The sequence below is a fragment of the Cypionkella sp. PAMC25878 genome (assembly GCF_058135695.1).
Map to the genome: position 1 here is coordinate 2,825,443 of NZ_CM176871.1, position 54,659 is coordinate 2,880,101.

Consider the following 54,659-nt stretch of genomic DNA (forward strand, 5'->3'; position numbering starts at 1 on the left):
GCCGCGCCTTCACGGGCAATCAAAAGCGGGTCGTTGATTTCGGTGACGGCGCGGGGTGAGGTGGCGACGTGCAACGCAGCAATGTCGGGGGCGTATTGTGCTGCCTTGCTCATCGCTGGCCACCCACGTCACGCCCGACGTGTCGGGCCGCGCGTCCGGCACTGCCGCGTGTGGAAGCTGCCCAAGGCTCGGCGCCGTCCACGACTGCGGCAAGGCTGGCGGTCGTCACTAAGACGCGCCCAGCTACGCGCCGGAACTCCAGCTTGCCGCCCGTTTCCAACGCGTAAACAGAAGCCGTTGATAGGCCCAATATCTCGGCGGTGCGTTTGACGGAATGAAATTCAGACAGGCGCCACGAAACCTGGGCTTGTCGATCAACAGAATGGGAAAGTGCTGGCAATTTTCTGCTCCACTGTTGCCCGCGAATATCGGGGCGTTTCCGTTGATGCTTCAGGGAAAACAGGGAAATCAGGGAAGCCAAGTCAGCGCATCTCGGACACAATGGCATGTGCCTAAAGGGGTGTCAACCGCTATAGATATAAAGCATTATCCCTTTACCATCTGCAAAACCTGCCCATCCTGGCCGGTCACATGCTTGGCCCAGCGCTCCATCAGCACCCGGCGTTGATCGAGGTAATCCGTGCGGCGATAGGCCCGCTCCACCGATCCACCAACGGTATGGCCCAGACAGGTTTCTGCGATTTCGTGTGGGGTGTCGGTTGTCTCTGCAATCCAATTTCGCAGGCTAGAGCGGAAGCCATGCGGGCGGGCTTCCATGCCCCGTCGCTCCATCAGTCGCGACATAGTCGCATCGCTTATGACGCCCTTGCGGATGCTTGGGAACATAAAGCCATCCCGCGAAAGGGGGCGGGCTTGCTCTAGAACGGCAAGCGCTTCGCTAGACAGCGGCACACGGTAATCGGCGGTCGCATCCCTGCGGCCCTTCATAGCTTCACCGGGGGTAGTCCACACGTCACCTTCAATCTGCGCTTCGGTCAGAAATCGCAGCGGCCCAGAGCGAACGCCCGTGAGAATGAGCAGGCGCAACGCGAGGTGCGTTACCGTGCCATCGGACAAGCTGGCATAGAAGGCCGGAACCTCACGCCACGGCACAGAAGGCACGTTCTGGACTTTGTGCCGTTGCTTGCCCAGCAATGCCACGGCCTTATCGGTCGCTTGCAAATCCACGTCCAAGCCCAGCGCCGCGCCATGCTTAAGGCAAATGCCCAGACGGTTTAGAGCCTTTCGCGCGGTATCAGCTTTCGTGTGCCAGATCGGTTGCAGCACATCGCGAATATCGTTCTGGTCAATATCGGCCACAGGCACCTTGCCCAGCTTGGGCAGCACATAGAGCCGCAAGGGGCTAAACCAGCGGCCCGCGATGCCGTCACCCTTCAATTCTGCCTTGCGGGACTCGAAGGCATCATTTGCCACATCGTTCAATATATGCAGGTTGCGGGCGGCTTCGCGGCGTTCCCGTTCCCGCTCTTTGATCGGGTCTTGATTGTCGCGCACCTTGGCCCGCCACTTTTCAGCACCTTCGCGGGCCTCTTTTAGCGATACCTCGGCGATTGAGCCCAAGCCCATTTCCCGCCGCCGCCCGTGGATCGTGACGCGCAACACCCATTGCCCGCCGCCATCCTCTCGCTTCACCAGCCACAGCCCGCCACCATCCGAATATTTGCCGGGGGCGCAGGTGCGAACCTTTGGGGCGTTCAGCTTGTTCAGTACGCGGCTCATTTAATCCCCCTCGGTATCCCCCTCTAAATCTAGTATGGGATGATTGAGATTGATAGCGAATATGTAGAAGTGATAGCAATAATCCCATAATTTACAGGGTGATCTGATCTGTGAGATTTAGCTTGATAACGCTTGATACCTAGATATATGTGCTTTCAATGCCTGATGGGGGCACCATTTCTACCTTTGCCAGACCGGAGCCTTTGCGATGAAGCTTGCCGAGGAAATCCGACGGATATTGCGCACAGCGGGGTATTCTTTGGACGGCTGGCGGCATGGCTGGCGCGAGGAGAAAAGCCTGCGGCAATGGGTGGGGGTTAATCTGGCGGCTTGGGTCGCTTTGGCGATCTTGCACCCGCCGCTGTGGGCCTGCGCGCTGATCGTGGCACAAGGACTGCTGTTGTTGGCGCTGGAGCTGGTGAATTCAGCGATTGAGGTGGCGATTGACTATATCTCAACTGAAAAGCACCCGCTTGCGAAGGCTGCTAAGGATACCGGTTCGGCGGCAGTGGCGGTGATGGGGCTGGGCTATATCGCGACTTGGGTGTTTGCTTTGCTTGCCCTTTTCTGATGCCCGGTTAGTGTTCAGCCGAACCGCCAAGGGAGAACCAAGATGAGCGATGCGAAAACCATTCTGATCACCGGGGCGGGTTCGGGGATTGGCCGGGCGACGGCGCGGAGCTTTCTGTCGGCGGGCTGGAACGTCGCATTGATGGGACGCCGCGCTGAGGCTTTGGCCGAAACGGCAGATGGCCAGCCCGCATTGCTGTTGGCCGCTGACGTGAGTAACCCGGCAGAGGTCGATGCCGCCTTTGCCAAGCTGCCTCGGCTGGATGTTCTCTTCAACAACGCGGGCATTTCTGCCCCTGCGGCGACGATTGACGAAATCTCGGTCGAGCAATGGCTGGCAGTGTCAAATACCAACATTACCGGCATGTTCCTGTGCGCCCGAGCGGCGTTTCGGTTGATGCGGCACCAGTCGCCGCGTGGCGGGCGGATCATCAACAACGGCTCGATCTCGGCGCATGTGCCGCGCCCCGGATCGGTACCATATACCATGTCGAAACATGCGGTGACCGGACTGACCCGCACGCTGGGTCTGGACGGGCGGGCATTTGACATCTCGGCGGGGCAGATCGACATCGGCAACGCGCTGACCGATATGGCGGCGGGCTTCACCAAGGGCGTGATGCAGGCCAATGGTCAGGTCGCAGTCGAGCCGGTGATGGATGTGGCGCATGTGGCGGGTGCGGTGCTGCATATGGCCAGCTTGCCCCTGGCGGTAAATGTGCCGTTCATGACGATCATGGCGCGCGACATGCCCTATATCGGGCGTGGGTAAGCAACCTATAGGTTTTGCCTAAGGCTGCATTGTCGTACAAGGCAAAAGCCGCTAGGGCTTGATGTGGTTTTTCGAGCCAAGCCGCTTGGCGGGGTGGCAGTGAGGATATGGTGAAGGTTATGATTCCGTTCAACAAACCTGCGGTCGTCGGGCAAGAGTTCAGTTTCTTGCAAGAGGCCGTCGATAGGGGGCAGCTTTCGGGTGACGGCGCGTTCACCCAGCGTTGTTCCGAGCGGATTGTCGCAATGACAGGCGCGCGCGCGGCACTTTTGACCCATTCATGCACCGCAGCGCTTGAGATGGCTGCGATTCTTGCCAATCTCAGGCCGGGCGACGAGGTGATTATGCCGTCGTTCACCTTCGTCTCTACCGCCAATGCGGTGGCGCTGCGCGGGGCGGTTCCGGTGTTTGTCGATGTTGATCCGGTCAGTCTGAATATGGACCCTGACAAGACTGCCGAAGCTGTCACCGCCAAAACACGCGCAATTTTTGCCGTGCATTACGCGGGTTTTCCCGCCGATATGGATCGGCTGGCTGACATCGCGCGGGCGCATGATCTGCTGTTGGTCGAGGATGCGGCGCAGGCTTTGGGCTCTACCTATAAGGGGCGCTTGGCCGGGTCATTGGGTGATCTGGCGGCGTTCAGCTTTCATGAGACCAAGAATATCATCAGCGGTGAAGGCGGTGCGCTGACCTTGAACCGCGCCGATCTGATCGAGCGGGCCGAAATCATCCGCGAGAAAGGCACCAACCGCTCGCGCTTCCTGCGTGGACAGGTTGATAAATATACTTGGGTGGATATTGGCTCGTCCTTCCTGCCGGGGGAGTTGATCGCGGCTTTCCTTTATGGCCAGTTGGATCAGGCGCAGATCATCCAAAGCCGCCGCTTGGCGCTGTTTGACCGCTACGCCGAGGCTTTTGCGGATCTTGAGCAATCGGGGCGGGTTGGCTTGCCCCATGCACCCGCCGATACGACCGGAAACGGCCATATGTTTTATCTGATGATGCGCGACGTTGACGACCGCGATGGCTTCATCGCCCATATGCGGCAGGCCGAGATCGTCACGCCGTTCCATTATGTGCCGCTGCATTCTGCTCCGGCGGGCCTGCGATATGGGCGCAGCGCTGGCGCTTTAACGATCACTGACGCGGTTTCGGCGCGGTTGGTGCGCTTGCCGATGTATTTCGGATTGGCGGGGGATATTGAACGGGTGATCGACGTGGCGCGGGATTATCTGCTACCCACAATGACATCCGCCAAGGTAACGGAGCCCGCATGGCGTATCTGAACGACGCACAGTTGCAGGCGATGGGCTTTGCCGCATTGGGACAAAACGTGCTGATCAGCGACAAGGCCGCGATCTATGGTGCCGAGCAGATGCACATCGGTGATCACAGCCGGATCGACGATTTTTGTGTCGTCTCCGGTCGGGTTGAAATCGGGCGCAATGTGCATATCGCGCCGTTTTGTCTGCTGGCGGGGGGTGTCCCTGGCATCGTGTTGGCGGATTTTGCAGGTTTGGCCTACCGTGTCTGTGTGTTTGCCCAGTCGGATGATTATTCGGGGGCGACAATGACCAACCCGACCGTGCCTGCGCGCTACAAAGCCGAGCGACACGCGGCTGTGCGGATCGGGCGACATTGCATCGTCGGGGCAGGGGCGATCATTGCGCCGGGTGTGGTTTTGGCCGAAGGCACCGCAGTGGGGGCTGCGGCCTTAGTGCTGCGCTCAACGGAGCCGTGGACGATTTGGGTCGGCAGCCCCGCGCGAAATCTGAAGGCCCGCAGTCGTGATCTGTTGACGCTAGAGCAGGACTATCTTTGCTGTGTCGCCGATGCAAAGGCGGACATGCGCGGCGCCAAATGAGCAAGCGCTTGAATTACATCGTCTTTGCGCCGGGATACGATCCAGACAGTGGCGGGTCGATCTTTCTGCACCAGTTGGTCCATGCTTTGAACCAGTCCGGCGAGAAAGCGTTCCTGTGGCACTGGCAAACCCCACTCACAATACAGCGTCAGCGCCTATATACTATATTGAAGCGACCAAGTCTGTTGTGGAAGCCGCAACCGTTCGAACGCGATGCAATGCTGAATACGCCGATTGCGCGGCCCCAAGATCTGACAGAGCGCAGTATCGTAGTATATCCCGAGGTGACTTTGGGTAATCCGCTGCGCGCCAAGAATGTCGCCCGCTGGCTGCTTTACAGACCCGGCATCCGCAATCCTTACGACTTTGGTCCTGATGAGATGTTCTTTCGTGTGGGCGAAATGTCTGATCTCCCCGAAGTGACGGGCGGCGCACCAGAGTTGTTTGTCTGGCGGATCAATCCGATTTATCGCAACGAAAACCGCAGTGATCGCAAAGGCATCTGCTTCATTGTGCGCAAAGGTGAGGCAAAGCCTCGCATCGCTGAGACCGCCAACGCTATCCAGATTGATGGGATGTCGCACGCCGAGATTGCCGAAGTCTTCAACCGCTGCGAGACATTCTATTCTTACGACGAGGCCACGCTTTACTCGCAATTCGCAGCCATTTGTGGCTGCGACAGCGTGGTGGTGCCGGGCTTCTATCCTTCACGCGAAGATTGGGTGCAGTCGCATGAATTGGCGCGTTATGGCGTTGCTTATGGTCTTGATGATTTGGCCCATGCGCGCGCCACCCGGCATCTGACGTTGGGGGTGTTACAGGCGCAAGAAGCTAAGGGCATGCAAAGCGTGCAGAACTTTGTACGTCTGACCCAAAGCCGTTTTGGCTGACGCACGCTTACGCCTCTGCACCGCAAAACATCTCATAGACCAAGGCGATCATGGCGCGCACCTTGGGGTCTTTGATCGAGTAGTAAATCACCTTGCCATCGCGCCGCGCGGCCACCAACCCCTCGTTGCGCAAGCGGGCAAGGTGCTGGCTGACAGCGGCTTGCCGGGCACTCAGCAGATCTTCCAGCGCTGTGACCGATTTCTCGCCCGCTGACAGATGGCACAGGATCATCAGACGGCCTTCGTGCGACAGCGCTTTCAGAAAGTTTGCGGCCTCGGCGGCACGCGTGGCCATGTCGTCCGCCGCGAAGGCTGGCTCGATGTCCATGCGCTTGTTCACACTCACTCCCGATCTCCCCGCTGCTGTTGGTAACATATGGATTAACAGGAATATGTCCACCCAACGCGCGCCGTCACTGGACTGTCACGCGCGCTTGGCTACTCTGCGGCAAAATTCTGTAAGGAGCCTATGATGCAACGCGATCCCGCTTTCACCGCCCACGGCCGTTTTTGGCGTGGCAACCTGCACACCCATTCTACGCGCTCGGATGGTGTGCTGGCCCCCGAGGAAGTGTGTCGGCGCTATAAGGCCGAGGGCTACGATTTCATTGCGTTGACCGACCATTTCGTAGGCGTTTATGGCTATCCGATTGTTGACACCAAGCCTATGCGCGACGCGGGCTTTACGACGATTTTGGGCGCAGAACTTCATTCTGGCGCTATGGCGAATGGTGAGTTGTGGCACATTCTGGCGGTGGGTCTGCCCAGTGATTTCGCGCCCTCGAATAGCCCCAGCTTCATCCCGGTCAAGGGCCAGGAAACCGGGCCAGAGATTGCAGCACGGGCTGTAGCGGCCGGGGCATTCGTGGCGATTGCGCATCCGCAATGGTCCGGGCTGACCTTGGCCGATGCCCGCAGCATCACCGCCGCCCATGCGGTCGAGGTCTACAACACCGGTTGCGATACGGGCTGTGATCGCCCGGACGGCTTTGCCATCGCTGATCTTTTGCTGACCGAGGGGCGTCGTCTGAGCATGATCGCCACCGATGACGCGCATTTCTCGGAGCCGGATCATTTCGGCGGCTGGGTGATGGTGAAATCGGAAACCAACACGCCCGAGGCTTTGCTGGCGGCGTTGAAGGCGGGGCATTTCTATTCAAGCCAAGGCCCGGAACTGCGCGATGTGCGCATTGAGGGCGATCACGTTGTGGTCGAATGTTCGGCTGCGGTTTCGGTGGTGGCGATTGGGCATGGCACTGGCGCAAAGGCCGTGCATGGCCATTCGCTGACTCGCGCCGAGGTGCCACTGGCGCGGCTGAACAACTCGCCTTGGCTGCGTGTGGCGGTGATTGATGCCGCAGGCAAGCGGGCGTGGTCGAACCCGATTTGGGTGGAGGGTGCTTTGGCGAAAAACCCGCGCGTTGCACCATAAGACATGCAGTCGGTCTGGATTTAACACCACGCCGCCCCGGACTTGATCCGGGGCGGCGTGGGATTTGTGGCTCAGGTGAAATGCGATGAAACCCTTAACCGCGTGCAGGATCGCTGCTGCGCACGAAGCGTTTGGCCAGCATCCGCGTCAGCTTGCGATGGGCTTTTGACACCCGCTGGCGCAAATGCATCGCGGCAAACACCGGCTGGTCGATGGCCTCGACATCAGCCACATATTTGAACCGCCCAGTTGCCACCATTTCTGCCGCCTTTTCCGCCATCACAAACCCCGATCCGCCAGTGGCCAGCAGCAGTGAGGCGATGGTCGAGCTTTGGCCAACCGACAACGGCGCGCCAATCAGCTCGGGCAGGGCGGTGCGGTGGGCCTGCTCAAAAGCCGCAGAGAAATGCCCCGAAATATAGGTCTCCAGCTTGATCTCGGCCCGCGTCGCAGCATCCGAACTGATCAGGCGATAGGGTAGGTCGGCGAGGGTGACGAAATGCAGATCTGGATGCGGCTTCGGCGTGAACAGTACCGCAAAATCATGCACGCCGGCGACGATATCGGCACACATCTGCGCGGAATAATCCGGCTCGATATAAAACGCCATCTGCGGAAACATCCGACGGAAATCGGCGAGAAGATCGCCGATAAACGCATCGGCCAGATCATTCTGGATGCCCAAACGCATGATAACAGCGGACTCGCCTGTGGGGGCGACGGCGCGCTTGGCCTCATTCCAATCGCGGCGCAGCATCCGGGCATGGGTCTCAAACCGCAGGCCCTCGGTGGTAAGGTCAGTGCCTGCACGCGAGCGGGTGAACAACCGCGCACCCACGGCGGCCTCTAGCGTCTGCACGCGGGTCGAGACGGTGGATTGGGTGACACTCAACCGCTCAGCAGTCCGGTGAAAGCTGCGGGTTTCCACAAGGTCAAGGAACGTATCAAGAAGTTCGATTTGCATGGTCTGCTCCGCTGCATACGTCCGATATTTTACGCCTGATCGGTTCACTCGATCAATAGCGCGGGTTTGGGGGAATTGAAAGCCGAAAGCCGCCGCCTGATAAGGAGGGGGTAAAGACCCGGAGCAAGACATGTCTGATTTCCCCAAAACCGCGCGCGTTGTCATCATTGGCGGCGGTGCTGTCGGTGCCTCCAGCCTGTATCATCTGTGCAAGGCGGGTTGGACCGATTGCGTTTTGCTGGAGAAGAATGAGCTGACAGCCGGTTCCACCTGGCACGCGGCGGGCAATGTGCCGACGTTTTCGTCGTCATGGTCGATCATGAACATGCAGCGTTATTCGGCGGAGCTTTATCGTGGCTTGGGCGAGGCCGTCGATTACCCGATGAATTACAACGTCACAGGCTCGATCCGGTTGGCCCATACGGCTGAGCGCTTGCAGGAATTTCAACGGGTTGCCGGCATGGGCCGCTATCAGGGCATGGATCTGAAGATCCTGACGCCCGATCAAATCGCCGAGGTTTATCCGTTTATCGCCACGCATGATCTGGTGGGTGCGCTTTATGACCCCTACGATGGCGACATTGATCCGGCGCAGTTGACGCAAGCCTTGGCGAAGGGCGCGCGGCAGATGGGCGCGCGGATTGAACGGTTCTGCCCCGCGACGGGTGTGCGACGTGAGGGCGATGAATGGGTTGTGGAAACCCACAAGGGCGAGATTCGCTGTGAAATCGTCGTCAACGCTGCGGGCTACTACGCCCGCGAGGTCGGCAAATGGTTTGGCCGCGAGGTGCCGATGATGGTGATGAGCCATCAGTATATGCTGTTCGACACCATCCCCGAGGTCGAGGCCCGCACCAAAGCGGTGGGGCATAAGCTGCCTTTGCTGCGTGATGTCGATAGTTCCTACTACCTGCGGCAAGAGAAAAACGGCTTCAACCTTGGCCCCTATGAGAAGAATTGCAAAGCCCATTGGGTGACCAAGGATGACCCGTTCCCGGAAGATTTCAGCTTCCAACTGTTCCCCGACGATTTGGAGCGGTTGGAATGGTATATCACCGACGCTATGGCCCGCGTGCCGCTGTTGGAAACAGCTCCGCTGACCAAAGTGATCAACGGCCCGATCCCCTATACGCCCGATGGCAACCCGCTGATCGGCCCGATGCCCGGCGTGCCGAACGCGTTTGAGGCCTGCGTGTTCACCTTCGGCATTTGCCAGGCCGGGGGCGCGGGTAAGGTGCTTGCCGAATGGATCACCCAAGGCACCACCGAATGGGACATGTGGTCGTGTGATCCACGCCGTTTCACCGGGTTCGAGGATCAGGATTACTGTGTGAAGAAAGGCATGGAGGTTTACGGCCACGAATACGCCATCCACTTCCCGCATCACGTCTGGGGCGAGGGGCGCGGCAAGAAACTGTCACCGCTGCACGACCGCACGGCAGCATTAGGCGCGCAGTTTGGCCCGTTCAACGGCTGGGAACGGCCTTTGTGGTATGCCCGTCCGGGCGATGATACGTCCGAGGATGCACAGCGCACATGGAACCGCGAAGGCCCGTGGTTCGGTGCAGTGAAGGCCGAATGTGAGGCGGTGCGCGATGGCGTGGGCGTGCTGGACCTGCCCGGATTCTCTCGGTTTGAGGTTGAAGGGCCGGGGGCGGCGGAGTGGCTGGCGGGGCGTATTTCGGGTGCTTTGCCGAAGATCGGGCGAATGGGGCTGGCGTATTTCCCCGATGATCAGGGCCGGATCGTGACCGAAATGTCGGTGGTGCGGCGTGAGGAAGAGGCTTTCACCCTGATCACGGCCGCCGTGGCGCAAAGCCATGACGCCGACTGGCTGCGTCGCTATATGCCGGCGGGGTTGACTTTCCGCGACCGCACCAATGATTTCACCTGCCTGATTGTCACCGGGCCAAAGTCGCGCGATCTGCTGGCGGGGTTGACCGAGGCTGACCTCAGCGCCCCTTGGCTGTCTGTGCAGCCCGCAGCGGTGGCAGGGCAGGATTGCGCGCTGTTCCGCGTCAGCTTCGCGGGTGAGTTGGGCTGGGAGGTTCATGCCACCCCCGCCCGGATGCAGGCGATTTATGATGCGATCCTAGCGGCGGGCGCGACACCCTTTGGCATGTTCGCGCTGAACTCCTTGCGGGTGGAAAAGGGCTATCGCGCGTGGAAGGGCGATCTTTCCACCGATTACACACTGCTCGAAGGCGGCCTCGACCGCTTCATCAAGTTCGACAAACCACAGGATTTCCCCGGCAAGGCGGCGCTTCTGGCGCAAAAACAGCGCGGCGTGGGCAAGCGCTTCTGCACTTTAGTGATCGAGGCAGGCGATCAGGATCCGCCCTATATGTCCACAATCTGGGCGGGCGATACGGTGGTGGGCGAAGTGACCTCTGGCTATTACGGCCACCGCGTCGGCGCTTGCATCGGGCTTGGCATGTTGCGCGCTGATCTGAACCAGCCGGGGCAGGCCGTTGAGGTGGAGATTTTCGGGCAGCGCTATCCGGCGATGGTGCAGGCAGATGCGCCGCTGTGGGATGCGAAAAACGAACGTATCCGCGCGTAAGATCGGGCGAAGCGGGGGCTAAGCCCTCGCACCCCAAAGTATTTCTACCAGTATGAAAGCAAAGCGATGGCTCAGATTCCAAACAAAGCGCGGGCGGTGGTGATTGGCGGCGGGGTTTCCGGCTGCTCTGTCGCCTATCATCTGGCCAAAATGGGCTGGACCGATGTGGTTCTGCTAGAGCGCAAACAACTGACCTCTGGCACGACTTGGCATGCGGCGGGGTTGATCGGGCAGTTGCGGGGCTCGGCGAACATGACCCGGCTGGCCAAATATTCAGCGGATTTGTATGTGAAACTCGCAGCGGAAACCGGGGTTGAGACCGGGATGCGACAGGTGGGCAGCATCTCGGTGGCGCTGACCGAAGCGCGGCATGAGGAATTACTGCGCCAAGCCACCGTGGCGCGGATTTTCGATGTCGACGTGTCGGAGATTTCGCCGTCTGAGGTGAAAGCGATGTATCCGCATCTGAACGTCGCGGATGTGGTGGGGGCGGTGCATCTGCCGCTGGATGGTCAATGCGATCCCGCCAACATTGCGATGGCTTTGGCCAAAGGTGCACGGATGCGGGGCGCGAAGATATTCGAGCATACCAAGGTTGTCGGGGTCACTAAAGCGTCGGGCAAAGTCACCGGCGTCGATTACATTGGCGCGGATGGCGAGCCCGGCCATATTGCAACCGATGTGGTGGTGAACTGCGGCGGCATGTGGGGGCGCGATTTGGCGGAAGCCTCGGCTGTCACCTTGCCTTTGCACGCTTGCGAGCATTTCTATCTGATTACCGAGCCGGTTCAGGGGCTTGGACATCTGCCCGTGCTGCGTGTGCCGGATGAATGTGCTTACTATAAGTCTGATGCGGGCAAGATGATGATTGGCGCATTTGAGCCGAAAGCCAAACCTTGGGGCATGGGGGGCATCCGCGAAGATTTCATGTTCGACACTTTGCCCGAGGATTGGGACCATTTCCAACCCATCCTTGAAGATGCGATGAACCGGATGCCGCTGTTTCAGACGGCGGGGATTCATACATTTTTCAACGGGCCGGAATCGTTTACGCCCGATGACCGCTATTACTTGGGCGAAGCGCCGGAACTCGGCGGCTACTGGGTGGCGGCGGGCTATAACTCGGTTGGCATCGCCGGATCGGGTGGCGCGGGCATGGCTTTGGCGCATTGGATTGTCGAGGGCGAGGCGCCATTCGATCTGTGGGAGGTTGATATTCGCCGCGCCCAACCGTTCCAGAAAAACCGTAAGTATCTAAAAGAGCGGGTGACCGAGACTCTGGGTCTGCTTTACGCCGATCACTTCCCTTACCGTCAGGTTGAAACGGCGCGCGGGGTGCGGCGGACTCCGCTGCACGAGCATCTCAAAGCCCGTGGTGCGGTGTTTGGCGAAGTGGCGGGCTGGGAGCGCGCGAACTGGTTCGCCAATGAGGGGCAAGAGCGGGAATATCGCTATTCGTGGAAGCGGCAGAACTGGTTTGACAATCAAAAGGCCGAGCATCTGGCGGTGCGGACTGGCGTCGGTTTCTTCGACATGACCTCGTTCGGCAAAATCCGCATCGAGGGTCGCGATGCTTGCGCCTTCCTGAACAAGGTATGCGCCGCCGAGATGGATGTGGCGGTTGGTCGGATCGTCTACACGCAGATGCTGAACCGGAAGGGGGGCATTGAAAGCGATCTGACGGTGACGCGGCTGTCCGAGACGGCGTATTTGGCCGTGGTGCCGGGGGCGACCTTGCAGCGCGATTTGGCTTGGCTGCGGCGGCACCTGGGCGAGGCGTTTGCGGTGATCACCGATATGACGGCGGCTGAATCGGTGCTCTGCGTGATGGGTCCGAAGGCGCGGGAGTTGATGCAAAAGCTGAGCCCGAATGACTTCTCAAATGCGGCGCATCCGTTCGGCACCATGCGGCAGATCGAGGTTGGCATGGGCGTTGCGCGGGCGCATCGGGTGACCTATGTGGGCGAACTCGGCTGGGAATTGTACGTCTCGTCCGATCAAACCGCGCATGTGTTTGAGGCTTTGGAGGAAGCTGGCGCTGGTCTGGGCCTGAAGCTCTGCGGGTTGCACACGCTGGATTCTTGCCGGATCGAGAAAGCCTATCGTCACTTCGGCCATGATATTACCGATGAAGATCATGTGCTTGAGGCGGGTTTGGGCTTTGCGGTGTCGAAGAAAAAACCTGACTACATTGGTCGCGATGCGGTCCTGCGTAAACAAGAGACAGGGCTGGATCGCAAGCTGGTACAGTTCCGCCTAACCAACCCCGAACCGCTGTTGTTCCATAATGAGGCGGTGGTGCGCGACGGCGTGATTGTCGGCCCAGTGACCTCTGGCAACTACGGGCATTTTCTCGGTGGCGCGATTGGTATGGGCTATGTGCCCTGCAAAGGGCAGTCCGACGCGGCCATTCTGGGCTCGCACTATGAAATCGAAGTGGCGGGGGTGCGGCATGAGGCCGTGGCCAGCCTTGTGGCAATGTATGATCCAAAATCCGAACGGGTGCGCGCCTGATAAGCGCCGGGAGAGCCATCGGCCCTCCCGGACCCTCCCACGGATATGTGAGCACAGAGGATGACGAAGATGAGCGATCTGAGCGAAATTGGTGAAGTGTGTGAACCCTCACGGGCGCGGCGGTCTGGTGGGCGCACCGCACGGGTGGCGCTGCGCGCGGCGCCTTTGGCCGACGACGTGCGCCCGGTGCGGCCCGGCATGTCGGGAGGGCAGTATAAGCCGCTGAGCGATGCCGGTATCGCGCAGATTCACGAAAGCGCTTTGCAGGCGTTGGAGCAGATTGGGCTTAGCCAAGCCCCGCCCTCGGGGGTGAAACTGCTGACCGAGGCCGGGGCTATACAAGGCGATGATGGCCGCATCCGTTTCCCGCGCGCTTTGGTCGAAGATATGCTGGCGGTGGCCGCGCGCAATATCACTTTGCACGCGCGCGACCCCAAACATGATCTGCATTTGTCAGGCAACAAGGTGCATTTTGGCACAGCCGGGGCGGCAGTGCATATCGTGGATCCGATCAGCTTGAACTATCGCGAAAGCACCGCGCAAGACCTTTATGATGCGGCGCGACTGGTCGACAATCTCGACAATATCCACTTTTACCAACGCACGATGGTCTGCCGCGATGTCATCGACAATCAGGATATGGACCTCAATACGCTCTATGGCTGCCTTGCTGGCACCACGAAGCATGTTGGCACCAGCTTTTCTGACCCGTCGCATGTCGCCGCCTGTTTCGATATGATCTACACTGTGGCAGGTGGCGAGGAGAAATGGCTGGAGCGGCCCTTTGTCAGCAATTCTAACTGCTTCGTCGTCCCGCCGATGAAATTCGCCGAAGAATCCTGCATCACCATGGAGGATTGCATCCGGCGTGGCATGCCGATGCTGCTGCTGTCGGCGGGGCAGGCCGGGGCAACGGCTCCGGCACCGATTGCGCTGACCATTGTGCAGGCGATGGCGGAATGCCTTGCGGGTGTGGTCTATGCCAATGCGATTAAAAAAGGCGCGCCCTGTATCTTTGGCACTTGGCCGTTTGTGTCCGATCTGCGCACCGGGGCGATGTCGGGCGGCTCAGCGGAGCAGGCTTTGCTGACGGCGGGTTGTGCGCAGATGCACCATTTCTACGATCTGCCGGGCGGGGCTGCTTCGGGGATTTCCGACAGCAAACTGCCCGATATGCAGGCCGGATGGGAGCAGGGCATTACCAACTCTCTGGCGGGCCTCGCAGGCCTGAACATGTGTTATGAGGCAGTGGGCATGCACGCCAGCCTGTTGGGGTTCTGCCTAGAATCTCTCGTCTTGGGCGATGATCTTCTCGGACAAGCCATGCGCCTTGTGCGCGGTATTGATGTGACGCCGGACACCACCTCGATTGAGGCAATGAAACAGGTCTGCCTTGGTGGCCCCGGCCATTATCTCGGCTCGGATCAGACCCTGAAACTGATGCAAACCGAATATATCTACCCCGCATCGGCGAATAGGATGTCGCCGAAGGAGTGGAATGAGGCGGGCAAGCCGCTGCTGCTTGACGCCGCCATCGCGCGCAAGAATAGTATCCTCGCAAAGGCCGGAAACGTGATTGATCCCGAGATCGACGCGATCATCCGCGCCAAATATAAAATCTACTTCCAGTGAGGACGCCATGATTTCTGTCAACATGACCAAATTCTACATCAACGGCGCTTGGGTTCAGCCGAACTCGGCGGTCCGGATGGGCGTTGAGAACCCGGCAACCGAGGAAATCGTGGCCGAGGTCGCCTTGGGCAACCAAGCCGATATTGATGCGGCGATTGCAGCGGCGCGGGCGGCCTTTGACTCCTATACCATCTGGCCCGTGCAAAAACGCATCGACCTCGTGAAGCGGATTCTTGAGGTTTACAATTCCCGCTACGAAGATTTCGCGCAGGCGATAAGCACCGAGATGGGTGCGCCGATTGAATGGGCGCGCGGCGCACAGGCTTGGGCGGGGCAGGTGCATATCGAGGCCACCATCAAGGCTGCCGAAGAAATGGCGTGGGAATATTCGCGCGGCACCACCCGGATCGTGCATGAAGGCATCGGGGTCTGTGGGTTGATCACGCCATGGAACTGGCCGATGAATCAGATCGCCTGCAAAGTGGCACCTGCGCTGATCGCGGGCTGCACGATGGTGCTGAAGCCTTCGGAAATTGCCCCGCTTTCGGGTGTTTTGTTCGCCGAGGTCTGCCATGAGGCGGGCGTTCCGCCGGGCGTGTTCAACTTGGTGAACGGCACCGGCCCGGAAGTCGGCGCGCGGATGTCGTCGCATCCTGAGGTGGATATGGTCTCTTTCACCGGCTCGACCCGCGCGGGCACGGCGGTGGCGGCTGCGGCGGCCCCGACGGTGAAACGCGTGGCGCAGGAATTGGGCGGCAAGTCTCCCAACATCATCCTGCCGAACGCTGATCTGGCGGCGGCTGTGGCGGCTGGCGTCAATGCGATTATGTCGAACACCGGCCAATCTTGCGACGCCCCGACCCGGATGTTCGTGCAGCGCGACCAACAGGCTGCGGCTTTGGCGGTCGCGAAAGAAACCGCTGAGGCTTTGATCCCCGGCGACCCGACGCTTGAGACGACGACGATGGGGCCGCTGATCTCAAAAACCCAGTATGAGAAGGTCCAGCGCCTGATCCAAGCCGGGATCGACGAGGGCGCGACCTTGGTGACCGGGGGGTTGGGCCGTCCGGCTGGACTGAACCGGGGTTGGTTCGCCAAGCCGACCATCTTTGGCGATGTGCGGAATGAGATGACGATCTCAAAGGAAGAAATCTTTGGTCCCGTGCTGGCGATCCTGCCCTATGACACGGTGGACGATGCCGTGCGCATGGCCAATGATACGGTTTATGGCCTCGCCGCCTATATCGCGGGCCCGGTGGAGGATGCCAAACCCGTTGCACGTCGTCTGCGCGCAGGCACGGTCAATCTGAACTACCCCGATTGGGATACCTCCGCGCCGTTCGGCGGCTACAAACAATCAGGCAATGGGCGTGAATATGCCGATTGGGGTATCCACGACTTCTGCGAAATCAAGGGCATCGTCGGCTACGGCGACTGACTGGCTTATACTGGGGGCGGGTGCCGCCGCCCCCTCATCCCATAGGATTTATCATGCATTACGGATATATCGGCCTTGGAAACCTCGGGGCCGCATGTGCGGGCTGTTTGCTGAAGGCGGGCTTTCAGGTCACCGTTTACGATCTGAACCCAGCCTTGGCGGCACCGTTGATCGCTCAAGGCGCAGTTCTGGCCCCCAGTGCCGAGACACTGGCTGCATCGGTCGATCATGTGATCACCTGCCTGCCGTCGCCCGCCGTATCGGAGCGGGTGCTGCGCAACATCCTGCCGCATATGAAGCAAGGCGCGTCTTGGCTAGAGATGTCAACCTTGGGCCGCGACGAGGTGCTGAAACTCGCCGCTGTCGCTGCCGAGTCTGGCGTGCGCATGATGGAGTTGCCGGTGACGGGTGGCGTCCATCTGGCCTATCAGGGTAAGATCACCATGCTGGCGGGCGGCGATAAAGACCTGTTCGATCTGCACCATCGCGCGATGCAGGCGATGGGCGACAAGATTTTCCACATGGGGCCGCTGGGATCATCCTGCATCATCAAGGTGATCACCAATATGTTGGCCTTCATTCACCTGAAGGCCACTTCTGAGGCGCTGATGTTGGCCAAACGCGGCGGGCTTGATCTGGCGCAGTCTTGGCACGCGATTGCGGCCTCGTCCGGCAACAGCTTTGTGCATGAAACCGAAGGTGCTTTGATCCTGAACGGATCGTATGATATTGCCTTCAACATTGATCTGGCGCTGAAAGACCTTGGCTTTGCCTTGGGCTTTGGCAAGGAATTCGGCGTGCCGCTTGATCTGGCTTCGATGACCAACCAGACCTATATCGCCGCCAAAGCGGCCTATGGCGGTGAGGCACAATCGCCGATGATCGCCAAGCTCCTCGAAGATCTGCTGGGCACCGATCTGCGCGCCGCAGGGTTTCCGGCTCGGTTGGAATAGCCTTGTCCACGCGTGGACAGGGAGTGCATTTATAAGAAATCAAAGGGTTACAGAGTCGAGTTAAGGCTTTGTTAAGGTTTGCGTGCCGTTGCCATTTTGCCCGCACGCAGGCAGGATGCACCGAAATCATAGGGTGCTGCGATGACGGATAGTATGAAAATTCGAGCGGCTGATCTGTTGCATCACCGTTCTGCGGGGCTGAAAAAGGGCGATCCGATCAGCCTGCCCATCGTGCCTGCGGCGACGTTTCACCTGCCAGAGGTGGCCGGGGCGAGCCATATTTATGGCCGCAACGGCATAACGACTTGGGAGGCGGTTGAGGAGCAACTTGCGCTGCTGGAAAATGCGCCTTGCGTCAGTTTTCCATCGGGGATGGCGGCGATTTCGGCGGCTTTGATGGCGACGTTGAAAGTGGGTGCCAAGCTGATCATCCCAGCTGATGGCTATTATGTGACGCGGGTGCTGTCGGAGGGTTTTTTGGCCCCATTCGGTGTTGAGGTGGTGCAGATTGGCACGGCGGAGTATGCCGCTTACGATTTCAGTGGTGCTGCGGTGGTCTATCTTGAGACGCCTTCTAACCCCGGCCTCGATGTAGTTAATATTGCTGCGGTATCGACTCGGGCCCATGCTGCCGGGGCCCTGGTGATTGTCGATAACACCACGATGACTCCGCTGTTGCAGCGACCCTTGGATTTGGGCGCTGATCTGGTAGTGGCGGCGGATACCAAAGCGCCTGCGGGGCATTCCGATGTGTTGTTTGGCCATGTCGCGGGGCGAGACGCCGGCCTGATGGCGCGGGTGCGGGATTGGCGCAGGCTGTCGGGAGCGGTGCCGGGGCCATTTGAGGCTTGGCAGGTGCATCGCGGCATCGAGACGCTGGAAGTGCGGTTGGAGCGGATGTGCGCCAGTGCTGGAGTGATAGCGACCCGGTTGGCGGCGCATCGGGCGGTGGCAAATTTGCGCTATCCGGGGCTTGCGAGTGACGCTTCTTACGCAATTTCCAAAGCCCAGATGGCGGGGTTTGGCTTTCTGATCGGCTTTGAATTGTTGGATGAGGCGCGGGCGGAGCGGTTTTTGAGCGAGTGTCCGTATATCGTGCAATCGACCAGCTTTGGCGGCACCCATACATCGGGCGAGCGGCGGGCACGCTGGGGCGACAAGGTAGCGCCGGGGTTTATCCGGTTGTCGGTGGGGATTGAGCCCTTGGAGCCGTTGTGGGCGGCGATGGAAGTCGCACTGAACAGTTGAGCCAAGGCGATTTCCGAAGCGGAAATCGTGAACGGAATTTTTCTTAAAATTCCGGTGGATGCGTGGCGATGTTACAGCAGATTGATCAACCGTGCGGCCTCATCCCTCGGGTGGATCAGCGGGCTGCGGTCTTCGCCGGGGAAGAAGCGCGCGCGGGTGGCGGTGGGCATCGGGGCGGGTGTTTCAATGCGCACTTGCGGGCCGATCTTGACATTTTCGGCGGCCCAACTGCGGGCAAGGGCGATTTGCGCGGCTTTGGTGGCGCCGTAAGCGCCGAAGAATTTCTCGCCCGCGCGGGGATCGTCGAAAAACATCGCGGTTCCGTCTCCGGCACGGAGCAAAGGCTCGATCATCGGGATCAAGGTTCCGGTGGCGCGGACATTGGTGGCGATGCTTTTGTCCCAGTCTTTCACATCCAGCGAGCCTGCGGGGGCAAGGGGGGCTGCGTGGATCGCCGTGTGGACCCAGAGATTGAGCTGGCCCCAGCGTTGATGGATGGACAGGCAGAGATGCCGCATCGCATCATCATTGGTCACATCCATCGGGGCGAGGGTCAGCCCGCCCGCGCCGGGCAATTTCAGAGTTTTGACGCGATCATCGAGTTCTTCCAAACCGCCGACGGTGCGGGCGACGGCGACAACATGCCAGCCGCGCGCCGTCAGTTGCTCGGCGAGGGCCGCGCCAAGTCCGCGCGAGGCTCCGGTGATCAGGGCGAGGCGTTCGGTCATGGTTTTGTCCTTTGACGGCGGGTTTATGCAGCCCTCGGGGAGCCTCCGGCGGGGATATTTGAGCCAATGTGAAAGGGCAAGAGGCTGCGGCTATTCGGTGGCGTTGTGGCGCACGGCCCCTTCATGTATCGCGGCATTCGATAGCCTTTTGCGCCGATCCAATCCCAGAATTTGGGGAAATCGCGCTCTATCGTCTCGATACCCATCTGCATGACGCGGGTTTTGTTGCGCCGGAAATAGCTGGTGATGCTGTCGACCGAGATCCTCGGCAATCTCGGTCTTGGGTTTGCGCAGCACGAGGTTGCACAGCAGGGTCTAGCGGCAGGCTTTGACAAGGCCGTAGTTTTTGCGCGCCATGGAGGATTTCACCACGCATCGCGGTCGCGGCTGAGGTGGACGTAAAGCGGGGTGTCACCGAAAGCGGCTACGAGCTTGCCCGTCCACCAGGCAAGGTGGTTGTCGGGGTAAGCGAAGCGGTTAGGGCTCAAGATATGGGTGCGCGAGTGGTGTTCGGCGGTGAAATTGGTCATGTGCTCTGAGGCGACGGTGAAGGTTTTGGAGCCGCAGCGGTCGGTACCGAGCACGAAAACTTGGTTCATTTGGCACGCTTTACACAAGTTGCGGCAAGTCGGAATAGGCCATTGCGGCTTATTCCGCCGCTTTCATCTGGAAGCCTTCTTCGATTTTGTCCGACGGGGCGATGGGGTATTGGCCGGAAAAGCAGGCGTCGCAGTATTGCGGGGATTTGGCATCGCGGCCTTTGGCTTCGCCTGCGGCACGGTAGAGGCCGTCGAGGGTGATGAACTTGAGGCTGTTCACGCCGATCCAGTCGCGCATTTCATCCTCGGTCATGGTGGCGGCGAGGAGTTTGCTGCGTTCGGGGGTGTCGACGCCGTAGAAGCACGGCCAAGCGGTGGGGGGGGAGGCGATGCGGAAGTGGACTTCGGCGGCACCGGCCTCCAGGATCATGTCTTTGATTTTGCGGGATGTGGTGCCGCGCACGACGCTATCGTCGACGAGAATCACGCGTTTGCCTTTGATCAGGGCGCGGTTGACGTTGAGTTTCAGGCGGACGCCCATGTTGCGGATGGATTCCGACGGCTCGATGAAGGTGCGGCCCATGTATTGGTTGCGGATGATGCCCATCGCATAGGGGATGCCGGATTGTTGGGAATATCCGATGGCGGCGGGGGTGCCACTGTCGGGAACGGGGCAGACCAGATCGGCATCAACGGGGGCTTCTTTGGCGAGCTCTACGCCGATGGCGTGGCGGGTCTCATAGACCGAGCGGCCGCCGAGGATGGAGTCTGGTCGGGAGAAATAGACGTGCTCGAAGATGCAGAAGCGGGATTTCGAGGGGGCGAAGGGGCGGGTGGAGTTCACCTTGCCATCTTCGATCACCACCATTTCGCCGGGTTCGATCTCGCGCACGAAATCGGCACCGATGATGTCGAGGCCGCAGGTTTCGGAGGAAAGTGCCCAAGCGGAATCGCCGATGCGGCCCAAGACCAAGGGGCGGACGCCCAAGGGGTCGCGGACGCCGATCAGTTTGGTGCGGGTCATCGCGACCACGGAGAATGCGCCTTCGACGCGGCGCAGGGCGTCTTTGATGCGTTCGGAGATGTTCTTTTGGATCGAGCGGGCCATCAGGTGGATGATGCACTCGGAATCCGACGAGGATTGGAAGATGCTGCCACGCTCGATCAACTCGCGGCGCAGGGCGGCGGCGTTGGTCAGGTTGCCGTTGTGGGCAATGGCGGCACCGCCCATGGAGAACTCACCGAAGAACGGCTGCACGTCGCGGATCGCGGTCGCACCTTTTGATCCAGCGGTGGAATAGCGGACATGGCCGATGGCCAGCGACCCCGGCAGGGTTTCCATCACGTCGGGCTTGGTGAAGTTGTCTCGGACATAGCCAAAGCGGCGGGCTGAGTTGAAGCCGGTTTGCGGATCGTAGGATACGATGCCGCCGGCTTCTTGGCCGCGGTGTTGCAGGGCATGGAGGCCAAGTGCCACAAAGTTTGACGCATCGGACACGCCGATCACGCCAAAAATGCCGCATTCCTCCTTCAGCTTGTCATCGTCGAAAGGATGGGCATAGAAGGGTTGCATGGAGCCTCCGAATCCGGGTTCGTTCTGCGCCTTCCCTTTAGGCCCAACCGGGGGCGGTGTCACCCCCTGAAAACCCGGTCAGTTGCTGCAATGCGGCATAGCCGCTGTGCGTCAGTTGGAGGGCGCAGTTTCGGCGGCTGGGGCAATCTGCGGCAGCGTGCTGGTTTCTTTTGCGCAGGTGGCGGTCAGCTCGTTATAGCGCGCGACCACCCAGTTTGGCGCATCGGTGGGGACGGCTGCGTTAATATCGCCTTGGAACGAGGCGAAAATCTTGGCCGAGCGTGAATTGTCTACCATCGGCACGGTGTTGGCGGCAACGGCGCGGTCGTAGACCAGAAAGGCGATGCCAACCAGCAGCACGCCGCGCACGACGCCGAACAGGAAGCCTACGCCTTGATCCAGTCCACCGAGGACCGAGCGTTGCACTACCGAGGAGAACAGCGGGGTGAACAAAGCCGCGACGATCAGGCCAACGGCAAACACGGCGGCGAAGCCTGCGATCAGCGAGAGTTCGCAGTTTTCAAGGAAGGAGCCGACGGCAGGGATTTCCTTGACCAAAGGCTGCGCTTGGGCGGCGAACATATAGGCGAGCACCGCAGCACCCACCCAGCCAACAATCGCCATCGCCTCGCGCACAAAACCGCGCGAATAGGCGAGCACCGCCGACAGCACGATGATGCCAGCAACGCCCGCATCAACAAGGGTAAAACCTTCCATCTTCCGCTCCTTAAGGCTTAGCCCGCCCCAAACATTTCTCCGAGGCGTTAGCCGGCCCCGAACATTTCTCCGACGAAAGCGGTGAGATCCGGCATCTGCCGCACGTTCATGCCCTCGACTTGCCCGAGTTTAGAACCCTTGGGCGCGATTGCCTGTGAGAAACCAAGTTTTGCGGCTTCTTTCAACCTGTTTTCGGTCTGACTGACCGGGCGCAGGGCCCCGGAGAGGCTGATTTCTCCGAATAATACAGTTTCGGGGGGGATGCTGACATCTTCGCGGGCCGAAATCAGCGCCGCGGCGACGGCGAGATCGGCGGCAGGCTCGGTCACGCGCATGCCGCCCGCGACGTTGAGGAAGACATCAAGGCCCGCAAACGGGATGCCACAGCGGGCTTCTAACACGGCGAGGATGGTGGAGAGGCGGCCTGAGTCGAGGCCAACCACGGTGCGGCGGGGGGTGCCGAGGGGAGAGGGAGCGACGAGGGCTTGGATTTCTGTGAGGACGGGCCTTGTGCCTTCGATGCCTGCGAAAACGGCGGATCCCGGAGAAGGCTGACCGCGCTCGGACAGGAACAGGGCGGAGGGGTTCAGCACCTGTTGCAAGCCGTTGCCCGTCATCTCAAACACGCCGATTTCATCGGCCGGGCCGAAGCGGTTTTTCACGGCGCGCAGGATGCGGAATTGGTGGCCGCGCTCGCCTTCGAAGTAGAGCACGGTATCGACCATGTGTTCAACCACGCGCGGGCCTGCGATCTGGCCGTCTTTGGTGACATGGCCGACGAGGATGACGGCGACACCGCGACGTTTGGCGAAGGTGACGAGTTCGTGGCACGCAGCGCGGACTTGGCTGACCGAACCGGGGGCTGAGTCGACGGTATCGAGCCACATGGTTTGGATCGAGTCGATGATGGCGAGGCCGGGGCGCTCGGTGTCCAACGTTGTCAGAATATCGCGCAGGTTGGTTTCTGCACCGAGGGCGACGGGGGATTCGGTGAGGCCTAAGCGTTGCGCGCGCATTTGCACTTGGGCGGTGGCTTCCTCGCCCGAGATATACAGGCATTTGACGCCGTGGCGCGAGAAGGACGCGGCGGCTTGCAGCAGCAGGGTGGATTTGCCGATGCCGGGGTCGCCGCCGACGAGGATCGCCGAGGCGGGCACGAGGCCGCCACCCAGCACGCGGTCTAGCTCATCTATGCCCGACGAGGCGCGCGGCGAGGCTTCGCCGACAGTGGCAAGGTCGGTCAGGTGGATGGCGCGGCCTTTGCCGCCCAAGGCTTTTGGGCCTGCCGAGAGGGGGGCTTCCTCGACCAAAGTGTTCCAGCCGCCGCAGCCTTCGCATTTTCCGATCCATTTGCGATGCGCGGCGCCACAGGTGGTGCAGGTGAAGGTGGGGGAGTTTTTGCTCATTGGGTTTCAATGCCCGGAAATGCGGGATGCCTCAAGATGTTTCCGTTTTGTGCGAGATGAACAGCGAGGCGAGGATGCAGGCGGTGAACAGATAGAGGCCCCAAGCGGTCTCAATCGTGACATAGCCCGCACCCTTGGCGATGACGATGTAAAGCGCGATCAGGAACACCTCGGCCATGGCGAGTTTGCCCAAGGCGTGCAGGGCGGGGAGGGTTTGGGGCGAGAGCAGGCCGAAATGGATCAGCGCGAGGCCGAGGGTTTTGGCGAAGGGGGCGAAGATTGCAAGCGCCGTGACCAGCAGGGCAAGTGCGGGGTCGGTGCCCCACAAAGATTGCAGGCCGGTTATGACGGATATTTCATCCATGCCGAAGATCGGCAGTAGGGCGGCGCGCAACAGGGGGGCGAACCATGCGATCGGGAATAGGATCAGCAGGACAAGATTGGCGTATTTCACAGCAGCGCCAAGGTCAGCAGGATGGCGGCGAGGGGGAGCGAGAAGGCAAAACCGATCAAGCCGTAGCCCAAGGCGCCGACAATACCGCCAAGCAGGAAGGTGCCGAGCAGCTGTAGCAGGATGCTGAGTTTGGCGCGGTCGGCTGAGATCGGGCTATGGAAGGCGCGGCCGTAGACGGCGCGGCCCAGCTCAATCCCGACATCGGTGATCATACCGGTGGCATGGGTGGTGCGGATGCGGGCGTAGGAGATTTTGGTGATGGTGGCGTTTTGCAGGCCCATGATGAAGCACAACAGGCCAAGGCCAATCGGATGGGCGAGGCTATCGGGCAGTGGGCTTGCGCCCAACGCCGCGAGGGCTGCAAGCAGCGCGCCTTGCAGGCCAATGGGCAGGGAGTATTGCCGGGTGGGTTTATGGGCGCGGCCCCAGTTGATCACGATGGCGCTGGTGGCGGCACCGCAAACAAACAGGCTGATCGCGAACAGGCTTTGACCGACAAGTGCGAGGTTTTGCAGCACGAGATTATCGGCGAGGGCCGAGAGATAGCCGGTCATGTGTGAGGTATAGCTGCCGAGCAGGATAAAGCCCCCGGCATTGGCAGCGCCTGCGATGCCCGCGAGGATCAGCGCCAAAGCGCGGTCAGAGGCGGCGGCGCGGTGATGCGCTGCGATCAGCCGAACGCGGCGCAGGGCCATGGATTTTGGCCCGGTTGCGCGGTTTGGCTTTTCGGATTGGGGCTTTGGCGCGGGGGACATTGCGGCTCGGGGTTAAGGTCGGGGCAGTGTTACGCCGTGGCGCGCGCGGTGCAAGGGCGCTATTTGCCGGGCTTCGGCAAGGCGACCACATTGGCGTCGCGGTGATCCTCCAGATCGAAATCATAACCCAGAGTTGGCAGGATTTCTTTCAGATCGGCCTCCAGCCGTTTCATTTGCTTTTGCGCCTGCATTTCTTCGGCCTGCACATCGCCCATCCAGCGGCGGAGTTCGTCACAGGTGCGCCGCGCGATGGCCAGACGGTCGGTCAGGTGCTGCACTTCTTCCTGCCGCTGTTGCAGGAAGCTTTTGGCGCGGGCGACTTTCATGTCGGAATAGACCTGCGCCAGATCGCGGGTCTCTAGGCTCATCTGGGCTGCGAGTTGCAGCAATTCGGGTTCCAGATGTTGGAAATCGGGGTGTTGGCGCAGATGCTCCATCCGGGTGCGCATTGATTCGAATTCGGCTGACAAAGCGAACACTCCGGCGCGGTCGGCGGCATGGGCTTGGCGGTAGGCCTGCGCCACATCATCCATGCCGATGGCAAAGCTGCGGTGGCTGCGCTCCAGCCGCGCCATGCGGGTGTTAGCGGGCAGGTAGAAGGTCATCAGGACCAACAACAGGGTCAGGCCGAGTTGCAGCCACATGCCTGCGTTGGGCAGAGCCGTGCCGCCAAAGAACAAAGCGAATTGCGGCCAAGGCAGCAGGCCAAAGGCGGCGGCGAGGCTGGCCCCGATCAGCACCAAAGCCAGCACGACGATCAGGCCCTGCGCCTCAGTTTGCACCACGACGCGCGCCGCCTGCGCTGTCTCGCGCCAATTCACTGACATGATTACCCCACACATCCGCACAGCGGCTGGGCTTTGTCCCGCGCGCCTCTGGTCAATACCTTTCCGAATTATCGCAATTTTTGCAAACATTTTGCTTAAATCGCAGGGTGTTAGCGATCAAAGCTTCGGGCATAAGCTTGGTTGTGTCTGGATCGGAAACAGTGCTGCAATCTGTGCGGGAAATCGGCGCAGCTCAGGCAGAAAGCGCGGTATAGGCGAGCGCTGCGATCACCAATGCAGCGCAGAGAATCACCAACAGATGCGCCCAGCGGGGATGCAGGCCCGAGCGCCATGCTTCGCGCAGCCAATCTTGCAGCACATAGCCGTAGGTGAACAAAGTCATCGACCGGTTCATGCCGAGAAGGTCCGCGTCGGTGGGATGCCATGGCGCGAGCATCCAGAGCGTCAAAGCAATGCTGGTGATCACTTGCACCCAAGCCAGAATCCGATCATCCGAGCGCGCGTTCAGGCTGGCGATACCCGCGATGGCGATGGTGGCGGGTAGCAGGGTAATGGCAAGGGCGGGCAAGGGGTGCTCGACCAGTGCGATCAGCTGCGCGGCAAGGGTCAGCGGTTCGGTCATCTCACAGATTCGATGGGTCCGTCGGCGCGGCCATGGATGAATTGCTGAAGGTAGGGGTCGTCGGCTTGGTCCATGTCTGCCACCGGACCTGTCCAGCGGATCAGCCCATCATGCAGCATCGCCACGCGGTCGGCGATGGCGCGGACCGAGGACATGTCATGGGTGATGGTCATCGCGGTGGCACCCATTTCGGTGACAATCTCGCGGATCAGCGCGTTGATCACGCCGGACATGATCGGATCAAGCCCGGTGGTGGGTTCGTCAAAGAAGATGATCTCGGGTTCCGCTGCGATGGCGCGGGCGAGACCGACGCGTTTTTGCATGCCGCCGGACAGTTCGCCGGGGAATAGTTCTGCGACCTCGGGTTTCAGGCCGACGCGGCGGAGTTTTTCGATGGCAATGGCGCGGGCTTGGTCTTTGGGCAGTTTCATGGCGCCCCGCATCAGGCGGAAAGCAACGTTTTCCCAGACCCGTAGCGAGTCAAAGAGGGCACCGCCTTGGAACAACATACCAAAACGGGCAAGGAAGGCATCGCGATTTGCCTCGCGCACATCGGCGCCGTCCAGCGTGATGCGGCCCGAGTCGGGGGTGACAAGGCCGAGGATCGACTTCAGCAGCACGGATTTTCCAGTGCCGGAACCGCCGATGACCACCATGCTTTGCCCGCGCGGGATGGTCAGATTGACCCCGCGCAGAACGTGGTTTTTGCCGAAGGATTTGGCGACGCGCGAAAGCTCTATCATGATCCGAACATCAACGAGGTCAGTACGAAGTTGGCGGCGAGGATCAGGATCGAGGCGGTGGCGACGGCGTTCTTGGTGGCCGAGCCCACGCCCTGCGCGCCGCGACCGGAGTTCATGCCGTAATAGCAGCCGATCAGGGTGGCGATGAAGCCGAAGACAGCACCCTTGATCAATGAGGAGACCACATCGGGGGTTTGCAGGAAATCGACGGTGTTCTTGATGTAGCTGGCGCGGTTGAAGCCCAACTGCTCGGTCGAGACCAGAAAACCGCCCATGATGCCGATGATATCGCCGACGCCGACCAGCAGTGGCACGGTCAGAAACCCTGCCAAGACACGCGGAACGGTGAGGTATTTCATTGGGTTGGTGGAGAGGGTGGTGAGGGCGTCGATCTGCTCGGTCACCTTCATCGTCGCGATTTCAGCGGCGATGGAAGATGTGACGCGGGCGGCGATCATCAGGCCGACCAGCACCGGGCCAAGTTCGCGCACCATGCCGATGGCGACGATTTGCGGCACCACGGCCTCGGCGGAAAAGCGTTGACCGCCGGCGTAGATTTGCAGGGCGAGTGCCCCGCCCGTGAAGATCGCGGTGAGGCCAACGACGGGCAGGGAAAGCCAGCCGACCTGCATCAGGGCTGTGAAAAATTCACGGCGGTAGAAGGGGGGGCGGACGATATGCCATAGGGTCAGGGCCGCGTAGATCGCGATGCGGCCGATTGCGGCAAGGGCGTTGAAGGTGGCGCGGCCTAGGCTTGCCAGTGCCGAGGCGGGCAGGGCTAGAACGCTCACGCGGTGCCCTCGTAATAGCGCCGGATGTAGCGCGGGCTGAGGCTGGTCAGGATTTCATAGCCAATGGTGCCAGCGATATCGGCAAGCTCATCAACCGATTGATTGGGGCCGATGATGTCGAGAGAGCGGGGGATTTGCTGCAGGTGGCTGATATCGACGGTGATCAGATCCATCGAAACCCGGCCAATCAGCGGGCAGGGCGTGTCGCCATCCCAGAGCACGGCATTGTTCGACAGCGTGCGTGGCAGACCGTCAGCATAGCCCGCCGAAAGCGTGGCCACCACCGAGGGCGCTTCGGCGACCCAAGCGCAGGAATAGCCGACGGCCTCACCGGGAGCGACGTCGCGGGTCTGGATGATCGGCAGCGACAGGGTCACGGCGGGGCGGGCGGCCTCATAGGGGCGGCCGCCATACAGGCCGATGCCGGGGCGGGTCAGGTCGAAGTGGTATTTTGCGCCCAAGAGGATGCCGCCTGTGGCCGCGAGGGAGCGTGGCACGCCGGTACCGTTGGTCATCGCGAGGAAGGTGGCGAGTTGGGTTTCATTCAGCCCATGGTCGGGATCATCGGCGCAGGCGAGATGCGACATCAACAGTTCCGGGCCAGCTTCGAGCACGAAGGGGGCAATCGCCTCCCATTCGGGTTCCTCCATGCCGAGGCGGTTCATGCCGGTGTCCAGCTGCACGCCAAAGGCATGGCCGGGCAGCGATTCGAGGTGGCGGGTGACTTGATCGAGGCTGTTGAGCATCGGCGTCAGGTCGAGATCGCCGATCATATCGGTGTCGCCGCCCATATGACCCGACAGGATGCAGATTTGCGGACCTGGGCCGAGGACTTGCCTTAGGGTGGCGCCTTCTTCAGTGACGGCCACGAAAAAGCGGCGCGCACCGGCTTGGGCTAGGGCACGGGCGACCCGTGTGATGCCAAGCCCGTAGGCATCGGCTTTGACCACGGCAGCGGTCTGCACCCCCGAAGCGGAGGCTTTATCCAAGGCGCGCCAGTTGGCGGCGATGGCGTCGAGGTCGATGGAGAGGGTTGCTGTAGACATATCGTGGTTTTGACAGGGCCGCGCGCGGGGTCAAGGGGGAATTCGCGGGTGAGCGTGATAGGGGGGCGGCCTCGGGGGGCATCGAGCCCCCGCTCGACCGCTGCTGCCGCTGGGATTTTCTGGATAGCTGGCATCTGTGGAAGGTTTCGGAGCCCCCGGCGGGAGTATTTCAGAAAGAGCAACTTGGGAGGAAGGTGTGTTTGGGTCAGGTGCCGATGGCGCGGTCGAGATGGGTGTAGCCGCCGTCGACGAACAACCATTGCCCGGTGGTATGGGCGGAGCGGGGCGAGAGGGCGAAGACGGTGGTGGCGGCGATCTCGCGCGCCTCGGTCATGCGTTGGCCCAACGGAATGCGCGCGGTGATGCTGGCTTTTTGCGCGGCGGGGTCGGGGAAGCTTTGCAACCATGCCTCATACATCGGGGTCAGCACTTCGGCGGGGATCACCGCGTTCACGCGCACGCCCCAAGGGGCCAGGGCTGCGGCCCATTCGCGGGTCAGACCCAGTTGTGCGGCTTTGGCGGCGACATAGGCCGAGGTGCTGCCTTGACCTGTCACCGCCGTTTTGGAGGCGATGTTGACGATCGCCCCGCAGCTGGCCTTGAGGTCGGATTGCAGCAGATGGGCGAGGGTGTAGTAGTGCAACAGGTTTTGGTCGAGCGAGGCGCGGAAGGCCGCGGGTGGGGTGTCAAGATCAAGATTGTCGTTGGTGCCCGCGTTGTTCACCAAGCCGTAGATCTGGCCCCATTGGTTTTGCGCTTTAGCCACTGCGCGGCGACAGTCTTCATCGCGAGAGAGGTCAGCTTGTAGCCAGCCAGATTTGGGGCTGAGGGCTTTGAGTTGGTTCAGGAAGGCTTCGGGCGGGGCACGTCGGGCGAAGATGACTGGGATGGCGCCTTCTTCGGCGAGGGTTTGGCTGATAGCGGCGCCGATGCCTGCCCCGCCGCCGGTGACGATCACCACTTTGTCTTTGAGCCCCAGATCCATTGCTGCCTCGCTGCCTGATGTGTTGCGACATGCTGACCGTTGCAAGCTGGCTTGCCAAGGGGCAACGCTGTTCGTTCGGGTTTTGGACTTGGTCAGGCTTGGGCAACAGGAAACTGCCTATGACACCGCAAGCCTGACCGCGTGGCGATAGCGAGCAGGGGCAGGGAGTGTTGCTGCGGCGAGATATGGCTGACGCGGCGGCGGCACTGGATGTGCGGGAACAAGGTCAGAGCGTTGTCCCCGCGCCTGTCGATGCACTGGGCGAAAACGCCTGTGCGGCGCGGGGTGCTGTGGAAGGCCGCGACGGGGACCCCGCGCCCCGGTTCTCGACCCGGGGGCGAGAAAGACCAAAACCGGATACATCGGGGCCTTGGCCCGCGATGGCCGACCTTGGGGTGGCACGGCACCGCCGGGCGTGGTCTTTACCTATGTCCCCGGGCGGGGCGGGCAGCATGCCGAACGGATATTGCAGGGCTTCGGCGGCATCCTGCAGGTTGATGGCTATGCCGCCTACAAAGCCTGATCGCGCCCGACGGGACCGGTCCCGGCATCCAACGTGCTCATTGCTGGGCGCAGGCGCGCCGCAAGCTGATCGAGATCACCCGCACCGGGCCCGCGCCGATTGCAGAGGAAGGTGTGGCGCTCATCCGTGATCTCTATGCCATCGAGGCCGACATCCGCGGCAGCGACCCCGCCGCCAGACTGGCCATACGGGAGCAACGCTTTACGCCGATCTTCGCCCGCATCGATGACTGGTTGATCCACCACTGCGCCCGCGCCTCTGCGAAATCGTCCCTCGGCGAGGCGCTCACTTACATCGCCAAATACTGCGGCGGTCTTGGTCGCTTCTTGACAGATGGCCGCGTCGAGATTGACAACAACACCGTCAAACGCACCATCCGCCCCATTGCCCTCAACCGGAAGAACGCCATCTTCGCGGGTCATGATGCTGGCGCCGAAAACTGGGCCGTCATCGCCTCGTTGATCTAAACCAGCAAAATGAACAACGTCGATCCTCACGCTTGGCTGGCGGCAAGGCGCATCGCCATCGTGCAGGGCCACAAACAGAGCCATTTCAAAGACCTGCTTCCGTGGAACTTCCCCGTCACGGTGTGATCGGGACACCGCTTACTGTTGGCCTATCTTGTCGGAGATGTTCCGGCGGGGTTGGCGGCATTGTGGGAGCTGTTTCACGAAGGTCGGCTCGTCATTGATCAATTGATGTTGGGGCATCGCCGGAAGGCGCGGTCTTGCTAGCGCTGTTTTCGCTGTCGAGGGGGAAGCATCGCGCTCTGGGGCGGGCGCGGCGTTGATGGTGCTGCGCCCCGATACGGCGCTGCGGTTGCGCGAGGATGACAGCCAATTGGAGGTTGCGGGGGCGGCGCTAGTGCGGGCGGATGTCGGCATTGCGATGGGGCTGCGGGCAATGAGGTGGCATTGTCGTCCGCCGATGTGGCGCTGCTGTCCGCCGATGTGGCACGGCTGGCGCTGGCGCGGGTGATCAAGCAGAGCCTTGGCTTGGCGCTTGCTGCTATGGCGGTGCTGAACGGGCGGCGCTTGCTGCGCGATCCGATCCCGGGTGGGGCGATCTTGAACCGGGGGCGGTCTCGGCCCCCATCGAGGGGGCGCTCGACCGCGCTGCCGGGGGATGGGGTGTTGAGCGGGGCGGATGGCGCTGGCCTGCGCCTCCGGCGGGGATATTTGCGCCAATGTGAATGGCAGGGGCTCGGCACTGTGTCAGGCTGTGCGGTGGGCTGGCGACCCTAGAATCCCACGTCGTCGCCGGGGCCGGAGCCTTGCCATTGTTTGGCGAGGTTGCCAAAGCGGGTGAAGCGGCCCTCAAACGACAGCTCGACATGGCCGATCGGGCCGTGACGTTGCTTGCCAATGATCACTTCAGCCTTGCCACGCACGCTTTCCATGGTGACCTGCCATTGCGCCATTTTTTCCAGCTCGTGATCGCCGGGCTTTTCGCGTTCTTTATAATATTCATCGCGGTAGACGAACATCACCACATCGGCGTCTTGCTCAATCGAGCCGGATTCGCGCAGGTCTGACAGTTGCGGGCGTTTGTCTTCGCGGGATTCCACCTGACGGGAGAGCTGCGACAGCGCGATCACCGGGATGTTGAGTTCTTTGGCGATAGCCTTCAGACCTTGGGTGATTTCCGAGACTTCCTGTACCCGGTTGTCGCCTTTGCCGGTACCTTTCAGCAGCTGCAAATAGTCGATGATCAGCACATCGAGGCCATGCGTGCGTTTGAGGCGGCGCGCGCGGGCGGCGACTTGGCTGATTGGCAGCGCGGGGGTGTCGTCGATGTAGAGCGGGCAGGATTCCAAGGATTTTGCGGCTTCGACGAATTTGCGGAATTCATGTTCCTGCATGTCGCCGCGGCGGATTTGCTCGGAGGGGACTTCGGAGGCTTCGGACAGGATACGGGCGGCGAGTTGCTCCGAACTCATCTCAAGGCTGAAGAAGCCGACGACGCCGCCCTCAACCGCGCCCTCGTGGCCGTCATGGGTGCGGCCGCGTTTGTAGGCTTTGGCGATGTTGAAGGCGATGTTGGTGGCGAGCGAGGTTTTGCCCATCGACGGGCGTCCTGCGAGGATCAGCAGGTCAGAGGCGTGCAGACCGCCGAGTTTTTTATCGAGGTCAATCAGGCCGGTGGAAATCCCGGCCAGACCGCCGCCGCGCTGATAGGCGGCATTGGCGACGTTGACGGCTTCGGTCACGGCTTTCAGGAAGGACTGGAAGCCACGCTCGGCGACACCTTGCTCGCCGAGTTTATAAAGCCGCTGCTCGGCCTCGATGATCTGGTCTTTCGGTTCGGAGTCGATTTCAACCTTGGCGGCTTTGGCGGTCAGATCGCGGCCCAAGGCCATCAGTTCACGGCGCACGGCGAGATCGTAGATCATCTGGGCATAATCGCGCGCGGCGTAGGAGGAAATCGCGGCCCCGGCGAGGCGGACGAGGTAGGAGGGGCCGCCGAGTTCTTTCAGGCCTTCGTCGTCCTCGAAATAGATTTTCAGGGTGACGGGGGAGACGAGGGCGTTTTTCTGGATGCGGGCAGCGCTGCGTTCAAAGATGCGCTGATGCACCGGGTCAAAGAAATGCTCGGGCTTCACAAGGGAAGCAATGCGGTCATAGACATCGTTATTTGTAAGGATCGCGCCCAGCAGTTGCTGCTCGGCCTCGATGTTATGCGGCAGCGCCTCGGTTTCCGGGGCGGCGGCAAGGGCAGGTGGCATCGGGCGGAGGGTGGCAAGTTCGTTCATAGGCTGCCTCGTGTTCTGACCCAGACGTACCGGGCAAGGGGGCGTTATTGCCCCAAATTGGCCCGCCGCGATAGCAGGCATATCTCTGTAGATAAGTCAGCGTTGAGTCGTGGTCATCGGCAGGATACTACCACATCTTGCGGGGGATGGGGGTGCAATCCACCAAGAACCGCAGCTTTGGGCGGAGTTATTCACAATACGCCCACAGAGTCGCCCCCGGAAAATCTGGGCGCTATTTTGCGGCGCGGGCGGCTTGCCAAGCGCGGGGATCGTGCAGGAAGCTCTCGACTTCTGCCAAGGTCTTGGCGTCGAAACTGCCTTGAGCGCGGGCTTCAGTGAGCACGTCCCACCAAGTGCAGAGGTGGTGCAGGGCTACGCCGTGATCGGCGAGGCGCTGGGTGGTTTCCGGAAAAATGCCGTAGTAGAAAATCACCGCCGTATGGGCGCAGGTGGCACCGGTTTCGCGGATGGCATCGACGAAGGACAGCTTAGAGCCGCCGTCTGTGGTCAGATCTTCCACCAGCAGCACGCGCTGGCCCTCGGTCATCACCCCTTCGATGCGGGCGTTGCGACCGTAGCCTTTGGGCTTTTTGCGGACATAGGTCATTGGCAGGGCAAGGCGTTCGGCGACCCAAGCGCCGAATGGGATGCCTGCGGTTTCACCGCCTGCGATGTTGTCGAAGGCCTCAAAGCCTGCGTCGCGCATCACGGTGACGGTCAGGAAATCCATCAAGGTGGCGCGGATGCGCGGGTAAGAGATCAGCTTGCGGCAGTCGATATAGGTCGGGCTGGGCAGACCGCTCGCCAGAGTGAACGGGGTTTCGGCGTTGAAATGTACCGCTTTGATTTCCAGCAGTGCGCGGGCGGTGAGGCGGGCGATTTCGGACGCAGGGGGGAAGCTGGTCGGGATCATGGCGGTTCCTTTATGTGCTTTCATCTTGGCGAAAATACTCCCCGCGGAGCGTTCTGCGGCGGCTGCGGGAACCTCCGGCGGAAGTATTTAGACCAATGTGAAATTGGGCAGACTTCAGGCTTCGACGTGCCAATGCACGGGGAAGCCGGGGTTGAAGACGGTGACGGGGCCAGCTTCGGTGAGGATTTTCTCGGGGAAGCTTTGCGGCTGTTCATGTTTGACGAGGGTGAGTTTCGTCTCATTGACGGGTAGGTGGTAGAAGGCGGGGCCGTTGAGGCTTGCGAAGGATTCGAGATGGTGCAGGGCGGCTTCTTCTTCAAACACATGCGCCAAGAGTGGCATGGTGTTGGTGGCGGTGAAGCAACCCGCACAGCCGCAGGCGTGTTCTTTCAGCGCGTCCACATGGGGGGCCGAGTCGGTGCCTAAGAGGAAGCGGGCTTCGCCAGAGGTGGCGGCAGCGCGCAAAGCGAGGCGGTGTTTTTCGCGTTTGGCGACGGGCAGGCAATAGTAATGCGGCTTGATGCCCCCGGCGAGGATATGGTTGCGGTTGATGATCAGGTGATGCGTGGTGATGGTGGCGGCCAAATCATCGCCGCCCGCGCGGGCGTAAGCCACGCCTTCCTCGGTGGTGATATGCTCCATCACCACGCGCAGGCCGGGGATGCGGCGACGCAGGGGATCGAGGATGGTGTCGATGAACACAGCCTCGCGGTCGAAGATATCGACGGAGGGGTCGGTGACTTCGCCATGCAGGCAGAGCGGCAGGCCGATCTCGGCCATTTTCTCTAACACGGCTTGGACTTTGCTGAAATCAACCACGCCGGAATGGGAATTGGTGGTGGCGCCTGCGGGATAGAGTTTCACGGCTTTCACTAGCCCCGAGGCGGCAGCGGCGGCGACATCGGCAGGTTCGGTGGATTCGGTGAGATACAGCGTCATCAGGGGTTGGAACTGGGAACCCGTCGGAAGCGCCGCCATGATCCGCGCGCGGTAGGCCTGTGCTTGCGCGCCCGTCACCACCGGCGGCACCAGATTGGGCATGATCAAAGCGCGGGCGAAATGCCGAGCGGTTTCGGGCAGCACGCCTTTCAGCATCGCGCCATCGCGCAGATGCAGGTGCCAGTCATCGGGGCGGCGGAGGGTGAGGCTTTGTGTCATGGCCACGGAGATAGCGCAGGCCCCGGTGATTCTCTAGGGGGGGAAGTGGCGCAGGGTTGCGACATCTGGCTGTGTTCTTTCGCGGCTATACCGCCTGCGCAGGGAGGCGCGGAGCGAAAGTCCTTGCTGCGACGCGGCATCAAGCTACATGCTTGAGGCAACTGGTGCAGGAGAACACGATGAAGCTGATGACTCCGTTTGATTTTTTGGCCCCGGCGCTGGAGGCGAGCCAGATCATGGCGGAATCGCAGATGGTGATCGGGATGCGCTTGGCAGGCATGGCGGGGTTGTGGCCGATGGCGAAATCTGAAACCGAGCGGATGCTGGCGGAAAAGCTGTCGGCGGGGATGGATTCGGCACATGCCGCGTTGAGCGCTGGCATGGCGGGCGGTAACATTTCCGAGATGGCGATGGCGGCGATGAAGCCGGTGCGGGCGAAAACCAGCGCCAATGCCAAGCGGTTGCAGCGCAAGGTGACGGGCGGTTAAGATCAGCCTGCGAACGGGGGGATTTCTATGAAGTTGGCGTGGGCTGTGTGTTTGTTGGCGCTTACGGCTTTGCCTGCTGTGGCGCAGGATGTTGATTGCGCCAATGCTGAGGTGCAGGTTGAGATGACCTATTGCGCCGAACAAGATTGGCTGGCCGCTGATGCGGATTTGAACGCGGCTTACGGTGTTGCGCGCAAGCTGATGCAGGGCATTGATGCAGACCTTGAGGCCTCACAGCGCGGGGCTGCGGATTATTTGCGCGATGGCCAGCGAGCTTGGGTGACGTTCCGCGATGCCACTTGCGCTGCTGAGGGTTACACCATGCACGGCGGATCGGCGGAGCCGATGGTGATCTATGGCTGCCGCGCGCGCCTGACCGCGCAGCGCACCGCCGATCTTGAGGCGATGGCTGAGGAATACTGAGATTAAGCGGAAGGACTTCTGCGGCGCGTAGACCCCTAGCGCCGCAGTGTTTTGCTTACGCCTCAGCCCCCGCCATCCGCTCCGTCAATTTTGCCAGCCGCCGCGCGAAGCTGGGTGCGCGCAAGCGGTGGGTGACCGAGCGGCAGACCATGATCGCCAGCCTGTTGCGTCCGGTGTTTTCAGCTTTGGCGAGGATGGCGCGCAGATAGGGCGAGTAGTGCCGCCGCGCCCGCCACAGCACCGCGAAGCTTTGCACGCTCAGGGTGCCTGCCATCGCTTGATCAACCAGAGCGGGTAGGATGCCGCTGCCGATCAGCGCGGGTTCCAGCGTGTCGCCCATATGCCGGGCCGACAACCGGGTGATATAGGGCGCGCGGAACAGGCTGGCATGCATCGCCTCGGCGGCGATGGTGGGGTCGTGGATCACCACGGCTGTTCCCGCACCTTCCAACATGTCGGGCGCATAGCCATAGCGCGAGGTGAAATCGAGCCTGCGGGCGGCAAGATCGCGCCGGTCCCAGCGCGACTGCGCCGGTTCCAGCGTGGCGCGCGGGTTGAGCGCCAGCACTTGTGCGCCGGGTGCCGTCACTGCAAAGGCGCAGGCGGCATAGCCTGCCATGCCCGCGCCGTAGAACAGCACCTGATCGAAATCTTCAAAAAACGCGTCATCGACCTGACGGTCAAAGAAGCCATAGACCGCCGGATCGCGAAACCAAGTGTCGCCATCCGAGATGATCGTCAGTACCGACCAGCCATGCGCGCGGGCCAAACCATCGGCCAAAGGCATCTGATCGGGGCGGGCCAATACTGCACCAATCGTCTCAAAGCTGACCAGCAGGGTGGTGCCTTCATCGGCGAAATAGGCCCAATGTGCATCGCCCACGCTGTGGAAATAGCCCGAATCCTCGGTCGCCTTTTCCATCCGCTGCTCCCATGCGTCGCGGTCGGGCAGGGTGTCGGTGGGCTGTGGCAATTCGGCAATTTCGGCAAAATCGGTCATTTTACATCCAGTCGAACGCTTTACAGGGGAACACAAGGCATTTGAACATAATCTTCCTAATGGTACATTAGATCAAGTAAAGATCAGGCCAAGTTAGCATAGGCTTCGTGAACACTGAATTAAGACTGTTTCACTGTGGCACGCTTCATGACGGCTTGCGCGTGCGGCAGCACGTGACGCGCTCGTTCTGGTTGCAAAACCTGCGATGGCGGTGTCATCAGGAGTCGGCCAAACAGCGCCCGCCACGGCTCTTGCTGCATCAAGGTAGCGAAACGCGACTGCCGCCACAGCAGGGCTTGGCGATGCAGCGGGCCGAGGATTCGGTCGGCCATCAACTCGGCCCGCAACGGGGCAGTGTTCAGATTCAGGATCGAGCGGTCTTCAACTGCACTGAAATTGCGCTCGACCCAATAACTCATGTCAAACCCCGAGGCGTCGCGGTTGGCGCGGCCGCGGTCGGCCTTGACCAGATAGTTCTGCATCGACCCCAGCGCGTAATGGTTCAACTGCACCAGTTGGTAGTTGTCGCGTGTGTAGTCCGAGAAAATCCGCGCCTGCGGAAAGTCCGCGGGCAGCGGGCGGCCCGAGCCGTCAAACCAGCGGGCTTGGCCTGCGCGTGTCGGGTCGGGGCTGCGCGGGCGATGCACGCCAAGTTTGCGATAGGTGCCGTCATTGCGAAACAGGGTTTTGAACAACTGCGCGCGCCATGGCCATGCAAAGCTGGCGGGGGCGGCATGGGTGAAGGTTTCGGTGATGGGCTGATCGGTGATCTCGATCACCCCCGCATTGCCAAACATCCGCCATGTCAGCGGAATCGCAGTGGCCTCGGGCAGGGCGGCCAGTAGCGCCGAAAGGCTGCGGTCGCCAACATGGATATTCACAAACTCATCAATGTCGCAAAACAGCAGCCAATCGGCATTTGCAGCCAGAGGGTGTTTGTCCGCCGCCTTCAGCATCGCCCATTGCGGGCCTTCGGCGTGGGGGCCGTCATTGCGGATATGAGTGAGCCAGCCCATGGCTGAGAGACGGTCGAGCATCACATCGGTGCCATCGGCGCAATCATTGGAATAAACGAGAAAATCCGTAAAGCCGCAGGCGCGGTGATGCGCCAGCCATTCGATCAGGAACGCGCCTTCGTTTTTCACTCCAAGCAGGGCGGTGGCGCGCATTCTGATCCTTTGGGGCAGCGGGGCGGCAGGTGCCTCCGGCTAACCGCAATGCCAATGCATTGCGGTCTGGATATTTGAGCGCAGAGGATGACCAAAGGAAAGGGGCAACTTGACGCTCGTGCGTAGCGGCGGCAAGCATGGCGCAGATTTGGGGGGATTTCGATGCTGTCACACCTGCGGATATTTGAGCCTCATCCGGGAATATTGGCGTTTTACGATGGTCGGGTGGCGGGGCACCGCTTTGCGGACGCGCCGAACTGGGTGGACGATGGCGCGTTGTCACTGGGCATCGCCTCTTACGCGTTGATCGCGGGGACGCAGGCGATTGTCTATGACAGCCATGTCTCGGTGCCGCATGGGCGATTTATTCGGGATACGTTAACGCAGCGCGGGGTGACGGATATCCGAGTGGTGCTGTCGCATTACCATCTGGATCATGTCGCGGGGACCGAAGCGTTTGCGGGCTGTCAGGTGATCGCCAATGCCCGCACTCTGGCACATCTGACGGAGAGGAAGGCGGCGATCGAGGCGGGCACCGATCACGGCCTGCCCGCAATCAAGCCGTTGATCCTGCCGGATGTGGTGTTTGAGCGGTATATGAGCCTTGACCTCGGTGGAGAGCGCATCGAATTGATTGAAGCCAATATCCACTCGGATGATGCGACGGTGCTTTGGTTGCCAGAACGGCGGATATTGTTGGCAGGCGATACGGTCGAGGATTGCGTGACCTATGTTGGCGCGCCCGAGGATTTCGACATTCACCTCGCCGATTTGGCCCGGTTGCAGGCACTTGGAGCAGATTGGGTGCTGCCCAATCATGGCGCGGCGGAGGTGATCGCGGCGGGCGGCTATGGGCCGGGGCTACTGCCGGCCACGTCGGATTATATCCGGCATCTGCAGAACGATGATCCGCGCCCGATGGCGGAGATCATAGCCCCTTGGCTCCACAATGGCACGCTGCGCTACTTTGAACCCTATGAGGTGGTGCACGACCAAAACCGTGCGCGGGTCCAGGCGATGGCCAAGGCTTGATCTGGGGAACCAAAGCCGCCACGCGGCGTTACCGCAAGTAAGACTGCCAATGCCGTGCTAAACGAGGCAGGTGCGACAGTTGGCACAGGAGAGCGATCTGGGAGGACTGCTAGCCGATAACACGTTGAAACCCTGCCAATTTGGCCTGTGGTTTAGCCGCTGTTATCGCATATCACCGCCCATCCTGTGCTTTGATGCCACAGCGGCGACCCGGTTCGGAATCAGTTTTGACCCTTGGCCGCCCCGCGATTTTGAAAGGACGACCGATGAGAAGAATGCTTGGAACCACCACGGCGCTGTCGATGGCGATGTTCAACGTACAGCCTTGGCCCCTGATGGCGCAAACGCTGACCGACAGCGGCGCTGTGGTGGCGGTGGATGGCACGGTTTTGTGCGAACCGACCGCAGATGCGGCTTGCGATCCGGCGGCATTTGTCGATCAAGCCAATGCGATCGCGGCGCGGATTGCGGAAGATGCGGCCAAAGCTGCGGCAGCGGCTCAGGCCGAAGCTGAAGCTGCCGCCGCTGCGCAGGCAGACGCTGCCGCGAAAGCCCAAGCAGACGCCGCCGCACAGGCTGAAGCCGACGCGAAAGCCACTGCCGACGCAGAAGCTGCTGCGCAGGCCGATGCTGACGCAAAAGCGCAAGCTGATGCAGAGGCTGCGGCTCAGGCCGATGCGGCCGCACAGGCTGACGCCGATGCGAAGGCTGCCGCTGATGCTGCCGCACAAGCCGAGGCTGATGCGAAAGCCGCTGCCGATGCGGACGCTGCGGCGCAGACTGATGCTGACGCGAAAGCTGCCGCTGATGCTGCCGCACAAGCCGAGGCTGAAGCGAAAGCCGCCGTCGACGCGGACGCTGCGGCTCAGACTGATGCGGATGCGAAAGCCGCTGTTGACGCTGCCGCCGCCGAAGCAGACGCGAAAGCCGCAGCCGATGCAGAAGCCGCAGCACAAGCTGATGCCAATGCCAAAGCCGCTGCTGATGCCGCTGTGGCTGCCCAGACCGAGGCTGATGCGAAAGCCGCCACCGATGCGGATGCAGCCGCTCAAGCTGACGTAGATGCAAAAGCTGCCACGGATGCAGATCCTTCCGTGGCGGCGGATGCTGCTGCAAAGGCCGAATTGAAAGCCAAAATAAAAGCCAAAGTGAAAGCCAAGAAGGCGAAAGAAAAAGCTGACGCTGAAGCGGCTGCCGAAACCGCCCCGGCGGATCAAGCAACTGAAGCGGCACCCGCTGATGACCCCAACGCCGTGCCGATGGATACGACGACCGAAGCAGCGCCTGCTGACCCAGCGACCGACGAAGCGGCACCTGCGGATGCCACCACCGAAGCCACTCCGGCCGAGGGTGCGGACCCTGCTGCAGTTGATGCAACCGCAACGGATGCGCCCGTCTTGCTTCCTGCCACTGTGACCGATCCGACAACCGGGGAAACCCTTGTGGTTGATCCCGCCACTGGTGCCGCACTGACCGAAGAAGAAGCCGCAGCCCAAGCCGCCGCACAGGAAAAATCCCTTGCCGAAGCGCAAAAGGAAATCGCGGTTGAGGCGGACGGCAGCGTGGTTGACCCCTCGGCTGGCCTGAAAACGTCACCACCGGTGATGAACCCTGACACCCCGCCGATTGACGTGCCCGTTGCGTCCGAAGCTGAGGTTGAAACCCTGACCAACCTGTTGGCGCAGCCAGAAGGCGTTGATCCGGCCACGTTGGGGGCCGCTGCGGCTTTGGCAACGGCTACACCTGCCGTGGAGGGTGAAAAGCCCGCCGATCAGGCGCCTTCAGCAGATGCGGTCGCGACCGTGACCGAAATGCTGACCAATGACAGCGTGCGCTCCTCGACGCAGGAATTTGCGGCGGCCCCAGTGATGTTGGGCAGCGACAAGAAGAAAAAGAGCGGCCTGTCGGATCTGGAAAAAGTCGGTCTGGTGGCGTTGGGCGCTTTGGTGGTTGGCGCGATCATCAAGGACAACAACAAGGATCGCCGTGGGCGTGAAGGCTCGCAAGTGGTCTCGAATACTGGTGACCGCGTTGTCGTGCTGAAGCCCGATGGCACCTATCAGGTCTACAAAGACGATGATGCCGTGCTGCGTCAGCCGGGCTCGAACGTGCGGACCGAGACCTACCGCGATGGCTCGACCCGCTCTATCGTCGAGCGCGCTGACGGCACCCAGATCGTGACGATCCGCGATGCCTCGGGCCGGGTGCTGCGCCGTGCGCAATATGACGAGCGCGGTCGCGAATTGGTGCTGATCGACGATCTTGAGCCGGAACAAGTGGTGATCGTGCGCGATCTGCCGAAGCCGCGCGAAAATCGGGTGGTGATCTCGACGTCGGACAATGACTATGCGCTGAAAGCGGCGCTGGCGGCGAAGGATATCGAGAAGATCGGCCGCACCTTCAGCCTGCGTCAGATCCGTGAGATCCCGCAGGTGCGTTGGCTGGCCGCGACGATTGATGTTGATAACGTCAACTTCGAGTCGGGATCTTCGGCGATCACGGAGGATGAAGCCTCGGATCTGGCGGATCTCGGCAGCCTGATGCAGGAAATGCTGGATAAAAACCCCGGCGAGATTTTTCTGATCGAAGGCCATACCGATGCGACGGGCAAGGCTGCGATGAACCTTGCTTTGTCTGATCGTCGTGCAGAATCGGTGGCGCTGGCCCTGAGCGAGTATTTCGACATTCCGCCGGAAAACATGGTCATCCAAGGTTACGGTGAGACGGAACTTCGGATCGACACCCAGAGCGATGAAAAGCGCAACCGTCGCGTGGCGGTGCGGATCATCACGCCGCTGCTGAAGGTCGGCAAGTAAGCATCAAATGGTGCGGAAGGCTCCGGGGGAAACCTCGGGGCCTTTTTCGTTTTGGCGGTGGTGGTGCTGCGGAGTTTGCGGCAAGTTGGCGGAAAAGGAGCCCCAGCATGAGCCATGATCTGATCCCCGAAGCCGCCCTCGCTTGGGCGCGTGCGGGCAAAGCTGCCGCGCTGGCGACGGTGGTGGAAACCTGGGGCTCGGCGCCGCGCCGGGCGGGCAGTCAGATGGCAGTGTCAGCGTTGGGTGAGATGGCGGGCTCGGTCTCGGGCGGCTGTGTCGAGGGTGCGGTGGTGCTGGAAGCGATGGAGGCGATTGCTGCCGGGGTGCCGCGACTGCTGAGCTATGGAGTGGCGGATGAGACGGCGTTCTCGGCGGGACTGGCCTGTGGCGGGACGATCCGGGTGCTGGTGGAGCCTGTGGCTCCGATGCTGGGTTTGCTGGAGGAGATGGTGTCAGCGCGCGCGGCGCGGCGGGCGGTGAGCTATGTGGTGGATTTGGCGGATTGGAGCCGCAGGCTGGTTGAGCTTGGGCAGGATGCTGCGGTGGATCTGCGCTTGCAGGCCGACAAAGCGGGGGTGGAGGAGGGGCGGTTCATTCTGCCGTGCAACCCTCCGCTGCGGCTGATCGTGGTGGGGGCGGTGCATGTGGCCCAAGCTTTGGTCGCGATGGCGCGGTCGGCGGGGTATGATCCGATCTTGGTGGACCCGCGTGAGAGTTTCGCGGCTGCGGCACGGTTTCCGGGCGAGGTGATTCTGGATGCGTGGCCGGATGAGGCGCTGGCGGGGTTGGGGTTGGACGGGCGGACGGCGGTGGTGACGCTGACCCATGATCCGAAGCTGGACGATCCGGCGATTATGGTGGCGTTGCGGTCGGGGTGTTTTTATCTGGGGTGTTTGGGCTCAAGAAAGACCCATGCTGCGCGGGTGGAACGGTTGCGGGCGGCGGGGTTTTCGGAAAGCGAGATCGGGCGGATACATGCCCCGGTGGGGCTGGCGATTGGGGCGCAGGGGCCGGGGGAGATTGCGGTGTCTATTCTGGCTGAGGTGACGGCGGTTTTGCGGGGGGTATAGGGTGGTCCCAACTCGGGACCATATTTTATTGATGTTTAATCAAAGAGTTATGGGTCTCGTTTAAGGAATTTTTAACCTTTGGCGGCTCAGGCGCTGCGGCGGAAGGTGGCGGGGGCGACCTTGAGGTGTTTTTTGAAAATCCGCCCGAACGCGGCCTCAGAGCCATAGCCGACGGATTCTGCGATCTTGATGATCGGGTCGTTGGTGGTGCGCAACTGATCGGCGGCGATTTGCATCCGCCAATAGGCGAAATAGGCCATCGGGGTCATCCCCATCAGCCTGAGAAACCGCGCGGCAAACGAAGTGCGCGACAGGCCCGCCAGATTTGCCAAACTCTGCACCGTCCAGTTGGTCGCCGGGGCTTTGTGCAGGCTGTGCAGCACGCGGGCGATTTTGGCATCGCGGAAAGCGGACAGAATCGGCTGCTCGGCCTCGGTGGTGTTGAGATAGGTGCGCAGGGCCTGGGCGAAAATGATTTCGGACATCTTGAAGGCAATCAGATCGCCGCCCAGCTGGTTCTTCCCGGCCTCGGTGCCGATCAGGCGCAGGGTGCTTTCCATCCAACTGCCAGAGGACTCGCCGTAGTTTCGGATGTGAAGATAGCTGGGCAGGGCGTCGATCAACGGGTGTGCTATGTCGCGGGCAAAGGAAAAGTGCCCGCAGACCAGTTGGGTTTCGTGATTGGTGCCGACTTCACCGATCACCAGAGCGCCGCTGCCATCAAAGCCCGAGTCGGTCACCACTTGCTCGACGAGAATGGCCGCATTCTCGGTGCTGGGATCGCAAAACAAGACATGGCTGGCCCCCTTGGTGATGATCAGCAAATCGCCCTGTTCCAGCAAAATCGGCTCGGCTTGGGCGGCGATGCGCACAAAGCAGCGGCCCTTATGGGCAAAGTGGAACCGCGCGACATCGGGGTAGGCCGGCACTTTGACGCTCCACGGGGAAGTGAACGAGGTGCGGAAATACAGCGTTCCGCGCAGCTTCAGGCGGGACAGAATATCACTGAGCAGATCCATGCGGGCCTCCGATTTTCGGCAATTTACCATAACGCCGCAGGATAGCTAGATTATTGTACGATAGATCATAAAATGCGGATTATGGATCATTAATCGTGCAAATAACTTATCGTATGACTGTGGTGTGGCGGCGTTTGAGCCAACACGGATATGAACAAGGAGACTGCACATGTTTATCAAGAACGCGCTGTTGGCGCTTGGCATTGTCGCTCTACAGAGCAGCATCGCTGCGGCGCAGACCCCGGCTGATCTGAACGATCTGGAAATCGCGCATGTGGCCTATACCGCCGACAGCATCGACATTCGCTACGCGCATCTTGCACTGGCGATTTCCAGAAACCCCGAGATCCAGCAATTCGCCGAAACCATGATCCGCGACCATACGGCGGTGAATGATCAGGCATTGGCGCTGCTGGCCAAGCTGAAGGCGCAGCCGCAGGACAATTTCCTCAGCCAGAGCCTGCAAAGCGGGGCCGAGGCGAAGATCAGCGAAATGGCGGCGTTGCGCGGCGCGGCGTTTGACAAAAGCTATGCCGAGAACGAGTTGAGCTACCACAAGGCGGTGATTGATCTGGTGGCGAATTCCTTCATCCCGAACATCGAAAACGCCGATGTGAAGGCGCTGTTCGAGGCCGGGCTTGGCATCTTCAAAGAGCATGAAGCCCATGCAGAGATGATGGTGAAAGGTCTGAAGTGATGCACACCCTCAACAGACGCGCGGTTTTGTCTTATTCTGTGGCGGCGCTTGCTGTCACGGGGGCCGCTCCACTGTTCGGCCATGTCAAACCGGATGGCACCACAGAGCATCATGTCAGCATCAAGGATATGAAGTTTGACCCGCCGACGATGGAGCTGAAGGTGGGCGACAGCGTGTCCTGGAAGAACCTCGATTTGGTCAACCATACTGCGACTTCGGCCAAGGCTGGTTGGAGTACCGGGGTGCTGAAGAAGGGGGATGCCGAGTCGCTGGTGATCACGGCCGAGATGGCGGGGGCGTATGCGTGCAAATACCATCCGCAGATGAAGGGCATGTTGGTGATTGTTAGCTAGGCCTGCGGCTGTCGGTTTGTCGGCACAGCAAGCGGGGTGCGCCGGTGTGGTGCGCCCCGCGAGGGTTTTGGTTAGCGGGCCGGGCTGCTTTAGCGATCATTCATGCCTTTGCCCTCAAGGATGCGGGGCGTGTGTTTGGTGATCCGCGCGGTTTTGGTGGCGGATGCCTTTGGTTGGTTGAATTGCAAGAGATAGCCGCGTCTGCGCCCCGGTGTCAGGGCGTCGAAGGCGAGGGCTAGATCGGGGTTTTCGTCGAGGGCGGTGATCAGTTCTTCGGGATAGGGCAGATCATCCTTGGCGAAGGTGACTTTCTCGCCGGATTTCTCTAGCGCGATGGCGGCCTCGGTATAGGCGGTCAGGGTTGGGGTGGCTTCGGTGATCTGGGCCAGCGTGGTGAATTTTGCCATCCGCACGGCACGCGAGTTTTCGCCGGGGGGCATGAGGATGGCTTCGGGGTCGGGCAGCAAGACGCCTTTAAAATATCCCAGCACGCAGGCGTCTTTGAAGCCCCAGAGGGTGGCGACATTGCCGCCTTCAAAGCAATAACACGGGCCGCGCCATTTGAAGATTTCGGTCAGGCCGCAGTTGAGCAGGATGGCGCGCAGCGCGCGCAACTCGGCTTGCCAGATTGGGGCGTCTTCGAAGAACGCCTCTGTTTTGGGGTCGGGGTGGGTCATCGCCTGCGCCTTTGCATCGGATCGCATAGGGGTAGCGCAGGCGATGGTGTCTGTCTACGGCGCGTCAGGCGAGGGTGGCTTGCAGCGCGTTCAGGATGCTGGTCCAGCCGCGCGCGTGTCCGTCTCGGCTGTCCTCGGACTTAAAGCGCAGTTGCGTCAGGGTGACAAAGGTGCCGCCGTCTTGCGGGGTGAAGTCGATGCTGATGGTGCTGCCCTCGGCGGCGTGGGGGGATTCCCAAGTGAAGCCGAGGCGGCTGTGCGGGGTGATTTCCAGATAGGTGCCACCGTGCGGGATTTCGCGGTCTTCGACCTTCATGGTGATGGCATAGCGGCCACCAATGCGGGGGTCGGTTTCGGCATGGGCAACGCTGACGCCTTCACCGGAGGTCATGAATTTCAGCAGCATTTTGGGGTCGAGCCATGCGGAGAACACACGCTCGGGCGGGGCTGCGATCAGGCGGGATACGGTGAGGGAAAGTTCAGTCATCGGTCTGCTCCTTGGTGAGTAGGTCATCGAGTTTTTCAAGCCGCAGCGCCCAGATCGAGCGTAATCCGGCGAACCACTGATCGATCAAGGCCAGCGGTTCCATCTGCACCTCGATCAGATGCTCGCGCCACAGGGTGCGGCGGCTGACGAGGCCCGCTTGCTCCAGCACCTTGATGTGTTTGGAGACGGCGTTGAGGCTGATGTCAAAACGCGCGGCGATCTCGGTGACGCGGGTGGGGCCAGCTTGGGCGAGCAGGGTCAGGATGCCGCGGCGGGTCGGATCGCTGGCGGCTTTGAGGATTTCGGTGAGCGGGTCTTCGGCGGGGGTTTGTTGTTCAACCATATGGATGAATTAGATTGCTGCGAGGCATCAGTCAACCAAAAAGTGGAATGATACGATTTAAGCATGAAAAAGGGGGCCAATGGCCCCCAAATTCCGCCTATTTGCTGCGACGCCTTACTTCGGCGTCACCATCATCACCATTTGGCGGCCCTCAAGGCGCGGCATCGATTCGATTTTGCCCGCCTCGCCGACATCGGCTGCGACTCGGTGCAGCAGTTCCAGACCAAGTTCCTGGTGCGCCATTTCCCGACCACGGAAGCGCAGGGTGACCTTCACCTTGTCTCCTTCTTCGAGGAATTTCAGCACCGAGCGCATCTTCACGTCATAATCATGCGTGTCGGTGCCGGGGCGGAACTTGATCTCTTTGATCTCAATAATGTGCTGTTTCTTGCGGGCTTCGGCCTCACGTTTCTGCTGTTCATACTTGAACTTGCCGAAATCCATGATTTTGCACACCGGAGGCTCGGCATTCGGCGAGATTTCCACCAGATCGAGCCCGGCTTCCTCGGCCATCTGCATCGCGCGTGCGGGGGTGACGACGCCGACATTTTCCCCATCTGCGCCAATCAGGCGAATCTCGGGCGACCGGATGCGATCGTTGATGCGCGGGCCGGTTTCGCGTTGCGGCGGGGCATTGTGAGGTCTGCGGGCTATGGTGGTGGTCCTTTGAATGGTTATTAGCTGGCGCAAGATAGTCGTGTGACGCCCAAGCTTCAACCTGAAAAGCCGCATGATTTGCGCTTGGTTTGGCTGCAGGGGGCAGCGGGTGCTGCGTAGGTCTTTCCTTTTGCTGTCGATTCTGTCATAGCCGGGGTAACCGAAGGGTACTCGGTATTGGGAGAATGAACATGAACAAGAACGTCCTTATCGGCATCGTGCTGATCGCTTTGGCGGGTGCTGGCTATTACCAGTTCAGCATGAAGCCGGCTCAGGAAGCGGCAGCGACGGCTGCGGCTGATGCCAAAGCGGCCGAAGAAGCGGCTGCTAAGGCAGCTGAAGAAGCGGCTGCGACGGCCAAAAAGGCCGCTGATGACGCGGCTGCTGCGGCTGCAACTGCTCCGGCTGCAACCGAAGCCGCTCCGGCGACCACGGAAACGGCACCGGCTGCAACCGACGCAGCGGCGGCTCTGGATCCGGCAAACTTTGACGCTGCCAAGGTCAATGCTTTGATCGACGCGTCGGCCCTGGATGCTGCGCTGAAAACCACGCTGAAGGCTGGCGTTGACGCAGCTGCGGCTGATCCGACCAAAGTGGCTGCGGCTCTGGCTGCTGTGAAAACCGCACTGGGCCTGTAATCTGCGCCTTCGGGCAAATTGGGCCGCGCCGGGGAAACCTGGCGCGGCCTTTTTCATTGCAAGCGGTGTTCGCTGTCGATCAGCTGGAGAGTGGGCCACTGCCACAGCACCAGATTGCGCGCGTTTGGTGGGCCGCCTTTGGCAAAAGACGGTGCGATCAGGCCGCTGTAGCCCGCGGCGATCAGGGTTTCGCTGATGTCTTGCGCTGTTGAGCTGCCGCGTGCCAGCATCTGCAAGCGCCAGTCATCGGCGGCAAGATCAGCGGCGGTGATGCCATGCGCCGCCAGATGTGCCGGGTTCAGGCTGTCGAAGATCTGGGTCAGATCGGCATCGTAGCTGACCAGCGTCACCGGCTCGAATGGGCGGCCGATCTGGTTGGCCTCGGCCACAGCGCCCATCACCGTCATTGCGGTGTAAAGGGCTGCGCGACCCTTGGCGTTGAAGCGGCCACCGTGGCGTTTGGCGCCGATCCCGGACAAAGGATCGCGCGCCCAAATCGGATTGAGGGCGCGGTAGAGCGGGCCTTGGTAGCTGGTCGAGGGATCAGGCAAAGCCGCCCGCATCCACCGCGTCGATATAGTCCATCACCTGCGCCGCCTTGCCATCCTGCAGCAGCCGCGCCGGGGTCAGGCCGCCAAAACCGGGCAGCGGTTCCGAGCGCAGCCACGCATAGGCCACCAGACCGGAGCCAAAGCGCGGGGTCAGACGGTTGATGATTTCGACCAACTCGCGCAGCCGGGTTTGGGTTTTCGCCGAAGCCAGCCGATCCTTGCGCGCAATCGCGTCGCGGCCAAGGCCAGCGGTGCGGGCGATTTCATCTTGGGTGGTCAGCCATTCCTCGGCCAGCAGCCGGGGCTGGAACAGGGAATGATCGGCAAAGGCGAGGATGTTCATGGCGATCTCCATACGGATTGACTGATATATATGTCAATCGGCGTGGAAAGTCAAAGGGTGCGTGCTCTTGGGCTTTCATCTTGGCCTAAATATCCCCGCCGGAGGCATCCTCCATGAGCCAAAGGAGCCTCCGGCGGGGATATTTAGACCAAGATGAAACGGCTTGAGGTCAGATCCCGTCGCCAACAAAGGCTTTTTCGACCACGAATTGCTTCGGGTCAGAGTTTGCGCCTTCATGCAGCCCGAAGCCTTCGAGGATGGCTTTGACATCGACGTTGAACGCAAGGCTGCCGCAGACCATGGCGCGGTCATCTTCCGGGTTCATTTGCGGCAGGCCGAGGTCGGCAAAGACTTTGCCGGAGGCGAGGTTATCGGTGACGCGGCCCATGTGGTGGAACGGCTCGCGGGTGGTGGTGGGGTAGTAGAGCAGCTTGCCCGCAACCAACTCGCCGATCAGCGGGTCTTCGGCGAGGCTTTCGACGAGGGCTTGGCCGTAGGCCAGTTCGGCGACCTCGCGGCAGGTGTGCATCATGATGACTTGGTCGTATTTCTCATAGGTTTCCGGTTCGCGCAGAAGGCTTGCAAAGGGGGCAAAGCCAGTGCCGGTGGACAGAAGCCAGAGGCGTTTGCCGGGCAACAGCGCGTCATGCACGAGCGTGCCGACGGGCTTCGGGCGCAGGATGATCTCATCGCCGACTTGGATGTGCTGGAGTTTGGAGGTCAGTGGGCCTTCGGGGACTTTGATCGAGTAGAATTCCAATTCCTCATCCCACGCCGGGGAGGCGATGGAATAGGCGCGCAGCAGCGGCTTCCCAGTGTCACCCATCAGGCCGATCATCACGAACTCACCCGAGCGGAAGCGCAGGGTTTTGGGGCGGCTGACGCGGAAGGAAAACAACCGATCGGTCCAGTGCTTTACCGCTGTGACGGTTTGCGCATCGGGCAGGTGGGGTTTGGCGACTGCGACGGTTGCTTCGGCGGAGGAGGACATGCGGGTTCTCTCGGTTATTTCGTTCGTATACATACAAATATTTCAGGCCTGCGTAAACAAAAACCTGCATGGGGCGGCATTATTGTAGAATCGATACCGGGGGCGTGGGAATTGGACTTAAGCGCGCAGGCGCGATTGATAGTCGTGCGCCTTCCAGTTGGCGCGGTACTTCCACTGCGCTTCGGGCTGGCGGGCGGCCATCTCGTCAGGGATTTCCACATCGTCAAAGCCGGTGCGCCGCGCCATCGGGTATTGATCGGCGATCACCGGACCCATGGCGCGCAGGTGGCCCTTGTAACCAAGCGCGCGCAGGCGGTGGCCGATGGTGAAAGCGCGACCATCGCTGAACGCCGGGAAGGCGATGCGGATCAGGGTCAGATCGGCCAAGTAGGGCAGCAAAGCCTCGGGCGCGTCGGTGTGCAGCAGGTCCACCGTGCCTTGATGGCTGGCGATCTCGGCCAAGGTGACAGCGTTGACCTCGGGGGCGGGCGAAAAACCCTGATCGGTGACGAGGACGCTCATGCGGCGGTATCCTTTCTGATCGGCACGGCTTTGCCATTGATAAAATGGATGCCGCATTCGGTTTTGTCCTGACCGCGCCAGCGGCCTGAACGGGGGTCTTCGCCGGGGGCGACTTTGCTGGTGCAAGGCGCGCAGCCGATGCTGGGGTAGCCTTGGGCGACCAGCGGGTGGCGCGGCAGGCGGTTGTTGACGATGTATTCTTCCAGATCGTCGCGGCCCCAATGGGCGAGGGGATTGACCTTGATGCGGGTGTCGCCCTCGGCCTCAAAGAACTCTACCGCTTGCCGGGTCGAGCCTTGGAAGCGTTTGCGCCCGGTGATCCAGCCGTCAAACGGCGTGAGGGCGCGTTCCAAGGGTTCGACCTTGCGCACGCCGCAGCAGGCGTCGGTGTTGAACTGATGCAGCGTGTTGTCGGGGTCTTCAAACGCCACACGCGGTTGCGCGGCGCGGATGGTGCGCACGTCGCAGAGGTGGAGTTTCTCGGCCAGCTCGCGCTGGTAGTCGAGGGTTTCCTGAAACAACATCCGGGTGTCGATGAACAGCACCGGGGTTTCCGGGGCGATCACCGAGACGAGGTGCAGCAGTACCACCGATTCCGCGCCGAACGATGACACAAGCGCGACTTGCCCCAGATCATCATCCTTCAGTGCGTGTTCCAACACCGAAGTCGCGGCATGGTGTTTGTAGCGGGCGTTCAGCGCTGTGACACGCTCGGCGACCGAGCCTGCGGGGAAATCACGCGGCATCACGGCCGCCTTCAACGTCATAGAGCGCTGATTTGAACGGGGCGAAGCCGGCGCGACGGTAGGTTTGCAGGAAGGTTTCCGAAGCATCTTCACGGATTTCGAGGTAAGCGCGGATGATCCGTTCGATGGCGGGCACGATTTCGTCATAGGCGAAGCCGGGGCCGGTTTTCTCGCCAATGCTGGCGGTCTCGGTGCCGTCACCGCCCAGAGTGATCTGGTAGTTTTCGACGCCCGCGCGGTCCAGCCCCAAGATGCCGATATGGCCGACATGGTGGTGGCCGCAGGCGTTGATGCAGCCGGAGATTTTGATTTTCAGCGGGCCCACATCGTGTTCCAGCTTGAGTTCCTCAAACCGCAGCGCGATTTCCTGCGCCACCGGGATGGAACGCGCGGTGGCGAGGGCGCAATAATCCATGCCGGGGCAGGCTATAATATCGCTGAGCAGGCCGACATTGGCGGTGCCGAGGCCTACTTGGGTTAGGGCCGCATGAACTGCCGGCAGGTCAGATTTATGCACATGCGGCAGGATGACGTTCTGCTCGTGGCTGATGCGCAGATCGCTGTGGCCGTATTTTTCCGCAAGATCAGCCATCACGCGCATCTGCGCAGAGGTGGCATCGCCGGGGGTTTCGCCGTGGGCTTTCACCGAAATGGTGACGATGGCGTATTGGTCGTTACGGTGTTGCGCGAGGTTGGTATCGACCCAAGCGCGGAATGACGGATCGGCTTTGTAGAAGGGGTCATAGCCATCGGTGGGCGCATTGCGGAAGGCCGGGGCGGCGAAGGCGGCGCGGATGTCATCGAGCAGGACTTGGTCGGCACCGCCAAATTGCAGGCGGGTTTCCAGGAAGCGTTCTTCGATCATCCGGGAAATCTCTTCCCGGCCAGTCTCATGCACGGTGATCTTAATGCGGGCTTTGTATTTGTTATCGCGGCGGCCCAGCACGTTGTAGACCGACAGCACGGCCTCGACATAGGGCAAAAGGTCAGCGATCGGCAGGAAATCGCGCACGGTGAAGGCGATCATCGGGGTGCGGCCAAGACCGCCGCCGACCATGACTTCAAAGCCGGGCTCGCCTTGCGCGTTGCGCACCATGCGCAGGCCGATGTCATGAGCTTTGGTGACGGCGCGGTCGTTGGGGGAGCCGGTGATGGCGATCTTGAACTTGCGTGGTAGGAATTGGAATTCCGGGTGGTCAGTGGACCACTGGCGCAGCAATTCGGCATAGGGGCGCGGGTCTTCGATCTCATCCGCGGCGGCACCGGCGAAATGGTCGGCGGTGACGTTGCGCACGCAGTTGCCAGAGGTTTGGATCGCGTGCATTTCGACATCGGCGAGGGCCGAGAGGATCGCGGGCACGTCGGGCAGTTTCGGCCAGTTGAACTGGATGTTCTGCCGCGTGGTGAAATGGCCGTAGCCTTTGTCCCAGGTGTCGGCGATCAGCGCGAGTTGGCGCATCTGGTTCGGGTTCAAGGTGCCATAGGGGATCGCGACGCGCAGCATATAGGCGTGCAGTTGCAGATAAAGCCCGTTCATCAGGCGCAGCGGGCGGAATTCATCCTCGGTCAGGCTGCCATCCAGACGGCGGGTCACTTGATCAGAAAACTGCGCGACGCGGGCGCGAACGAAGGATTCGTCGAAGTCGGAATAGTTATACATGGTACAGATCCACTTGCTTGCCGTGGGCATAGTTGGAGGGGCCACGGGTGCGGAAAGCCTCGCGGAAATGCACAGGCTCGGGGCCGTTTGGGCCAGCCTTGGCATCGGCCAAATACGCGCCGACGATCACATTCCGTTGGGCGGCCCCAAACAGCAGGCGGATTTGCGCATGGGCTTCGTCCTCGATCAACTCGGCCTCATGATGCTGGCGCGACCAACGGTCATCGGCGGTGAGATAGACCACGTCGCCTTCCCGCAGATCATTGGCGGTGACGACTTTCGGGATAAACTGGCGGCTCATGCTTGTGTCCCTTTGGGAGTGGTCGGTGTGGCGGTGTCGGTCGCCGCGAGGCGGTAGTGGATCGCGCGACGTCCTGCAAGAGCAATTGGGCAGGTCGTGGCGTGATCGCGTTGTTTTACCCATCCAATATAGGATATTTTCCCCTGTTTTCGCCAGTCCCCCTTGCGGATAAGGAAGAATGTTCCGATACTCGGGCGGAATGGAATGAATTTCCGCAAAGCAAGGTGTCTGGCGAATGGCGGCCCAGTTGGATGAGTTGGATCGGAAAATTCTTGCCGAGTTGCAAGAGGATGCCGAGCAGTCGTTGGATGAAATCGCCCGCAAGGTGGGCAGCTCAAAGACCCCGGTGTGGAACCGGATCCGGCGGATGCGTGAGCAGGGGGTGATCCTGAAACAGACGGCCCTGCTGGATGCTGAAAGCTTGGGGTTGGAGGCGTGTTTCTTCGTGCTGATCCGCACTTCGGAACATGAAGCCGACTGGCAGCGCAAGTTTTTGCAGGTTTTGCGAAGCCGCCCTGAGGTGCTGGAGGCGCACCGTTTGGCGGGCGATATCGACTATATCCTGAAGGTTCGGGTGAAGAACGCGCGGGCCTATGACACGTTTTATCAGGCGCTGATCTCGGAAGTGAAGATTTATAACGTGACAGCACTTTTGAGCATGGAAGAAATCAAGGCGACAACGGTGTTGCCGCTATAGCCAAGGCGAAATTCAAAAAAGTCGAATTTCACGGGGCGTTTTGCGCCTTTCCGCCCGTTGTGATGACAGGGCCATCTGATCCTCTACGCCGCCCCGGACTTGATCCGGGCCTCACCTTATCCCTGAAGCGCAGAGGCCCCGGATCAAGTCCGGGGCGGGGTGGGATATGCGGAGGGCGGATCAATGGGCAGCACTAATCTGCCTGCACCATCAGCTTGGTCAGCCCATGGAAGTGGTAGACATCGCCGTAAACCGGGGCCTCGACCAACCGCAGTTTCGGCAGGCGTTGGAACAGAATAGGCAAAGCGATTTGCAACTCCAACCGGGCCAGCGGCGCGCCGACGCAGAAATGCAGGCCTGCGCCGAAGCTGACATGCGGCCTGACAGGGCGATTGGGTTGGAACTGGCCGGGTTTTTCCCAGAGGCCGGGGTCGCGGTTGGCTGCCGCCAGCAAAAGCGCCACCTGGTCGCCGCGATGGAACGTATGGCCCATCACCTCGATATCTTCATAGGCCCAGCGGGTGAACATATGCAGCGCGGGATCGAAGCGCAGGATTTCCTCGATGCAGGTGTCTGCATTGGCTGCAGTGACGGTGTTGCCGGTTTGCAGCAGGGTTTTCACGCCATTGCCGATGGTGTGGACGGTGGCCTCGTGGCCTGCGTTCAACAGCAGGATGCAGGTGGTGATCAGCTCATCTGTGGTCAGTTTCTCACCGGCTTCCTCGGCGGCGATCAGTGACGTAATCAGATCGTCGCGCGGGTCTTGGCGGCGGGCCTCGACATAGCTTCGCATGAAGGCGACGAAGGCCTCGGTTGCGGCAATCGCGCGGTCTTCGCGGGCGCGGTCACGGCCTGCCATATACATGCCGACCATCGCGTTGGACCATTTCAGCAGATCGTCTG

56 protein-coding genes and 2 pseudogenes (2 of these 58 only partly in view) are annotated in these 54,659 nt (G+C 61.0%); 23 read left to right on the top strand and 35 right to left on the bottom strand.

Annotated elements, in window-relative coordinates; all coding sequences use genetic code 11:
- On the bottom strand, positions 1-113 hold the 5' portion of the coding sequence (locus ACS5RD_RS13740; RefSeq protein WP_489927888.1) for a helix-turn-helix transcriptional regulator. It extends 163 nt beyond the left edge of the window; the window shows 113 of its 276 coding nt (coding positions 1-113); its start codon is at positions 111-113; its stop codon lies beyond the left edge, outside the window.
- A gap of 433 nt (positions 114-546) precedes the next feature.
- On the bottom strand, positions 547-1,740 hold the full coding sequence (locus ACS5RD_RS13745; RefSeq protein ID WP_489927889.1) for a tyrosine-type recombinase/integrase: 1,194 nt from the start codon (positions 1,738-1,740) through the stop codon (positions 547-549).
- Between the two features lie 208 nt (positions 1,741-1,948).
- Here ACS5RD_RS13745 and ACS5RD_RS13750 point away from each other — a divergent pair, with 208 nt between their 5' ends.
- The 5 genes from ACS5RD_RS13750 to ACS5RD_RS13770 all read left to right on the top strand — a co-directional run bounded on the left by ACS5RD_RS13750 (position 1,949) and on the right by ACS5RD_RS13770 (position 5,839).
- Positions 1,949-2,311, top strand: coding sequence for a diacylglycerol kinase (locus tag ACS5RD_RS13750; RefSeq protein ID WP_489927890.1), 363 nt, complete (start codon positions 1,949-1,951; stop codon positions 2,309-2,311).
- Positions 2,312-2,353: 42 nt separating this feature from the next.
- Entirely contained in the window at positions 2,354-3,082 is a 729-nt protein-coding gene (locus ACS5RD_RS13755; RefSeq protein WP_489927891.1) for an SDR family oxidoreductase, read from the top strand.
- Positions 3,083-3,201: 119 nt separating this feature from the next.
- On the top strand, positions 3,202-4,371 hold the full coding sequence (gene rffA, locus ACS5RD_RS13760) for a dTDP-4-amino-4,6-dideoxygalactose transaminase (RefSeq protein ID WP_489931377.1): 1,170 nt from the start codon (positions 3,202-3,204) through the stop codon (positions 4,369-4,371).
- Positions 4,359-4,949 (top strand): acyltransferase, encoded by a 591-nt coding sequence (locus tag ACS5RD_RS13765; RefSeq protein WP_489927892.1) that lies wholly within the window; start codon positions 4,359-4,361, stop codon positions 4,947-4,949. The genes rffA and ACS5RD_RS13765 overlap by 13 nt, the downstream gene beginning before the upstream one ends.
- Entirely contained in the window at positions 4,946-5,839 is an 894-nt protein-coding gene (locus ACS5RD_RS13770) for a hypothetical protein (RefSeq protein ID WP_489927893.1), read from the top strand. Before ACS5RD_RS13765 ends, ACS5RD_RS13770 begins: the two co-directional genes overlap by 4 nt.
- Before the next feature lie 7 nt (positions 5,840-5,846).
- Here ACS5RD_RS13770 and ACS5RD_RS13775 read toward each other — a convergent pair whose 3' ends face one another.
- Positions 5,847-6,167: an ArsR/SmtB family transcription factor gene (locus ACS5RD_RS13775; protein WP_489931378.1), complete on the bottom strand. Its 321-nt coding sequence runs from the start codon at positions 6,165-6,167 to the stop codon at positions 5,847-5,849.
- Positions 6,168-6,308: 141 nt separating this feature from the next.
- On the opposite strand from ACS5RD_RS13775, the gene ACS5RD_RS13780 reads away from it, so the two are divergent.
- Positions 6,309-7,271 carry a CehA/McbA family metallohydrolase gene (locus tag ACS5RD_RS13780; RefSeq protein ID WP_489927894.1) on the top strand — a complete coding sequence of 321 codons (963 nt, stop codon included), beginning with the start codon at positions 6,309-6,311 and terminating at the stop codon, positions 7,269-7,271.
- Positions 7,272-7,365: 94 nt separating this feature from the next.
- On the opposite strand, the gene ACS5RD_RS13785 is transcribed toward ACS5RD_RS13780, so the two are convergent.
- Positions 7,366-8,235 (bottom strand): LysR family transcriptional regulator, encoded by an 870-nt coding sequence (locus ACS5RD_RS13785; protein ID WP_489927895.1) that lies wholly within the window; start codon positions 8,233-8,235, stop codon positions 7,366-7,368.
- 130 nt (positions 8,236-8,365) lie between these two features.
- Between ACS5RD_RS13785 and ACS5RD_RS13790 the strand changes: the two genes are divergently transcribed.
- The 6 genes from ACS5RD_RS13790 (at position 8,366) to ACS5RD_RS13815 (ending at position 18,583) form a co-directional block, all read left to right on the top strand.
- A complete protein-coding gene (locus ACS5RD_RS13790) occupies positions 8,366-10,798 on the top strand; it encodes a GcvT family protein (protein ID WP_489927896.1) in 2,433 nt (810 codons plus the stop codon).
- 66 nt (positions 10,799-10,864) lie between these two features.
- A complete protein-coding gene (locus ACS5RD_RS13795) occupies positions 10,865-13,312 on the top strand; it encodes a GcvT family protein (RefSeq protein ID WP_489927897.1) in 2,448 nt (815 codons plus the stop codon).
- Between the two features lie 69 nt (positions 13,313-13,381).
- A complete protein-coding gene (locus tag ACS5RD_RS13800; protein ID WP_156317307.1) occupies positions 13,382-14,944 on the top strand; it encodes a trimethylamine methyltransferase family protein in 1,563 nt (520 codons plus the stop codon).
- 7 nt (positions 14,945-14,951) lie between these two features.
- Positions 14,952-16,382 (top strand): aldehyde dehydrogenase family protein, encoded by a 1,431-nt coding sequence (locus tag ACS5RD_RS13805; protein WP_489927898.1) that lies wholly within the window; start codon positions 14,952-14,954, stop codon positions 16,380-16,382.
- A gap of 53 nt (positions 16,383-16,435) precedes the next feature.
- Positions 16,436-17,335, top strand: a complete 900-nt coding sequence (locus tag ACS5RD_RS13810) for an NAD(P)-dependent oxidoreductase (protein WP_489927899.1) — start codon at positions 16,436-16,438, stop codon at positions 17,333-17,335.
- Positions 17,336-17,476: 141 nt separating this feature from the next.
- The gene (locus tag ACS5RD_RS13815) at positions 17,477-18,583 is read left to right on the top strand and encodes a cystathionine gamma-lyase (protein WP_489927900.1); all 1,107 of its coding nucleotides are present in this window, start codon (positions 17,477-17,479) and stop codon (positions 18,581-18,583) included.
- Positions 18,584-18,654: 71 nt separating this feature from the next.
- Here the strand turns inward: ACS5RD_RS13815 and ACS5RD_RS13820 are convergent, their stop codons facing one another.
- The 13 genes from ACS5RD_RS13820 to ACS5RD_RS13880 all read right to left on the bottom strand — a co-directional run bounded on the left by ACS5RD_RS13820 (position 18,655) and on the right by ACS5RD_RS13880 (position 29,730).
- Positions 18,655-19,311, bottom strand: a complete 657-nt coding sequence (locus tag ACS5RD_RS13820; protein ID WP_489927901.1) for an SDR family NAD(P)-dependent oxidoreductase — start codon at positions 19,309-19,311, stop codon at positions 18,655-18,657.
- A 365-nt stretch (positions 19,312-19,676) separates the two neighbouring features.
- A complete protein-coding gene (locus ACS5RD_RS13825; protein WP_489927902.1) occupies positions 19,677-19,910 on the bottom strand; it encodes a hypothetical protein in 234 nt (77 codons plus the stop codon).
- Between the two features lie 49 nt (positions 19,911-19,959).
- Positions 19,960-21,423, bottom strand: a complete 1,464-nt coding sequence (gene purF, locus ACS5RD_RS13830; RefSeq protein ID WP_489927903.1) for an amidophosphoribosyltransferase — start codon at positions 21,421-21,423, stop codon at positions 19,960-19,962.
- Between the two features lie 111 nt (positions 21,424-21,534).
- Positions 21,535-22,140 carry a CvpA family protein gene (locus tag ACS5RD_RS13835; protein WP_489927904.1) on the bottom strand — a complete coding sequence of 202 codons (606 nt, stop codon included), beginning with the start codon at positions 22,138-22,140 and terminating at the stop codon, positions 21,535-21,537.
- Between the two features lie 47 nt (positions 22,141-22,187).
- Entirely contained in the window at positions 22,188-23,546 is a 1,359-nt protein-coding gene (radA, locus tag ACS5RD_RS13840) for a DNA repair protein RadA (protein ID WP_489927905.1), read from the bottom strand.
- A 31-nt stretch (positions 23,547-23,577) separates the two neighbouring features.
- Positions 23,578-24,000: a paraquat-inducible protein A gene (locus tag ACS5RD_RS13845; protein WP_489927906.1), complete on the bottom strand. Its 423-nt coding sequence runs from the start codon at positions 23,998-24,000 to the stop codon at positions 23,578-23,580.
- Positions 23,997-24,695, bottom strand: a complete 699-nt coding sequence (locus ACS5RD_RS13850) for a YoaK family protein (RefSeq protein WP_489927907.1) — start codon at positions 24,693-24,695, stop codon at positions 23,997-23,999. The genes ACS5RD_RS13845 and ACS5RD_RS13850 overlap by 4 nt, the downstream gene beginning before the upstream one ends.
- Positions 24,696-24,814: 119 nt before the next feature.
- The gene (locus ACS5RD_RS13855; protein WP_489927908.1) at positions 24,815-25,582 is read right to left on the bottom strand and encodes a DNA repair protein; all 768 of its coding nucleotides are present in this window, start codon (positions 25,580-25,582) and stop codon (positions 24,815-24,817) included.
- Positions 25,583-25,775: 193 nt separating this feature from the next.
- Positions 25,776-26,165, bottom strand: a complete 390-nt coding sequence (locus ACS5RD_RS13860; protein WP_489927909.1) for a hypothetical protein — start codon at positions 26,163-26,165, stop codon at positions 25,776-25,778.
- Complete coding sequence (locus tag ACS5RD_RS13865) at positions 26,162-26,908, bottom strand: ABC transporter ATP-binding protein (RefSeq protein ID WP_489927910.1); 747 nt, start codon at positions 26,906-26,908, stop codon at positions 26,162-26,164. Before ACS5RD_RS13865 ends, ACS5RD_RS13860 begins: the two co-directional genes overlap by 4 nt.
- Positions 26,905-27,699: an MlaE family ABC transporter permease gene (locus ACS5RD_RS13870; protein ID WP_489927911.1), complete on the bottom strand. Its 795-nt coding sequence runs from the start codon at positions 27,697-27,699 to the stop codon at positions 26,905-26,907. The genes ACS5RD_RS13865 and ACS5RD_RS13870 overlap by 4 nt, the downstream gene beginning before the upstream one ends.
- Entirely contained in the window at positions 27,696-28,745 is a 1,050-nt protein-coding gene (gene alr, locus ACS5RD_RS13875; protein WP_054004819.1) for an alanine racemase, read from the bottom strand. The genes ACS5RD_RS13870 and alr overlap by 4 nt, the downstream gene beginning before the upstream one ends.
- A 205-nt stretch (positions 28,746-28,950) precedes the next feature.
- A complete protein-coding gene (locus ACS5RD_RS13880) occupies positions 28,951-29,730 on the bottom strand; it encodes an L-fucose dehydrogenase (RefSeq protein ID WP_489927912.1) in 780 nt (259 codons plus the stop codon).
- A gap of 313 nt (positions 29,731-30,043) precedes the next feature.
- Between ACS5RD_RS13880 and tnpC the strand changes: the two are divergent.
- Positions 30,044-30,846, top strand: a pseudogene (tnpC, locus tag ACS5RD_RS13885) (IS66 family transposase); the annotation flags it as partial.
- A 262-nt stretch (positions 30,847-31,108) separates the two neighbouring features.
- Positions 31,109-31,305 (top strand): annotated as a pseudogene (locus tag ACS5RD_RS13890) (cation-transporting P-type ATPase); the annotation flags it as partial.
- Positions 31,306-31,493: 188 nt separating this feature from the next.
- Here the strand turns inward: ACS5RD_RS13890 and ACS5RD_RS13895 are convergent.
- From ACS5RD_RS13895 to pyrC, 3 genes are all read right to left on the bottom strand, one after another.
- Entirely contained in the window at positions 31,494-33,005 is a 1,512-nt protein-coding gene (locus ACS5RD_RS13895; RefSeq protein WP_054004822.1) for a replicative DNA helicase, read from the bottom strand.
- Between the two features lie 232 nt (positions 33,006-33,237).
- Positions 33,238-33,918, bottom strand: a complete 681-nt coding sequence (locus tag ACS5RD_RS13900; protein ID WP_489927913.1) for an orotate phosphoribosyltransferase — start codon at positions 33,916-33,918, stop codon at positions 33,238-33,240.
- Between the two features lie 114 nt (positions 33,919-34,032).
- Entirely contained in the window at positions 34,033-35,076 is a 1,044-nt protein-coding gene (pyrC, locus tag ACS5RD_RS13905) for a dihydroorotase (protein WP_489931379.1), read from the bottom strand.
- Positions 35,077-35,255: 179 nt separating this feature from the next.
- Between pyrC and ACS5RD_RS13910 the strand changes: the two genes are divergently transcribed.
- Both ACS5RD_RS13910 and ACS5RD_RS13915 read left to right on the top strand, forming a co-directional pair.
- Positions 35,256-35,564: an antibiotic ABC transporter gene (locus ACS5RD_RS13910; RefSeq protein ID WP_489927914.1), complete on the top strand. Its 309-nt coding sequence runs from the start codon at positions 35,256-35,258 to the stop codon at positions 35,562-35,564.
- A 27-nt stretch (positions 35,565-35,591) separates the two neighbouring features.
- A complete protein-coding gene (locus tag ACS5RD_RS13915) occupies positions 35,592-35,987 on the top strand; it encodes a lysozyme inhibitor LprI family protein (RefSeq protein ID WP_489927915.1) in 396 nt (131 codons plus the stop codon).
- Between the two features lie 55 nt (positions 35,988-36,042).
- Here ACS5RD_RS13915 and ACS5RD_RS13920 read toward each other — a convergent pair whose 3' ends face one another.
- Positions 36,043-36,987, bottom strand: a complete 945-nt coding sequence (locus tag ACS5RD_RS13920) for a hypothetical protein (protein WP_489927916.1) — start codon at positions 36,985-36,987, stop codon at positions 36,043-36,045.
- A gap of 119 nt (positions 36,988-37,106) precedes the next feature.
- Entirely contained in the window at positions 37,107-38,156 is a 1,050-nt protein-coding gene (locus ACS5RD_RS13925; RefSeq protein ID WP_489927917.1) for a glycosyltransferase family 2 protein, read from the bottom strand.
- A 162-nt stretch (positions 38,157-38,318) separates the two neighbouring features.
- On the opposite strand from ACS5RD_RS13925, the gene ACS5RD_RS13930 reads away from it, so the two are divergent.
- From ACS5RD_RS13930 to ACS5RD_RS13940, 3 genes are all read left to right on the top strand, one after another.
- On the top strand, positions 38,319-39,188 hold the full coding sequence (locus tag ACS5RD_RS13930; protein ID WP_489927918.1) for an MBL fold metallo-hydrolase: 870 nt from the start codon (positions 38,319-38,321) through the stop codon (positions 39,186-39,188).
- Positions 39,189-39,454: 266 nt separating this feature from the next.
- A complete protein-coding gene (locus ACS5RD_RS13935; RefSeq protein WP_489927919.1) occupies positions 39,455-42,004 on the top strand; it encodes an OmpA family protein in 2,550 nt (849 codons plus the stop codon).
- Positions 42,005-42,111: 107 nt separating this feature from the next.
- Positions 42,112-43,074, top strand: a complete 963-nt coding sequence (locus ACS5RD_RS13940) for an XdhC family protein (protein WP_489927920.1) — start codon at positions 42,112-42,114, stop codon at positions 43,072-43,074.
- 86 nt (positions 43,075-43,160) lie between these two features.
- Here ACS5RD_RS13940 and ACS5RD_RS13945 read toward each other — a convergent pair whose 3' ends face one another.
- Positions 43,161-44,093: an AraC family transcriptional regulator gene (locus ACS5RD_RS13945; protein WP_489927921.1), complete on the bottom strand. Its 933-nt coding sequence runs from the start codon at positions 44,091-44,093 to the stop codon at positions 43,161-43,163.
- 169 nt (positions 44,094-44,262) lie between these two features.
- On the opposite strand from ACS5RD_RS13945, the gene ACS5RD_RS13950 reads away from it, so the two are divergent.
- Together ACS5RD_RS13950 and ACS5RD_RS13955 are read left to right on the top strand one after the other, a co-directional pair.
- Complete coding sequence (locus ACS5RD_RS13950) at positions 44,263-44,790, top strand: DUF4142 domain-containing protein (protein WP_489927922.1); 528 nt, start codon at positions 44,263-44,265, stop codon at positions 44,788-44,790.
- Positions 44,790-45,143: a cupredoxin domain-containing protein gene (locus ACS5RD_RS13955; protein WP_489927923.1), complete on the top strand. Its 354-nt coding sequence runs from the start codon at positions 44,790-44,792 to the stop codon at positions 45,141-45,143. The genes ACS5RD_RS13950 and ACS5RD_RS13955 overlap by 1 nt, the downstream gene beginning before the upstream one ends.
- An 89-nt stretch (positions 45,144-45,232) precedes the next feature.
- On the opposite strand, the gene ACS5RD_RS13960 is transcribed toward ACS5RD_RS13955, so the two are convergent.
- From ACS5RD_RS13960 to infC, 4 genes are all read right to left on the bottom strand, one after another.
- On the bottom strand, positions 45,233-45,820 hold the full coding sequence (locus tag ACS5RD_RS13960; protein ID WP_489927924.1) for a YdeI/OmpD-associated family protein: 588 nt from the start codon (positions 45,818-45,820) through the stop codon (positions 45,233-45,235).
- A gap of 64 nt (positions 45,821-45,884) precedes the next feature.
- Positions 45,885-46,307: an SRPBCC family protein gene (locus ACS5RD_RS13965; RefSeq protein ID WP_489927925.1), complete on the bottom strand. Its 423-nt coding sequence runs from the start codon at positions 46,305-46,307 to the stop codon at positions 45,885-45,887.
- The gene (locus ACS5RD_RS13970) at positions 46,300-46,650 is read right to left on the bottom strand and encodes an ArsR/SmtB family transcription factor (RefSeq protein WP_489927926.1); all 351 of its coding nucleotides are present in this window, start codon (positions 46,648-46,650) and stop codon (positions 46,300-46,302) included. The genes ACS5RD_RS13965 and ACS5RD_RS13970 overlap by 8 nt, the downstream gene beginning before the upstream one ends.
- Positions 46,651-46,764: 114 nt before the next feature.
- Positions 46,765-47,382, bottom strand: coding sequence for a translation initiation factor IF-3 (infC, locus tag ACS5RD_RS13975; RefSeq protein ID WP_489927927.1), 618 nt, complete (start codon positions 47,380-47,382; stop codon positions 46,765-46,767).
- 116 nt (positions 47,383-47,498) lie between these two features.
- Here infC and ACS5RD_RS13980 point away from each other — a divergent pair, with 116 nt between their 5' ends.
- The gene (locus ACS5RD_RS13980) at positions 47,499-47,945 is read left to right on the top strand and encodes a hypothetical protein (RefSeq protein ID WP_489927928.1); all 447 of its coding nucleotides are present in this window, start codon (positions 47,499-47,501) and stop codon (positions 47,943-47,945) included.
- A 53-nt stretch (positions 47,946-47,998) separates the two neighbouring features.
- Here ACS5RD_RS13980 and ACS5RD_RS13985 read toward each other — a convergent pair whose 3' ends face one another.
- From ACS5RD_RS13985 to ACS5RD_RS14015, 7 genes are all read right to left on the bottom strand, one after another.
- Positions 47,999-48,508: an RES family NAD+ phosphorylase gene (locus ACS5RD_RS13985; protein WP_489927929.1), complete on the bottom strand. Its 510-nt coding sequence runs from the start codon at positions 48,506-48,508 to the stop codon at positions 47,999-48,001.
- Positions 48,489-48,839 (bottom strand): antitoxin Xre/MbcA/ParS toxin-binding domain-containing protein, encoded by a 351-nt coding sequence (locus ACS5RD_RS13990; protein ID WP_489927930.1) that lies wholly within the window; start codon positions 48,837-48,839, stop codon positions 48,489-48,491. Before ACS5RD_RS13990 ends, ACS5RD_RS13985 begins: the two co-directional genes overlap by 20 nt.
- 169 nt (positions 48,840-49,008) lie before the next feature.
- Positions 49,009-49,830, bottom strand: a complete 822-nt coding sequence (locus tag ACS5RD_RS13995; protein WP_489927931.1) for a ferredoxin--NADP reductase — start codon at positions 49,828-49,830, stop codon at positions 49,009-49,011.
- Positions 49,831-49,947: 117 nt separating this feature from the next.
- Positions 49,948-50,352: a DUF934 domain-containing protein gene (locus ACS5RD_RS14000; protein ID WP_489927932.1), complete on the bottom strand. Its 405-nt coding sequence runs from the start codon at positions 50,350-50,352 to the stop codon at positions 49,948-49,950.
- Positions 50,349-51,098, bottom strand: a complete 750-nt coding sequence (locus ACS5RD_RS14005; protein WP_489927933.1) for a phosphoadenylyl-sulfate reductase — start codon at positions 51,096-51,098, stop codon at positions 50,349-50,351. The genes ACS5RD_RS14000 and ACS5RD_RS14005 overlap by 4 nt, the downstream gene beginning before the upstream one ends.
- Positions 51,088-52,758, bottom strand: a complete 1,671-nt coding sequence (locus ACS5RD_RS14010) for a nitrite/sulfite reductase (RefSeq protein WP_489927934.1) — start codon at positions 52,756-52,758, stop codon at positions 51,088-51,090. The genes ACS5RD_RS14005 and ACS5RD_RS14010 overlap by 11 nt, the downstream gene beginning before the upstream one ends.
- Positions 52,751-53,059 (bottom strand): DUF2849 domain-containing protein, encoded by a 309-nt coding sequence (locus tag ACS5RD_RS14015; protein WP_054004842.1) that lies wholly within the window; start codon positions 53,057-53,059, stop codon positions 52,751-52,753. The genes ACS5RD_RS14010 and ACS5RD_RS14015 overlap by 8 nt, the downstream gene beginning before the upstream one ends.
- 235 nt (positions 53,060-53,294) lie before the next feature.
- On the opposite strand from ACS5RD_RS14015, the gene ACS5RD_RS14020 reads away from it, so the two are divergent.
- Complete coding sequence (locus ACS5RD_RS14020; protein ID WP_054004843.1) at positions 53,295-53,756, top strand: Lrp/AsnC family transcriptional regulator; 462 nt, start codon at positions 53,295-53,297, stop codon at positions 53,754-53,756.
- Between the two features lie 193 nt (positions 53,757-53,949).
- On the opposite strand, the gene ACS5RD_RS14025 is transcribed toward ACS5RD_RS14020, so the two are convergent.
- Positions 53,950-54,659 carry the 3' portion of a cytochrome P450 gene (locus ACS5RD_RS14025; protein WP_489931380.1) on the bottom strand. It continues 466 nt past the right edge of the window, so only the last 710 of its 1,176 coding nucleotides appear in the window; the start codon falls outside the window, past its right edge — the gene reads right to left on this strand; its stop codon occupies positions 53,950-53,952.

Coding starts and splice junctions, on each gene's coding strand:
- ACS5RD_RS13745 (WP_489927889.1), bottom strand. CDS start 1,740: ATGAGCCGCGTACTGAACAAGCTGAACGCCCCAAAGGTTCGCACCTGC.
- ACS5RD_RS13750 (WP_489927890.1), top strand. CDS start 1,949: ATGAAGCTTGCCGAGGAAATCCGACGGATATTGCGCACAGCGGGGTAT.
- ACS5RD_RS13755 (WP_489927891.1), top strand. CDS start 2,354: ATGAGCGATGCGAAAACCATTCTGATCACCGGGGCGGGTTCGGGGATT.
- rffA (WP_489931377.1), top strand. CDS start 3,202: ATGATTCCGTTCAACAAACCTGCGGTCGTCGGGCAAGAGTTCAGTTTC.
- ACS5RD_RS13765 (WP_489927892.1), top strand. CDS start 4,359: ATGGCGTATCTGAACGACGCACAGTTGCAGGCGATGGGCTTTGCCGCA.
- ACS5RD_RS13770 (WP_489927893.1), top strand. CDS start 4,946: ATGAGCAAGCGCTTGAATTACATCGTCTTTGCGCCGGGATACGATCCA.
- ACS5RD_RS13775 (WP_489931378.1), bottom strand. CDS start 6,167: ATGGACATCGAGCCAGCCTTCGCGGCGGACGACATGGCCACGCGTGCC.
- ACS5RD_RS13780 (WP_489927894.1), top strand. CDS start 6,309: ATGATGCAACGCGATCCCGCTTTCACCGCCCACGGCCGTTTTTGGCGT.
- ACS5RD_RS13785 (WP_489927895.1), bottom strand. CDS start 8,235: ATGCAAATCGAACTTCTTGATACGTTCCTTGACCTTGTGGAAACCCGC.
- ACS5RD_RS13790 (WP_489927896.1), top strand. CDS start 8,366: ATGTCTGATTTCCCCAAAACCGCGCGCGTTGTCATCATTGGCGGCGGT.
- ACS5RD_RS13795 (WP_489927897.1), top strand. CDS start 10,865: ATGGCTCAGATTCCAAACAAAGCGCGGGCGGTGGTGATTGGCGGCGGG.
- ACS5RD_RS13800 (WP_156317307.1), top strand. CDS start 13,382: ATGAGCGATCTGAGCGAAATTGGTGAAGTGTGTGAACCCTCACGGGCG.
- ACS5RD_RS13805 (WP_489927898.1), top strand. CDS start 14,952: ATGATTTCTGTCAACATGACCAAATTCTACATCAACGGCGCTTGGGTT.
- ACS5RD_RS13810 (WP_489927899.1), top strand. CDS start 16,436: ATGCATTACGGATATATCGGCCTTGGAAACCTCGGGGCCGCATGTGCG.
- ACS5RD_RS13815 (WP_489927900.1), top strand. CDS start 17,477: ATGACGGATAGTATGAAAATTCGAGCGGCTGATCTGTTGCATCACCGT.
- ACS5RD_RS13820 (WP_489927901.1), bottom strand. CDS start 19,311: ATGACCGAACGCCTCGCCCTGATCACCGGAGCCTCGCGCGGACTTGGC.
- ACS5RD_RS13825 (WP_489927902.1), bottom strand. CDS start 19,910: ATGAACCAAGTTTTCGTGCTCGGTACCGACCGCTGCGGCTCCAAAACC.
- purF (WP_489927903.1), bottom strand. CDS start 21,423: ATGCAACCCTTCTATGCCCATCCTTTCGACGATGACAAGCTGAAGGAG.
- ACS5RD_RS13835 (WP_489927904.1), bottom strand. CDS start 22,140: ATGGAAGGTTTTACCCTTGTTGATGCGGGCGTTGCTGGCATCATCGTG.
- radA (WP_489927905.1), bottom strand. CDS start 23,546: ATGAGCAAAAACTCCCCCACCTTCACCTGCACCACCTGTGGCGCCGCG.
- ACS5RD_RS13850 (WP_489927907.1), bottom strand. CDS start 24,695: ATGGCCCTGCGCCGCGTTCGGCTGATCGCAGCGCATCACCGCGCCGCC.
- ACS5RD_RS13855 (WP_489927908.1), bottom strand. CDS start 25,582: ATGTCAGTGAATTGGCGCGAGACAGCGCAGGCGGCGCGCGTCGTGGTG.
- ACS5RD_RS13860 (WP_489927909.1), bottom strand. CDS start 26,165: ATGACCGAACCGCTGACCCTTGCCGCGCAGCTGATCGCACTGGTCGAG.
- ACS5RD_RS13865 (WP_489927910.1), bottom strand. CDS start 26,908: ATGATAGAGCTTTCGCGCGTCGCCAAATCCTTCGGCAAAAACCACGTT.
- alr (WP_054004819.1), bottom strand. CDS start 28,745: ATGTCTACAGCAACCCTCTCCATCGACCTCGACGCCATCGCCGCCAAC.
- ACS5RD_RS13880 (WP_489927912.1), bottom strand. CDS start 29,730: ATGGATCTGGGGCTCAAAGACAAAGTGGTGATCGTCACCGGCGGCGGG.
- ACS5RD_RS13895 (WP_054004822.1), bottom strand. CDS start 33,005: ATGAACGAACTTGCCACCCTCCGCCCGATGCCACCTGCCCTTGCCGCC.
- ACS5RD_RS13900 (WP_489927913.1), bottom strand. CDS start 33,918: ATGATCCCGACCAGCTTCCCCCCTGCGTCCGAAATCGCCCGCCTCACC.
- pyrC (WP_489931379.1), bottom strand. CDS start 35,076: ATGACACAAAGCCTCACCCTCCGCCGCCCCGATGACTGGCACCTGCAT.
- ACS5RD_RS13910 (WP_489927914.1), top strand. CDS start 35,256: ATGAAGCTGATGACTCCGTTTGATTTTTTGGCCCCGGCGCTGGAGGCG.
- ACS5RD_RS13915 (WP_489927915.1), top strand. CDS start 35,592: ATGAAGTTGGCGTGGGCTGTGTGTTTGTTGGCGCTTACGGCTTTGCCT.
- ACS5RD_RS13920 (WP_489927916.1), bottom strand. CDS start 36,987: ATGACCGATTTTGCCGAAATTGCCGAATTGCCACAGCCCACCGACACC.
- ACS5RD_RS13925 (WP_489927917.1), bottom strand. CDS start 38,156: ATGCGCGCCACCGCCCTGCTTGGAGTGAAAAACGAAGGCGCGTTCCTG.
- ACS5RD_RS13930 (WP_489927918.1), top strand. CDS start 38,319: ATGCTGTCACACCTGCGGATATTTGAGCCTCATCCGGGAATATTGGCG.
- ACS5RD_RS13935 (WP_489927919.1), top strand. CDS start 39,455: ATGAGAAGAATGCTTGGAACCACCACGGCGCTGTCGATGGCGATGTTC.
- ACS5RD_RS13940 (WP_489927920.1), top strand. CDS start 42,112: ATGAGCCATGATCTGATCCCCGAAGCCGCCCTCGCTTGGGCGCGTGCG.
- ACS5RD_RS13945 (WP_489927921.1), bottom strand. CDS start 44,093: ATGGATCTGCTCAGTGATATTCTGTCCCGCCTGAAGCTGCGCGGAACG.
- ACS5RD_RS13950 (WP_489927922.1), top strand. CDS start 44,263: ATGTTTATCAAGAACGCGCTGTTGGCGCTTGGCATTGTCGCTCTACAG.
- ACS5RD_RS13955 (WP_489927923.1), top strand. CDS start 44,790: ATGCACACCCTCAACAGACGCGCGGTTTTGTCTTATTCTGTGGCGGCG.
- ACS5RD_RS13960 (WP_489927924.1), bottom strand. CDS start 45,820: ATGACCCACCCCGACCCCAAAACAGAGGCGTTCTTCGAAGACGCCCCA.
- ACS5RD_RS13965 (WP_489927925.1), bottom strand. CDS start 46,307: ATGACTGAACTTTCCCTCACCGTATCCCGCCTGATCGCAGCCCCGCCC.
- ACS5RD_RS13970 (WP_489927926.1), bottom strand. CDS start 46,650: ATGGTTGAACAACAAACCCCCGCCGAAGACCCGCTCACCGAAATCCTC.
- infC (WP_489927927.1), bottom strand. CDS start 47,382: ATGCGGCTTTTCAGGTTGAAGCTTGGGCGTCACACGACTATCTTGCGC.
- ACS5RD_RS13980 (WP_489927928.1), top strand. CDS start 47,499: ATGAACAAGAACGTCCTTATCGGCATCGTGCTGATCGCTTTGGCGGGT.
- ACS5RD_RS13985 (WP_489927929.1), bottom strand. CDS start 48,508: ATGCGGGCGGCTTTGCCTGATCCCTCGACCAGCTACCAAGGCCCGCTC.
- ACS5RD_RS13990 (WP_489927930.1), bottom strand. CDS start 48,839: ATGAACATCCTCGCCTTTGCCGATCATTCCCTGTTCCAGCCCCGGCTG.
- ACS5RD_RS13995 (WP_489927931.1), bottom strand. CDS start 49,830: ATGTCCTCCTCCGCCGAAGCAACCGTCGCAGTCGCCAAACCCCACCTG.
- ACS5RD_RS14000 (WP_489927932.1), bottom strand. CDS start 50,352: ATGAGCGTCCTCGTCACCGATCAGGGTTTTTCGCCCGCCCCCGAGGTC.
- ACS5RD_RS14005 (WP_489927933.1), bottom strand. CDS start 51,098: ATGCCGCGTGATTTCCCCGCAGGCTCGGTCGCCGAGCGTGTCACAGCG.
- ACS5RD_RS14010 (WP_489927934.1), bottom strand. CDS start 52,758: ATGTATAACTATTCCGACTTCGACGAATCCTTCGTTCGCGCCCGCGTC.
- ACS5RD_RS14015 (WP_054004842.1), bottom strand. CDS start 53,059: ATGAGCCGCCAGTTTATCCCGAAAGTCGTCACCGCCAATGATCTGCGG.
- ACS5RD_RS14020 (WP_054004843.1), top strand. CDS start 53,295: ATGGCGGCCCAGTTGGATGAGTTGGATCGGAAAATTCTTGCCGAGTTG.